General features: G+C 66.7%; 52 protein-coding genes and 2 tRNA genes (1 of these 54 cut by a window edge). 20 read left to right on the top strand and 34 right to left on the bottom strand.

The genetic code is table 11. The features are described from left to right. Positions 1 to 90 precede the first annotated feature (90 nt). The 4 genes from repC to ACFWP0_RS06110 all read right to left on the bottom strand — a co-directional run bounded on the left by repC (position 91) and on the right by ACFWP0_RS06110 (position 3,204). On the bottom strand, positions 91 to 942 hold the full coding sequence (gene repC / locus ACFWP0_RS06095; protein ID WP_377840483.1) for a replication protein C, IncQ-type: 852 nt from the start codon (positions 940 to 942) through the stop codon (positions 91 to 93). Further along, positions 942 to 1,133 carry a helix-turn-helix transcriptional regulator gene (locus ACFWP0_RS06100; RefSeq protein ID WP_377840484.1) on the bottom strand — a complete coding sequence of 64 codons (192 nt, stop codon included), beginning with the start codon at positions 1,131 to 1,133 and terminating at the stop codon, positions 942 to 944. Before ACFWP0_RS06100 ends, repC begins: the two co-directional genes overlap by 1 nt. A 429-nt stretch (positions 1,134 to 1,562) precedes the next feature. Continuing rightward, positions 1,563 to 1,647: transfer RNA gene (locus ACFWP0_RS06105), tRNA-Leu, on the bottom strand. 165 nt (positions 1,648 to 1,812) lie between these two features. Next, entirely contained in the window at positions 1,813 to 3,204 is a 1,392-nt protein-coding gene (locus ACFWP0_RS06110; RefSeq protein WP_377840486.1) for a uracil-xanthine permease family protein, read from the bottom strand. 208 nt (positions 3,205 to 3,412) lie between these two features. Here ACFWP0_RS06110 and htpG point away from each other — a divergent pair, with 208 nt between their 5' ends. Continuing rightward, the gene (gene htpG / locus ACFWP0_RS06115) at positions 3,413 to 5,311 is read left to right on the top strand and encodes a molecular chaperone HtpG (RefSeq protein WP_377840487.1); all 1,899 of its coding nucleotides are present in this window, start codon (positions 3,413 to 3,415) and stop codon (positions 5,309 to 5,311) included. A gap of 45 nt (positions 5,312 to 5,356) precedes the next feature. On the opposite strand, the gene ACFWP0_RS06120 is transcribed toward htpG, so the two are convergent. From ACFWP0_RS06120 to ACFWP0_RS06145, 6 genes are all read right to left on the bottom strand, one after another. Continuing rightward, positions 5,357 to 7,501 (bottom strand): acetate--CoA ligase family protein, encoded by a 2,145-nt coding sequence (locus tag ACFWP0_RS06120; RefSeq protein WP_377840488.1) that lies wholly within the window; start codon positions 7,499 to 7,501, stop codon positions 5,357 to 5,359. Between the two features lie 18 nt (positions 7,502 to 7,519). After that, positions 7,520 to 8,515 (bottom strand): acryloyl-CoA reductase, encoded by a 996-nt coding sequence (locus tag ACFWP0_RS06125; RefSeq protein WP_377840490.1) that lies wholly within the window; start codon positions 8,513 to 8,515, stop codon positions 7,520 to 7,522. Between the two features lie 19 nt (positions 8,516 to 8,534). Then, on the bottom strand, positions 8,535 to 9,704 hold the full coding sequence (locus tag ACFWP0_RS06130; RefSeq protein ID WP_377840492.1) for an acyl-CoA dehydrogenase family protein: 1,170 nt from the start codon (positions 9,702 to 9,704) through the stop codon (positions 8,535 to 8,537). Between the two features lie 3 nt (positions 9,705 to 9,707). Next, the gene (locus tag ACFWP0_RS06135) at positions 9,708 to 10,682 is read right to left on the bottom strand and encodes a Bug family tripartite tricarboxylate transporter substrate binding protein (RefSeq protein ID WP_377840493.1); all 975 of its coding nucleotides are present in this window, start codon (positions 10,680 to 10,682) and stop codon (positions 9,708 to 9,710) included. 20 nt (positions 10,683 to 10,702) lie between these two features. Beyond that, on the bottom strand, positions 10,703 to 11,686 hold the full coding sequence (locus ACFWP0_RS06140; RefSeq protein WP_377840495.1) for a Bug family tripartite tricarboxylate transporter substrate binding protein: 984 nt from the start codon (positions 11,684 to 11,686) through the stop codon (positions 10,703 to 10,705). Positions 11,687 to 11,750: 64 nt separating this feature from the next. Beyond that, positions 11,751 to 12,917, bottom strand: coding sequence for an acyl-CoA dehydrogenase family protein (locus ACFWP0_RS06145; RefSeq protein WP_377840497.1), 1,167 nt, complete (start codon positions 12,915 to 12,917; stop codon positions 11,751 to 11,753). A gap of 198 nt (positions 12,918 to 13,115) precedes the next feature. Between ACFWP0_RS06145 and ACFWP0_RS06150 the strand changes: the two genes are divergently transcribed. From ACFWP0_RS06150 to ACFWP0_RS06165, 4 genes are all read left to right on the top strand, one after another. Next, positions 13,116 to 13,913 carry an IclR family transcriptional regulator gene (locus ACFWP0_RS06150; RefSeq protein WP_377840498.1) on the top strand — a complete coding sequence of 266 codons (798 nt, stop codon included), beginning with the start codon at positions 13,116 to 13,118 and terminating at the stop codon, positions 13,911 to 13,913. Continuing rightward, positions 13,903 to 14,679 carry an IclR family transcriptional regulator gene (locus ACFWP0_RS06155; RefSeq protein WP_377840500.1) on the top strand — a complete coding sequence of 259 codons (777 nt, stop codon included), beginning with the start codon at positions 13,903 to 13,905 and terminating at the stop codon, positions 14,677 to 14,679. The genes ACFWP0_RS06150 and ACFWP0_RS06155 overlap by 11 nt, the downstream gene beginning before the upstream one ends. 154 nt (positions 14,680 to 14,833) lie before the next feature. Continuing rightward, positions 14,834 to 16,033, top strand: coding sequence for an MFS transporter (locus ACFWP0_RS06160; RefSeq protein ID WP_377840502.1), 1,200 nt, complete (start codon positions 14,834 to 14,836; stop codon positions 16,031 to 16,033). 52 nt (positions 16,034 to 16,085) lie between these two features. Continuing rightward, positions 16,086 to 16,208: a hypothetical protein gene (locus tag ACFWP0_RS06165; protein WP_377840503.1), complete on the top strand. Its 123-nt coding sequence runs from the start codon at positions 16,086 to 16,088 to the stop codon at positions 16,206 to 16,208. A gap of 33 nt (positions 16,209 to 16,241) precedes the next feature. On the opposite strand, the gene ACFWP0_RS06170 is transcribed toward ACFWP0_RS06165, so the two are convergent. Then, complete coding sequence (locus ACFWP0_RS06170; protein WP_377840505.1) at positions 16,242 to 16,706, bottom strand: hypothetical protein; 465 nt, start codon at positions 16,704 to 16,706, stop codon at positions 16,242 to 16,244. Further along, positions 16,703 to 17,197 carry a MarR family winged helix-turn-helix transcriptional regulator gene (locus ACFWP0_RS06175; RefSeq protein WP_377840507.1) on the bottom strand — a complete coding sequence of 165 codons (495 nt, stop codon included), beginning with the start codon at positions 17,195 to 17,197 and terminating at the stop codon, positions 16,703 to 16,705. The genes ACFWP0_RS06170 and ACFWP0_RS06175 overlap by 4 nt, the downstream gene beginning before the upstream one ends. Before the next feature lie 142 nt (positions 17,198 to 17,339). On the opposite strand from ACFWP0_RS06175, the gene ACFWP0_RS06180 reads away from it, so the two are divergent. Both ACFWP0_RS06180 and ACFWP0_RS06185 read left to right on the top strand, forming a co-directional pair. Beyond that, positions 17,340 to 17,789 (top strand): VOC family protein, encoded by a 450-nt coding sequence (locus ACFWP0_RS06180; RefSeq protein WP_377840508.1) that lies wholly within the window; start codon positions 17,340 to 17,342, stop codon positions 17,787 to 17,789. 114 nt (positions 17,790 to 17,903) lie between these two features. Beyond that, positions 17,904 to 18,638, top strand: coding sequence for a hypothetical protein (locus ACFWP0_RS06185; protein WP_377840509.1), 735 nt, complete (start codon positions 17,904 to 17,906; stop codon positions 18,636 to 18,638). On the opposite strand, the gene ACFWP0_RS06190 is transcribed toward ACFWP0_RS06185, so the two are convergent. The 4 genes from ACFWP0_RS06190 to ACFWP0_RS06205 form a co-directional block, all read right to left on the bottom strand. Then, a complete protein-coding gene (locus ACFWP0_RS06190; protein ID WP_377840510.1) occupies positions 18,626 to 19,687 on the bottom strand; it encodes a helix-turn-helix transcriptional regulator in 1,062 nt (353 codons plus the stop codon). The two genes, ACFWP0_RS06185 and ACFWP0_RS06190, sit on opposite strands and share 13 nt — an antisense overlap. Positions 19,688 to 19,694: 7 nt before the next feature. After that, positions 19,695 to 20,549, bottom strand: coding sequence for a hypothetical protein (locus ACFWP0_RS06195; RefSeq protein WP_377840512.1), 855 nt, complete (start codon positions 20,547 to 20,549; stop codon positions 19,695 to 19,697). Further along, the gene (locus tag ACFWP0_RS06200; protein ID WP_377840513.1) at positions 20,546 to 21,994 is read right to left on the bottom strand and encodes a GIY-YIG nuclease family protein; all 1,449 of its coding nucleotides are present in this window, start codon (positions 21,992 to 21,994) and stop codon (positions 20,546 to 20,548) included. Before ACFWP0_RS06200 ends, ACFWP0_RS06195 begins: the two co-directional genes overlap by 4 nt. A gap of 145 nt (positions 21,995 to 22,139) precedes the next feature. Continuing rightward, a complete protein-coding gene (locus ACFWP0_RS06205) occupies positions 22,140 to 22,850 on the bottom strand; it encodes a PAS domain S-box protein (RefSeq protein WP_377840515.1) in 711 nt (236 codons plus the stop codon). A gap of 235 nt (positions 22,851 to 23,085) precedes the next feature. Here ACFWP0_RS06205 and ACFWP0_RS06210 point away from each other — a divergent pair, with 235 nt between their 5' ends. Further along, positions 23,086 to 26,256, top strand: coding sequence for an autotransporter domain-containing protein (locus ACFWP0_RS06210; RefSeq protein ID WP_377840516.1), 3,171 nt, complete (start codon positions 23,086 to 23,088; stop codon positions 26,254 to 26,256). Between the two features lie 43 nt (positions 26,257 to 26,299). On the opposite strand, the gene ACFWP0_RS06215 is transcribed toward ACFWP0_RS06210, so the two are convergent. From ACFWP0_RS06215 to ACFWP0_RS06230, 4 genes are read right to left on the bottom strand one after another with little or no spacing between them, the layout of a single operon-like run. Then, entirely contained in the window at positions 26,300 to 27,610 is a 1,311-nt protein-coding gene (locus tag ACFWP0_RS06215; protein ID WP_377840519.1) for an MFS transporter, read from the bottom strand. Positions 27,611 to 27,636: 26 nt separating this feature from the next. After that, entirely contained in the window at positions 27,637 to 28,785 is a 1,149-nt protein-coding gene (gene dgoD, locus ACFWP0_RS06220) for a galactonate dehydratase (protein WP_377840520.1), read from the bottom strand. Next, entirely contained in the window at positions 28,782 to 29,435 is a 654-nt protein-coding gene (locus tag ACFWP0_RS06225; protein WP_377840522.1) for a 2-dehydro-3-deoxy-6-phosphogalactonate aldolase, read from the bottom strand. The genes dgoD and ACFWP0_RS06225 overlap by 4 nt, the downstream gene beginning before the upstream one ends. Positions 29,436 to 29,444: 9 nt before the next feature. Beyond that, a complete protein-coding gene (locus tag ACFWP0_RS06230) occupies positions 29,445 to 30,452 on the bottom strand; it encodes a 2-dehydro-3-deoxygalactonokinase (protein ID WP_377840523.1) in 1,008 nt (335 codons plus the stop codon). A 325-nt stretch (positions 30,453 to 30,777) separates the two neighbouring features. Between ACFWP0_RS06230 and ACFWP0_RS06235 the strand changes: the two genes are divergently transcribed. Then, on the top strand, positions 30,778 to 31,599 hold the full coding sequence (locus tag ACFWP0_RS06235; RefSeq protein WP_377840525.1) for an IclR family transcriptional regulator: 822 nt from the start codon (positions 30,778 to 30,780) through the stop codon (positions 31,597 to 31,599). Positions 31,600 to 31,620: 21 nt separating this feature from the next. Here the strand turns inward: ACFWP0_RS06235 and ACFWP0_RS06240 are convergent, their stop codons facing one another. The 4 genes from ACFWP0_RS06240 to ACFWP0_RS06255 all read right to left on the bottom strand — a co-directional run bounded on the left by ACFWP0_RS06240 (position 31,621) and on the right by ACFWP0_RS06255 (position 34,056). Beyond that, positions 31,621 to 32,241 (bottom strand): glutathione S-transferase family protein, encoded by a 621-nt coding sequence (locus tag ACFWP0_RS06240; RefSeq protein ID WP_377840527.1) that lies wholly within the window; start codon positions 32,239 to 32,241, stop codon positions 31,621 to 31,623. A gap of 18 nt (positions 32,242 to 32,259) precedes the next feature. Next, positions 32,260 to 32,838 carry a 1,6-anhydro-N-acetylmuramyl-L-alanine amidase AmpD gene (ampD, locus tag ACFWP0_RS06245; protein WP_377840528.1) on the bottom strand — a complete coding sequence of 193 codons (579 nt, stop codon included), beginning with the start codon at positions 32,836 to 32,838 and terminating at the stop codon, positions 32,260 to 32,262. Positions 32,839 to 32,939: 101 nt separating this feature from the next. Next, positions 32,940 to 33,212: a PP0621 family protein gene (locus tag ACFWP0_RS06250; protein WP_377840530.1), complete on the bottom strand. Its 273-nt coding sequence runs from the start codon at positions 33,210 to 33,212 to the stop codon at positions 32,940 to 32,942. A 1-nt stretch (position 33,213) separates the two neighbouring features. Continuing rightward, on the bottom strand, positions 33,214 to 34,056 hold the full coding sequence (locus ACFWP0_RS06255) for an inner membrane protein YpjD (RefSeq protein ID WP_377840532.1): 843 nt from the start codon (positions 34,054 to 34,056) through the stop codon (positions 33,214 to 33,216). A 106-nt stretch (positions 34,057 to 34,162) separates the two neighbouring features. Here ACFWP0_RS06255 and ffh point away from each other — a divergent pair, with 106 nt between their 5' ends. Next, positions 34,163 to 35,569: a signal recognition particle protein gene (gene ffh, locus ACFWP0_RS06260; protein WP_377840534.1), complete on the top strand. Its 1,407-nt coding sequence runs from the start codon at positions 34,163 to 34,165 to the stop codon at positions 35,567 to 35,569. A gap of 283 nt (positions 35,570 to 35,852) precedes the next feature. Here ffh and lysM read toward each other — a convergent pair whose 3' ends face one another. From lysM to trmB, 5 genes are all read right to left on the bottom strand, one after another. After that, complete coding sequence (gene lysM / locus ACFWP0_RS06265; protein ID WP_377840535.1) at positions 35,853 to 36,299, bottom strand: peptidoglycan-binding protein LysM; 447 nt, start codon at positions 36,297 to 36,299, stop codon at positions 35,853 to 35,855. 43 nt (positions 36,300 to 36,342) lie between these two features. Next, positions 36,343 to 36,660, bottom strand: coding sequence for a hypothetical protein (locus ACFWP0_RS06270; protein WP_377840537.1), 318 nt, complete (start codon positions 36,658 to 36,660; stop codon positions 36,343 to 36,345). 294 nt (positions 36,661 to 36,954) lie between these two features. Continuing rightward, positions 36,955 to 37,155: a sulfur carrier protein ThiS gene (gene thiS / locus ACFWP0_RS06275; protein WP_377840538.1), complete on the bottom strand. Its 201-nt coding sequence runs from the start codon at positions 37,153 to 37,155 to the stop codon at positions 36,955 to 36,957. A 13-nt stretch (positions 37,156 to 37,168) separates the two neighbouring features. After that, positions 37,169 to 38,110, bottom strand: a complete 942-nt coding sequence (pip, locus tag ACFWP0_RS06280; protein WP_377840540.1) for a prolyl aminopeptidase — start codon at positions 38,108 to 38,110, stop codon at positions 37,169 to 37,171. After that, on the bottom strand, positions 38,110 to 38,922 hold the full coding sequence (trmB, locus tag ACFWP0_RS06285) for a tRNA (guanosine(46)-N7)-methyltransferase TrmB (RefSeq protein ID WP_377840541.1): 813 nt from the start codon (positions 38,920 to 38,922) through the stop codon (positions 38,110 to 38,112). The genes pip and trmB overlap by 1 nt, the downstream gene beginning before the upstream one ends. Before the next feature lie 127 nt (positions 38,923 to 39,049). Here trmB and ACFWP0_RS06290 point away from each other — a divergent pair, with 127 nt between their 5' ends. From ACFWP0_RS06290 to ACFWP0_RS06320, 7 genes are all read left to right on the top strand, one after another. Then, on the top strand, positions 39,050 to 39,946 hold the full coding sequence (locus tag ACFWP0_RS06290) for a LysR substrate-binding domain-containing protein (RefSeq protein WP_377840543.1): 897 nt from the start codon (positions 39,050 to 39,052) through the stop codon (positions 39,944 to 39,946). 125 nt (positions 39,947 to 40,071) lie between these two features. After that, on the top strand, positions 40,072 to 41,265 hold the full coding sequence (locus ACFWP0_RS06295; protein ID WP_377840545.1) for a CaiB/BaiF CoA transferase family protein: 1,194 nt from the start codon (positions 40,072 to 40,074) through the stop codon (positions 41,263 to 41,265). Further along, complete coding sequence (locus ACFWP0_RS06300) at positions 41,262 to 42,218, top strand: hydroxymethylglutaryl-CoA lyase (RefSeq protein WP_377840546.1); 957 nt, start codon at positions 41,262 to 41,264, stop codon at positions 42,216 to 42,218. Before ACFWP0_RS06295 ends, ACFWP0_RS06300 begins: the two co-directional genes overlap by 4 nt. 85 nt (positions 42,219 to 42,303) lie before the next feature. Next, positions 42,304 to 43,290, top strand: coding sequence for a Bug family tripartite tricarboxylate transporter substrate binding protein (locus ACFWP0_RS06305; RefSeq protein ID WP_377840548.1), 987 nt, complete (start codon positions 42,304 to 42,306; stop codon positions 43,288 to 43,290). Between the two features lie 114 nt (positions 43,291 to 43,404). Next, positions 43,405 to 43,478 (top strand) — tRNA-Gly (locus tag ACFWP0_RS06310). Between the two features lie 421 nt (positions 43,479 to 43,899). Continuing rightward, positions 43,900 to 44,313: a multiprotein-bridging factor 1 family protein gene (locus ACFWP0_RS06315; RefSeq protein ID WP_377840549.1), complete on the top strand. Its 414-nt coding sequence runs from the start codon at positions 43,900 to 43,902 to the stop codon at positions 44,311 to 44,313. Then, positions 44,313 to 45,539 carry a type II toxin-antitoxin system HipA family toxin gene (locus ACFWP0_RS06320; RefSeq protein ID WP_377840551.1) on the top strand — a complete coding sequence of 409 codons (1,227 nt, stop codon included), beginning with the start codon at positions 44,313 to 44,315 and terminating at the stop codon, positions 45,537 to 45,539. The genes ACFWP0_RS06315 and ACFWP0_RS06320 overlap by 1 nt, the downstream gene beginning before the upstream one ends. Before the next feature lie 14 nt (positions 45,540 to 45,553). Here the strand turns inward: ACFWP0_RS06320 and ACFWP0_RS06325 are convergent, their stop codons facing one another. Then, complete coding sequence (locus ACFWP0_RS06325; protein ID WP_377840552.1) at positions 45,554 to 46,318, bottom strand: aldolase; 765 nt, start codon at positions 46,316 to 46,318, stop codon at positions 45,554 to 45,556. A gap of 188 nt (positions 46,319 to 46,506) precedes the next feature. Between ACFWP0_RS06325 and ACFWP0_RS06330 the strand changes: the two genes are divergently transcribed. Continuing rightward, positions 46,507 to 47,517, top strand: a complete 1,011-nt coding sequence (locus ACFWP0_RS06330) for an AraC family transcriptional regulator (protein ID WP_377840554.1) — start codon at positions 46,507 to 46,509, stop codon at positions 47,515 to 47,517. 18 nt (positions 47,518 to 47,535) lie between these two features. Here the strand turns inward: ACFWP0_RS06330 and ACFWP0_RS06335 are convergent, their stop codons facing one another. From ACFWP0_RS06335 to ACFWP0_RS06350, 4 genes are all read right to left on the bottom strand, one after another. Next, the gene (locus ACFWP0_RS06335; RefSeq protein ID WP_377840555.1) at positions 47,536 to 48,849 is read right to left on the bottom strand and encodes an MFS transporter; all 1,314 of its coding nucleotides are present in this window, start codon (positions 48,847 to 48,849) and stop codon (positions 47,536 to 47,538) included. 37 nt (positions 48,850 to 48,886) lie between these two features. Beyond that, positions 48,887 to 49,513, bottom strand: a complete 627-nt coding sequence (locus ACFWP0_RS06340; protein ID WP_377840556.1) for a glutathione S-transferase family protein — start codon at positions 49,511 to 49,513, stop codon at positions 48,887 to 48,889. A 263-nt stretch (positions 49,514 to 49,776) separates the two neighbouring features. Then, on the bottom strand, positions 49,777 to 51,615 hold the full coding sequence (locus tag ACFWP0_RS06345) for an ABC transporter ATP-binding protein (RefSeq protein ID WP_377840558.1): 1,839 nt from the start codon (positions 51,613 to 51,615) through the stop codon (positions 49,777 to 49,779). 202 nt (positions 51,616 to 51,817) lie between these two features. Next, positions 51,818 to 52,753 (bottom strand): LysR substrate-binding domain-containing protein, encoded by a 936-nt coding sequence (locus ACFWP0_RS06350; protein WP_377840559.1) that lies wholly within the window; start codon positions 52,751 to 52,753, stop codon positions 51,818 to 51,820. 121 nt (positions 52,754 to 52,874) lie between these two features. Here ACFWP0_RS06350 and ACFWP0_RS06355 point away from each other — a divergent pair, with 121 nt between their 5' ends. Together ACFWP0_RS06355 and ACFWP0_RS06360 are read left to right on the top strand one after the other, a co-directional pair. Beyond that, positions 52,875 to 53,861 (top strand): Bug family tripartite tricarboxylate transporter substrate binding protein, encoded by a 987-nt coding sequence (locus tag ACFWP0_RS06355; protein WP_377840560.1) that lies wholly within the window; start codon positions 52,875 to 52,877, stop codon positions 53,859 to 53,861. Positions 53,862 to 53,887: 26 nt separating this feature from the next. Continuing rightward, positions 53,888 to 54,862: the 5' portion of an amidase family protein gene (locus ACFWP0_RS06360; RefSeq protein WP_377840562.1), read on the top strand. Its footprint extends 435 nt past the window's final position; 975 of the gene's 1,410 nt are visible here — the first part of the coding sequence; its start codon is at positions 53,888 to 53,890; its stop codon lies beyond the right edge, outside the window.

A 54,862-nucleotide genomic window follows, 5' to 3' on the forward strand; every position in this document is an offset into this window, starting at 1 on the left:
TCGCTGGGTGGCCTCCCGCCGGTGCAATTCATGCCTCGGTTAACCCTTGCTCCGATCGTCTATCAACCGATGTCTACTTGACAGGGGTGCTTACGCAGTCACCTCCGTGGTAGAGGCTCTCCTATGCCTTGGGCGATTAATAAGAAACATGCCGGGATATGTTTCTATTGCGTTCCAGCCGACTGACTGAAGTTCGCTGAGGGCGTTGCGGACAGCCCGTTGGCGTTTGCGTTGCGTGCTACTCCTAGCAGCAAGGTCTTCGCCATATGCATATGAACAAAGCGTAAGGAGGCTGACTTTGCGCTCAGCTCCTTGGTTAATCCAATGTAGTCTGCTATGTAGAAGGTGGGCGACTGGGCTGTGAATGCGCCGTACTTCCTCCATATTGACGCTTAGAAAACCGCTTCGACCGAGGACGGCTCCCGTCGCTAATGGATTTAATGCAACGACTATTTGTCCGGAATCCAAGTCAATCCTATAAGCGATTAGATGGAACGAGCCTTCGAATGGCGGCCGGCTTACTTTTACAGTGACGTTTGATAATCGCAGTAAGGAACTGCGCAACTGCCGGTAGACAAAGCCGCCGTTCTTTGCCAGACCCGCCGTTTCGGCCAATGTGGCGAGAGTAAAACGGGCGGCAATCACCTTTTCACTTAGGGCGCCGCCCGTGAGCTTTAGTGGGGGCCTGAGAGTTATGGCGTCGCTCAACATCTTGCCAACGTCAAGTAAGCCGACGGTCGTTCGTGCGACGAGGGCCTGCATGACTCTAAGGTCGGTAGAGTCCAGCGGTTCGAACCCTATAAACCTGACAGCGGTATCTCCGACAGTCAGCGTTACGTCAAGCTTGGTCCGTCGGCGTTCGCCGGGTGCCAAGCTCTTGAAGAGCCCGTGGGCGTGCACAATTTGTTGCGCCATCTTGGCGTGCCGGGTGGGGCCTTCCATTAGGCACCACGACCATGCAGAGAGGCCAAAAGTCGGTCGATGTCACTGCGTCGCCATGCTGCTATGCGCGGACCAATTTTGACTTGGGCAGGAAAGCGGCCGGTTTTGATGCCTTCATACCATGTCGCTCGCGAGACAGGGATGATGGCTAGTACTTCAGGGAGGCGCAGAAGAGTATCCGCACGAGTCATTGCTCATTTCCAACTCCCCCATGGGATAGGTCCGGAAATGTGTCCTCGGAAAGTTCGCAAAGTGTCCTAATCTGTTGGCAGGGGTGGAGGCCAACAGCAGCCGGTGACGTCAATTGGCGTCCAGCGGTATAGAAAATCTTGAGCAGCTAGTTGCGCGGTAAACAGTGCTTAGCGCAATGATATTTAGCTATCGATTAATGAAATCAATAGATATCTACTAAATAATCGATTAGGCGCATTGGGGCGCGGTGCACAGTTTCAGGGGGGGGGGGGGCGGGCCGAATATAGTCGCCAAGTTTAGGCGAAGTTCTTAATTCGGCAGCAAACTGTGCACGAGACTGTAAACAGTCCTCAGTCGGAAACCTTTTCCTGGAGTCGATTTTTAGCTCTAGGCGCGAAAATTTCTTTTATATCAATGTACTGAGAGCTTGGTGCCCGGGGCCGGAATCGAACCGGCACGCCTTGCGGCGGGGGATTTTGAGTCCCCTGCGTCTACCAATTTCACCACCCGGGCAAGGGGGTCGCGAACACGTCCAGACGACGGCTGCGGGAGATACGAAGACAGCGATTATATGCGGTCTTTCATAAATTGTCAGGCGAGGCCCGGACCGGCCGCCTGACTGGGCCTGGTCCCGGACCTCGCAAGAAAGCGAGGCCCGGGACTAGGCCGGCAAGAGCCTTACTTCTTTTCAGGCAAGAACCAGTTCATCACCAGCGCGCAGATGCCGCCGGTGGCGACGCCCGATTCCAGCACGCTCTTTACCGCATGCGGCAGGTGCGACAGGATTTCCGGCACCTGCGACACGCCCAGCCCCAAAGCCAGCGACACCGCGATGATCAGCAGCGCGCGGCGGTCCAGGTGGATGCCGGCCAGGATGTTGATGCCGGACGCGGCGACCGCGCCGAACATCACCATGGCGGCGCCGCCCAGGACGGGCTCGGGCACGGCTTGCAGCACGCCGGCCACGCCGGGGAACAGGCCCAGCAGGATCAGCATGCCCGCGATCCACACGCCCACATGGCGGCTGGCGATGCCGGTCAGCTGGATGACGCCGTTGTTCTGCGCGAAGACCGAGCTGGGGAAGGTGTTGAACACGCCGGCCAGGAGCGAGTTCGCGCCGTTGACCAGCACGCCGCCCTTGATGCGCTGCATCCACAGCGGGCCTTCGACGGGCTGCTTGGACACCTTGCTGGTGGCGGTGACGTCGCCGATGGCTTCCAGCGACGTGACCAGGTAGATGATCAGCATCGGAACGAACAGCGCCCACGAAAAGCCCAGGCCGAAGTGCAGCGGCACGGGAATCTGGAACAGGGCGGCTTCGCGCGCGCCGGTGAAGTCCAGGCGGCCCATGTAGGCGGCGGCGATGTAGCCCACGGCCAGGGCCAGGACCAGCGCGGTGCTGCGGATCCACACGACCGGCACGCGGTTCAGCAGGATGATGGTGCCCAGGACCAGGCCGGACAGCGTCAGGTTCTCGGCGCTGGCGAAGGTGCCGTTGGCCATGGCGCCGAAGCCGCCGCCCATGCTGATCAGGCCGACCTTGATCAGCGTCAGGCCGATCAGCAGCACGACGATGCCGGTGACCAGCGGGGTGATCAGGCGCTTGACGAAGGGCAGGATGCGGCTGATGCCCATCTCGACGAACGATCCAGCGATGACGACGCCGAAGATCGCGGCCATGACGGCTTCGACCGGGGTGCCTTGCTTGACCATGACGGAGCCGCCGGCGATCAGCGGTCCGACGAAGTTGAAGCTCGTGCCCTGCACGATGAGCAATCCGGCGCCCAGCGGGCCGAAGCGCTTGCATTGCACGTAGGTGGCGATGCCGGAGATGACCAGCGACATGGACACGATCAGGGTGGTGTCGCGGCTGCTGACGCCCAGGGCCTGGCAGATGAGCAGGCCGGGGGTGACGATGGGAACCAGGATGGCCAGCAGGTGCTGCAGGGCTGCCACGAAGGCAACGGGAGGCGCGGGGCGGTCGTCGGGGCCGTAGACCAGGTCGTGGCTGGGCGCGTCGTCGTCGGGGGCGCTGTGGGGGGCGGGGTGGGCTAGGGAGGCGGGTTGCATGGCGGAGTGCCGGCCGGGGAGGGGGTAGGTGAGAAAAGTGCGGAATTTTACCGGGGCCAGCGGAACGTCAGGTTGCAGCGCCGCCACCCGGCCTTGAAAAGTTCCGTTTGGCCCCCACATCAGTAGGGTTTCCCGGAGACCGCGTGGGCGATATGCCCCGGTTGCCGAATAACCCGTCCCTAATTTATTCTCAAAGCCACGTAGAACTATGAGCCAAACCGCCACGACTTCCGCGTCCGAAACCCTGGGCTTCCAGGCCGAGGTGAAGCAACTGCTGCACCTGATGATCCATTCGCTGTACAGCAACAAGGAAATCTTCCTGCGCGAGCTGGTGTCGAACGCGTCGGACGCCTGCGACAAGCTGCGCTTCGAGGCCATCGACCAGCCCGAGCTGCTGGAAGGCAATGGCGAGCTGGCCATCACGGTCAGCTACGACAAGGCGGCCCGCACGATCACGATCTCGGACAACGGGATCGGCCTGTCGCGCGACGAGGCCGTGGCCAACCTGGGCACGATTGCCCGTTCCGGCACGCGCGAGTTCTTCTCGCAGCTGACGGGCGACAAGCAGAAGGATGCGCAGCTGATCGGCCAGTTCGGCGTGGGCTTCTATTCGTCGTTCATCGTGGCCGACAAGGTGACGGTGGTGAGCCGCCGGGCCGGCGCCACGGACGCGATCCAGTGGGAATCTGACGGCCAGGGCGAGTTCACGATAGCCGCCGCCGAAAAGGCCGGCCGCGGCACCGACGTGACGCTGCATCTGCGCGCCGACGAAGACGAGCTGCTGAACGGCTGGAAGCTGCGCGAGATCCTGCGCCGCTATTCGGACCACATCTCCCTGCCGATCCGCATGGCCAAGGAAGAGTGGGATCAAGAGAAGGGCGAGCAGGTCAAGACCGAAGAGCTGGAAACGGTGAACCAGGCGAATGCGCTGTGGGCCCGCAGCAAGTCGGATGTGACGGAAGAGCAGTACCGCGAGTTCTACAAGACGGTGTCGCACGACTACGACGATCCGCTGGCCTGGACGCATAACCGCGTGGAAGGCCGCAGCGAATACACGCAGCTGCTGTACGTGCCCAAGCACGCGCCGATGGACATGTGGGACCGCGACGGCCGCCACGGCGTGAAGCTGTACGTGAAGCGCGTCTTCATCATGGACGACGCGGACCAGCTGCTGCCGTCGTACCTGCGCTTCGTGCGCGGGGTGATCGATTCGGCCGACCTGCCGCTGAACGTGTCGCGCGAAATCCTGCAGGAAAGCCGCGACGTGCGCGCCATCCGCGAAGGCTCGGCCAAGCGCATCCTGTCTCTGCTGGAAGACCTGGCCGAGAACAAGCAGGAAGACTACGCCACGTTCTGGTCGGAATTCGGCCAGGTGCTGAAGGAAGGCGCGGGCGAGGACACCGCCAACCTGGAACGCATCGCCAAGCTGATGCGCTTTGCTTCGACGCATTCGGGCGATCAGGCGCAGACGGTGTCGTTCGCCGACTACGTGTCGCGCATGAAGGAAGGCCAGGACAAGATCTACTACGTGACGGCGGATTCGTTTGCCGCGGCCAGCAACAGCCCGCATCTGGAGATCTTCCGCAAGAAGGGCATTGAAGTGCTGCTGCTGTCGGACCGCGTGGACGAGTGGATGCTGTCCTACCTGCGTGAATTCGACGGCAAGTCGCTGGTGTCGGTGGCCAAGGGCGGCCTGGACCTGGCCGAGCTGGCCGACGAGGAAGAAAAGAAGCACCAGGCCGAAGTGGCCGAGGACTTCAAGCCGCTGGTCGAGCGCCTGCAGAAGACGCTGGAAGACCAGGTCAAGGAAGTGCGCGTGACCCTGCGCCTGGTGGATTCGCCGGCGTGCGTGGTGGTGGGCCAGAATGAACTCAGCCCGCACCTCTTGCGCATGCTGAAGGCCGCCGGCCAGGAAGCGCCGAATGTGAAGCCGGTGCTGGAAATCAACCCGGAACACCCGCTGCTGGCGCGCATCCGCGCGGCGGAAGACGGCGAGTTCGACCAGTGGGCGCGGCTGTTGCTGGATCAGGCTCTGCTGGCCGAAGGGGCGCAGATCGCGGACCCGGCCGCGTTTGTGAAGCGGCTGAACGCGTTGCTGCTGAAGTAAGCAGCGCGCAGTGGAAAGGGCGCCCGGAAGGGCGCCCTTGCGGGATCAGCACGAATGCCCGCAAGCACGCGTAGCGGTGGGAATGACCACAGCGTCCAGCGCCAGCGCGCCCTGTCCTTCCGGCAGCGCCAGCAGGGGGTTGACCTCCATCGAACTGAAATCGCCGCGCCGCGCGTGAGCGAAGCGGGACAGCGCCGCCAGCGCGTCCGCCAAGGCGCCGATGTCGCAGGGCGGCGCGCCACGCGCGCCTTGCAGCAGCGCATAGCCCTTGATTTCTCGGATCATGGCCAGCGCCTCTGAGCGGCCGAACGGCGCCAGGCGGAAGCTGACGTCTTTCAGGACTTCAACGAAGACGCCGCCCAGGCCGAACATGACGACCGGGCCGAACACCGGGTCGCAATGCACGCCGGCAATGCACTCCACGCCTTTCTGCGCCATGGGCGCGACCAGGACGCCGTCGATGCGGGCGTCGGGCCGATGCCGGCGCACGCTTGCCATGATGTCGGCATAGGCGCGCCGCAGGGCGTCTTCGCCGGAGACGTTGAGCTTTACGCCGCCGGCGTCGCTCTTGTGCACGATGTCCGGCGACACCACTTTCAGCACGGCGGGGGCGTTCAGGCTGGCGGCGGCGAGCACGGCCGCGTCGGCGTCGGCGGCCAACGCGCAGCGCGAGGCGGGCAGCCCGGCCTGGCGCAGCAGGTCCATGGCCTGGACTTCGTTGTAGGCGTCCAGGACCGGCGCGGCGTCCGGGACCCATGCCGATTCGTCGACGTCTTCCCGGCCTGCCGCCGCGTCCGCGTGGGAGGCCGCGCTGCCGGCCACCGCGCCTATCGTCCGGATCGCGGCGCTGGGGTCGGCGAACACCAGGCATCCCAGGCGTTCCAGCTCGCGGCGGCGGGCGGGCGGGAACAGCGCGCTGATCGCCAGGGGCACGCCGGGGTGGCGGGCCTGCAGCTGTCTTGCAAAGGCTTCGAAGGTGGGCCACAGGGCTTCGGATGATCCGGCCGCGGCCAGGAAGACGGCCAGCGCGTCGTAGCGGCCGTCGGCCAGCATGTCTTCGGCGGTGGCCAGCAGCAGTCCGGGTTCCGAGACGGCCTGGCCGGTGACGTCGACGGGATTGCGGGCGCTGGCGAAGGGCACGCGTTCAAGCAGCCGGGCCTGGGCGGGCGCGGAGGGCTCCGGCAGCGCGAGTCCGGCTTCTTCGGCTTCGTCGGCCATCAGGGCGCCGACGCCGCCGGAGATCGTGAAGATGCCCAGGCGCTTGCCTTGCGGCGCTTGCTTCCAGGTGTCCAGCGCATAGCCCAGGTTGAAGAACTCTTCGATGGTGCGCGCGCGCAGGGCGCCGTATTGCCGGAACAGGGCGTCGTAGACGGCGTCGTCGCCGGCCAGCGCTGCGGTGTGCGAGGCGGCGGCCTGGGCGCCGGCCTGGGTGCGGCCGATTTTGGTGACGACCACGGGCTTGCCGGCGTCGCGCGCGGCGTTCAGGGCGCGGCGCAGTTTGCTGCCGTCGCGGCAGCCTTCCATGTAGGCCATGATGACCCGCGTGTCGGCGTCGCGGGCCAGCCATTCGATGCAGTCCGCCACGTCGATGTCGGCCTCGTTGCCGGTGCTGATCCAGTGCGACAGGCCCAGGCCGCGTTCGCGCGCCATGCTGTAGGCATAGGCGCCGAACGCGCCGCTTTGCGACACCATGCCGATGCCGCCGGGCGCGACCGCGCCGTTGGCGGGGGCGGGCGAGAAGGTGGCGTAGACGTTGCGGCGGACGTTCATGAAGCCCAGGCAGTTGGGGCCCAGCAGCCGGATGCCGCGTTCGCGGGCAACGGCGCAAAGGTGTTGCTGCATTTCCGCGCCGGACGCGCCGGTTTCGGAGAAACCCGAGGTGAACACCACGGCGCCGCCCACCTGGCCGGGGCGGGCGCGCTCCAGCGCCTGGGCGGCGTGGGCCGCCGGCACGGCCAGGATGACCAGGTCAGCCTCGGCATCCAGCGCGGCCAGGTCGGGGAAGGCGGGCAGGTCCTGGATGGCGCCGGCGCGCGGATTGATGGGCAGGATGCGCCCGTCGTAGCCGTGCTGGCGCAGCAGGGCGACCGGCATGGCGCCGATCTTGCCCGGGGTGGCCGAGGCGCCCACGATGGCGATGCTGCGCGGGCTGAACAGGCGGGACAGCGAGGAATCGGAAAGCTGGGTCATGGTCTGGACGAAGAAGATTCAGGAAAACCGCACGACGCTGCGGCCGATGCTGCCGCGTTCAAGCATGGCGGCCAGCGCTTGGGGCAGGTCCTGGGGTTCGATCACGCGCGAGGCGAGCGCCAGGCGCGACGGGCGGTAGTCGGTGGCCAGCCGCTGCCACAGCGCGCGGCGCAGCGGCATGGGGCTGTTGGCGTTGATGCCCAGCAGCTTGACGCCGCGCAGGATGAAGGGAATGACCGAGGACGGCAGTTCCGCGCCGCCCGCGTTGCCGAAGGCGGCGGCCACGCCGTCCGGGCGCAGGCTGGCCAACGCGTGGGCCAGCAGCTTGCCGCCGACGGAGTCGACGACGCCGGCCCAGCGGGCGCTCATCAGCGGCTTGATCGGGACCGAAAGATCGGGCGGCGCGATCACATCGCTTGCGCCCAGCGACCGCAGATAGTCTTGCGCCTGCGCCTTGCCGGACATGGCGCACACGGAATAGCCGCGCTGGCTGAGTATGTCGATCGCAATGCCGGCGACGCCGCCCGTGGCGCCGGTGACCAGCACGTCGCCCTGGTCGGGCGCGAGCCCGCAGTGTTCCATCCAGTGCAGCGACAGCGCGGCGGTGTAGCCCGCGGCGCCCAGCGCGGCGGCGTCCTGCAAGCCGATGCCGGCGGGCAGGGGCAGCACCCAGTCCCGCGGCACCCGCGCATACTCGGCGTAGCCGCCGTCGCAATCCACGCCGATGCCAAAGCCGTGCACCACCACTTCCTGCCCGGGCCGCAGCGCGGGGTCGGCGGAGTGGACTACGGTGCCGCTCAGGTCGATGCCGCCGATGCGCGGATAGGCGCGCACGATGCCGCCGCGCCCGGCCTGGGCCAGCGCGTCCTTGTAGTTCAGGCCGGCATACGCGACCTTGATGAGCGTGTCGCCGGGCGACAGCTGGTCGACGGACAAGGTCTCGAAGCGCCCTTGCGGGGGCGCGCCGTCGGGGCCGGCGTGCAGCCGGTAGGCCTGGAAATCGGGTGTGCTCATGGAGGTTTCCTTGTAGCGGTCAGGCGCGGGCCAGCAGGCGGCGCGCCAGGGTGGCGCGGTGCAGCTCGTTGGCGCCGTCGTAGATGCGGAAAGGGCGCATTTCCTGCCAGATCATGGACACCGGGGTGTCGTCGGACAGGCCGGATGCGCCCATCATCTGCACCGCGCGGTCGGCCACGCGGTTCACGGCCTCGGACACGAAGACCTTGGCCATGGCGCTGTGCTGCTTGACCGGCAGGCCGTCGTCCATGCGGCCGGCGCAGTCCAGCGTCATCAGGCGGCTGGCGTGCAGGTCGATGTGCGAGTCCGCCACCATCGCCTGTATCTGCTGCAGGTCCGCCAGGCGCGAGCCGAAGGAGTCGCGCCGCGCGACATAGGCCTGCGCCGTTTCCAGCGCGCGCCGGGCGCGGCCGATGTAGCGCATGCAGTGCGACAGCCGGGCGGGCTCCAGCCGCAGCTGCGCATGCTCCAGGCCGCGGCCGGGCTCGCCCAGCACCGCGTCGTCGCCAACTTCGCAGTCCTCCAGCAGGATCTCGGCGTGGCCGCCGATCTGGTAGCCCGTGACCATGCCGATGTCGCGCACGACGCGGTAGCCGGGCGTATCGGCCGGCACCAGGAACAGCGTGGCGCCGGCGTCGGCGCGCGCCAGCACCAGCGCGAAATTCGCGCCCACGCCGCCGCTGATGAATTGCTTGTGCCCGTTCAGCACCCAGCCCTGGCCGCGGCGCTCGGCCCGGGTGAGCAGCATGGACGGATCCGAGCCTGCGCCCGGCGCCGGTTCGGTCATGGCGAAGCAGGCCCGCTGCTCCGCGCGCACCAGGGGCGCAAGATAGCGTTCCTGCTGCGCAGGGTTGCCCAGGCGCAGCAGCGTCAGCATGTTGGGCTGGTCGGGCGCGGCGCAGTTCAGCGCGGCCGGCCCCAGGAATCCGCGGCCGGCCTCTTCCAGCACCTGGGCCAGGGCGCGCCAGCCCAGGCCCAGGCCGCCCCATTCGGCAGGCAGCTGCGGCGCGTACAGGCCGGCCTGGCGGGCCTGCGCCCGCAGGCGGGCCACGCGTTCGTCCAGCGCGGCGACGTCGCGGGCGATGGCGGGCGATTCGGCGGGGATGGCGACGTCGTCCACGAAACGGCGCACCCGGTCGCACAGTTCCCGTGTATGGTCGCCGTCGTTGCGTTCTTGGTGGGGATGCATGGGCTATTCCTCGATCTTCACGCCGGCCTGCTGCACCACCGCGCGCCACTTGCCGGTTTCGTCGGCGATATGCCGGCCGAAGGCTTCGGGCGTGCCGCCCGTGGGCTGCATGCCCAGCCCGGCGAAATAGCCGCGCACTTCGGGGTCTTGCAGCACGGCGTTGACCTGGCGGTTCAGCAGGGCGATCACGGTCTTGGGCGTGCCCGCCGGCGCCATGACGCCCCACCAGGACGAGGCCGCCAGCGGCACGCCCAGTTCGGCGAGCGTGGGCACGTCGGGCAGGTCCGGGTTGCGCGCCTGCGCGGCGATGGCGACCGGCCTGAGGCGGCCGGCCTTGACCTGCGCATAGACCGGCGGCAGGTTGTCGAAGCTCATCTGGACTTGTCCGCCGACCAGCGCGGTGGCGGCCTCGCTGCTGCCCTTGTAGGGAATGTGCCGCAGCGCGATGCCGGTCTGGTGCGCGAACTGTTCGCCCGCCAGATGCGGGATGCTGCCCGTGCCGGCCGTGGCGTACGTCAGGCCCTGTTGCTGCGCGGCTGCGCGCTTGAGGTCGTCCAGGTTGCGCACGGGGCTGGCGGCCGGCAGCAGCAGGTAGACAGGCACGTCAGTGGCCCACACGACCGGCGCCAGGTCCTTTTGCACATCGTAGGGCAGCTTCGTGTACAGCACGCTGTTGGTCGCCAGATTGGCGGTGCCCATCAGCAAGGTGTAGCCGTCGGGGGCGGCCCCGGCGACATACCCGGTGCCGATTTGCGTGGCCCCGCCGGGCTTGTTTTCCACCACCACGGGCTGGCCCAGCAGCGGCGCCAGCTTGCGGGCGATCATGCGGGCCGCGGTGTCGGTGCCGCCGCCGGCCGCGTAGGGCACGATCAGCCGGACGGGCTTGTCGGGATACGCGGGCGCGGAATGGACCGCCCCGGCGGCCCCGGCGAGGGCTATCGCGCACACGGCGCGCAGCGTTCGGATGTAGCGATGCATGGCGGTCTCCCGGGGGCGGGCTATTGGATGCGGGTGCCGGTGGACTGCACCAGCTTGCCCCACCACGCGGTTTCGTCCGCGATCTGTTTGGCGAATTCGGCCGGCGTGCTGCCCAGCGGCTCGGCGCCCAGCTCCTGGAAGCGCGTGCGCAGCTGCGGGTCCTGCAGCGCCTTGACCACCGCGGCGTGCAGCCGCTCTATCACCGCGGCATCGGTGCCGGCGGGCGCCATCAGGCCCTTCCAGGCCATCACCACGAAGCCCTTCTGGCCGGCCTCGTCGAAGGTGGGGATATCGGGCGCGGCGGTGGCGCGCTGGTCGCTGGGCACGGCCAGGGCGCGCAGGCTGCCCGCCTTCACCTGCGGCAGCAGCGCGGGCATGTTGTCGATCATGAAGTCGATGTGGCCGGCCACCAGGTCGGTGACGGCGGGGCCGGTACCCTTATAGGGCACATGCTCGGCCTGCAGGCCGGCCTGCTGCTTGAGGAGTTCGCCGGCCAGCTGCGCGGGCGAGCCGTTGCCCGGCGAGCCGAACGACAGCTTGCCCGGATGGCTGCGCGCGTACTGCAGGAATTCCTGCAGGGTCTTTACCGGCATCGACTTCGTCACCACCATCAGGTTGTGTTCGCGTTCGAGGCAGGTGATGGGCGCCAGGTCCTTGGCCGGGTTGAACGGCATGTTGGCGTACAGGCTGGGGTTGATGACCGTGGGGCCGGCGGCGGCCAGCAGCAGGGTGTAGCCGTCGGGCGCGGCGCGTGCCACGAAGTCTCCGCCGATGTTGCCGCCGGCGCCGGGCTTGTTTTCCACGATGACCGGCTGGCCAAGAATCGGGTGCAGGGCTTCGGCCAGCAGCCGTCCCAGGATGTCGGTGGATCCGCCGGGGGCGAACGGGACGATCAGCCGGACGGGCTTGTCGGGGTAGGCGGCCGCGGCCTGGGGCGGCAGCGCCGCGCAGGCAAATGTGGCCGCCACGGCCGCGATCCATTTCGGCAGGTGCTTTTGCAGCATGTGAGTCTCCTTTGGTTTGTGGGCCGCCGGCTTCTGGTGGCCGGGGTCCCGGGTCGCGCCCCGCCTAGCGGCCGGGCGTATAGCCTGCCTGCGCCAGCGTGTGGCGGGCGATGGTCAGTTGATGGATCTGGCTGGTGCCTTCGTACAGGCGGAACAGGCGCACGTCGCGGTAGAAGCGCTCGATGCCGTGGTCGGCGACATAGCCGTAGCCGCCGTGCATCTGCACGCAGCGGTCCGCCACGCGGCCGCACATTTCCGAGGCGAAGTACTTGCATATCGACGCGTTGAGCGTGACGTCGCGGCCTTCGTCGCGTTCGCGGGCGGTTTGCAGCACCAGCGCCAGCGCGGCCTGGATCTCGGTCTGGCAGTCGGCGAGCATGGCCTGGATCAGCTGAAAGTCCATCAGCGGCTTGCCGAACTGCTCGCGTTCGGCAACGAAGCGCATGGTGTCGTTCAGCATGCGGATGGCCGGGCCGATGCAGAGCGCCGCCAGGTGGATGCGCTGCTTGTTCAGCACCTTCATGGCCGTCTTGAAGCCCATGCCGGGCTCCCCGCCGATGATGTTGGCGGCGGGCACGCGGCAGTCCTCGAAGCGCACGGCCGACACGGGCGATCCTGCCTGGCCCATCTTGTCGTAGGGCTGGCCCGTGGACAGGCCCGGCGTGCCGCGCTCGACGATGAAGGCCGAGATGCCCCGGGCGCCGGACGCATCGGGATCGGTGCGGGCCATGACGGTGAACAGGCCGGCCAACGGCGCATTGGTGATGAAGCACTTCTCGCCGTTCAGCACATAGTGATCGCCATCGCGCGCGGCGGTCGTGCGCAGGGCGGTCGCGTCGGACCCGGCCTGCGGCTCGGTCAGGGCGAAGCAGCCGGTCAGTTCCCCAGAGGCCAGCCGGGGCAGGTAATGCGCCTTCTGCCGGTCGGTGCCGTCGGCCACCAGCGCTTCGGAGCCGATGCCGGTGTTGGTGCCCACCCGGGCGCGAAACGCCACCGAACACTGCGACAGCTCGATGGCGGCCAGGATCAGTTCTTCGGTGGTCATGCCGGCGCCGCCATAAGCCTCGGGTATCGAATAGCCGAACATGCCCTGGGCCGCCATGGCGCGGACCAGGTCTTCGGGCACCTCGTCCAGCCGGGCCACCTCGGCTTCGCGCGGCGCTAGCTGCTCGCGGACAAAGCGGCGCAGCGAATCGAGGAAGGCGGGGAAACCGTCGGGGTCCCTGATCATGGTGTGTCTCCGTTTTTCTGGCGCCGGACCGTCGGACGCGGCCTGGGGCGGTGGGGAATTCAGGCTAACAAAGGACCGAGGAATCCGAGACAAATGTTTTGCTATCTTGAACGCCAGATTCGCCGCCGCGCCGCTCCCCGGCCTATCATCGGTACTGTCTGGCCGCGCATGCCGCGGCGGCCGCTCCGGATTGCGACAATGACCCCGCCTATCGCCCGCCGCCACGCCGATCCCGCCTTCGCCACCACGCTGGCGCATGGGCTGGCGGTGCTGCAGACCTTCCGGCACGGCGAGCCCGCGCTCAGCAACCGCGAATTGTCCGATCGCACGGGCCTATCCAAGGCCACCATCTCGCGGCTGACCTACACGCTGGTGCAGCGCGGCCTGCTTCGGTATGACGCCAGCCTGCGCCGCTATCGGCTGGGGACGGCGCTGCTGTCCCTGAGCTATCCCTTGCTGGCCAGCATCCGGCTCAGGCAACTGGCGCGTCCGCTGATGGCCCGGCTGGCGGAGGCGGCGGGCGGGTCCGCATCGCTGGGCATGCGTCACGGGGATCACATGGTCTACGTGGAAACCTGCCGCGGGCACGATGCCGTGGCGTTCCGGCCGGATATCGGCGCCATGCTGCCCCTGCTGCAATCGGCCATGGGGCGCGCCTGGCTGGCGCAGGCCGATGCCGCCGAAGCGGACGGCGTGCTGCAAGGGTTGCGCCGGCAGGACCCCGCCGCCTGGCAACGCAACGCCGCCGGATGGGAGCAGGCGCGGCGCGACTACGCGGCCCACGGCTATTGCGTGGCCGAGGGCTATTGGCATGCCGATGTGCACGCCGTGGCGGTGCCGATGCGCCGGCAGGTCGACGGGCAGGTGTTCGTCTTCAATTGCGGCGTGCCGGTGCGGCGGCTGCGCGCGGGCGATCTGCGCCGGCGCATCGCGCCGCGCCTGCTGACCTTGGTGGCGCGCGTGGAGAAACTGCTGGAGCGCCAGGATGCAGCCTGATCGCGACCGCGACTTTGCCACGACCCTGGCGCACGGCATCGATATCCTGGCCTGCTTCCGGGCGGACCGCCCCGAGCTGGCCAACAAAGACTTCGCGCAGCAGACCGGGCTGTCCAAAAGCGCCGTGGCGCGCCTGACCCACACGCTGGTCGAGCTGGGCTTTCTGCAGCGTTTGGGGACGCCGCCGCGCTATCGGCTGGGGGCTTCGGTGCTGGCCTTGAGCTACCCCTTGCTGGCAAGCATGCAGATCCGCCAGGTGGCGCGCCCGCTGATGAAGCAGCTGGCCGACCATGCCTGCGGCGCGGTATCGCTGGTGGTGCGCGACCGCCTGAAAATGGTGTACGTGGAGACGGCCCGGTCCAACGAAGCCCTGCAGACCCGGCCGGACATCGGCGCCTCCCTGCCGCTCCTGTCCAGCGCCGCGGGCAAGGCATGGCTGGCGCGCGTGCCGGATGAGGAACGGGCCGCCGTGCTGAATCAGCTGCGCGTCGCCGATGCGCGGCACTACGCCGAGCATTTTCCGAGCCTGGCAGCGGCGCGCCGCGACCTGGAGCACAAGGGCTATTGCGGCAACAACCAGCAATGGCGTCCGGACGCCTACGGCTTTGCGGCCCCCCTGTGCCGGCCCTATCAGTCGCTGCTTTACGTGTTCAACTGCGGCGTTCCCTCGGGCGACGGCCCCTACCGGGAACGCGCCGCCGACATCGGCCCCCGGCTGGTCGCCCTGGCGCGCCAGACCGAGCAATTGCTGGGCCTGGGCGATTAATGACCCCAAGTCAAAAGTGTTTACCCTCCAGACGGCTTTTTCCGCAAGGATGCAGCCGTCATACTGCAGCCCTGTCTTCCCGATGAGCCGGCCGTTTCGGGCCGGTAGCGCCCCAGGAACGTCCTGCCGGCGCCGTCGAACCCAAGGAACCTGCATGAACCCCCAAGATACTCAACCGGTCAAATCCGGCCTGCCGCTGCTGGCGCTCGCCGTCGGCGCGTTCGGCATCGGCGTGACCGAGTTCTCTCCCATGGGCCTTCTGCCCGTCATCGCCGACGGCGTGGGCGTGTCGATTCCCAGCGCCGGCATGCTGATCAGCGCCTACGCAATCGGCGTGATGGTCGGCGCGCCCCTGATGACCCTGGCGTTTTCGCGCTGGTCGCGCCGCAAGGCGCTGATCCTGTTGATGGCCATCTTCACGATCGGCAATGTGCTGTCCGCGCTGTCGCCCAACTACACGACGCTGCTGCTGGCCCGCCTGGTCACCAGTCTGAACCACGGCGCGTTCTTCGGCCTGGGTTCGCTGGTGGCCGCCAGCGTGGTGCCGCGCCACAAGCAGGCCAGCGCGGTCGCGACGATGTTCATGGGGCTGACCATCGCTAACGTGGGCGGGGTGCCGGCCGCGACGTGGCTGGGGCAGGTGATCGGCTGGCGGATGTCGTTTGCCGCGACGGCCGTGCTGGGCCTGGCCGCGATGCTGTCGCTGTGGTTCGCGCTGCCGGCCGGCGAGGCCGGACGCCGCCCCAATGTGCGCCATGAGCTGGCCGTGCTGAAGAGCCCCGTCGTGCTGCTGGCGCTGTTGACCACGGTGCTGGGCGCGGGCGCGATGTTCACGCTGTACACCTACATTGCGCCGACGCTGGCGGACATTACCGGCGCGTCGCCGGCGTTCATTACCGGCATGCTGGTGCTGATCGGCCTGGGCTTCACCCTGGGCAACGGCCTGGGCGGACGCCTGGCCGACCGTTCGCTGGACGGCACCCTGATCTTCTTCCTGGTGCTGGTCATTGTCGACCTGCTGGCCTTCCCGTGGCTGGCGTCCACCAAGATCGGGGCGGCGATTGCCCTGCTGATCTTCGGTGTGGCGACCTTCGCGGTGGTGCCGCCGCTGCAGATGGGCGTGATGCGCGCCGCGACGGCTGCGCCCGGCCTGGCCTCTTCCGTGAACGTGGGCGCGTTCAACCTGGGCAACGCGGTGGGCGCGGCGGCCGGCGGCGCGGTGATCTCCGCGGGCATGGGCTACGCCGCGGTGCCGATCGCCGGGGCGGTCATCGCCGCGGGCGGCCTGGCCCTGGTGCTGCTGCAGCGCGCCGGCAACGTGCGCCGCCGCAAGCTGGCGATGCAGGGCTGCTGAGTCCAGCCTTCGGGCCGCGCCAGTGCATCGTCATCTGCATGGCGCTGATCCTGTGAACCCCAAGCTGCTGATCGCCGACGAGCCCACCACCGCGCTGGACGTCGCGCCTGGCAGGCATTGGGACTTCAAGCATTTCCGGCCGGCCGCAGCGACAAGCGCCATTCCATTGCTTTGAGGATGGCCGTCAGGCTGCTGAGCGTGAGCGGCGCTACTTCAGCGGCGCAAGCGAACCATGGGCTCCCCGCGAGCGCCGGCTGAGGCGCAGCCCATCGCGCATGTTCAGCCCGAGCAGCCCGATGTTCAAGGCGCCGGCGATAAGCTCGACGACTTGAATGGCGTAGAACCACGCATCGAACCGGCCCGCGTTGGCCATCCATGCGAGCGTGAACGCACAGGGAAGCAGGACGAGGAGGCCGTTGGCCGCCACGGCCTGCATGCGGCGCCTCTTCGTGTCGACAAGGCGCCCTTTGCGTCCGCGGCCGAGCGCAAAGCCGCTGGCGCCGGTTGCGGCCATCGCGGGTATCAATAGCCACATCGCTGTGAGGATCCCGTTCTTGACGGCCACGACGGCAGATTCGCTCAAAAACAGCTCCGAGACGATGGTAGAGGTCCAGAAGGCGGCGATGCAAAGCAGCGCGACGGTGCCCGCTGCGGCGTGCAGTTTCGATTTCATGGCGTTTCCCGGGAAGGACCAGGAGGAGTCAATTGGCGCAGCATCGTGTCCAGCGTTGCCTGGGCTGCCTGGACCTGCGCAAGTGGAATCCGGGCGGCGAGTTCTGCGGCCCGGGCGGCCCAGAGTTTCTCGGCGCGCAAATAGAGTTGCCGTCCGCGCGGCGTTAGCGCATAGAGCGGCGAGCGCCGATGGGCGGGATTGGCATGCGAGCTCACCAGGCCGGATTCAAGCAGCAGGTTGAGCTGCTTCTGCGCGCCTTGGCGCGTCACCCCCATGGCCTCGCCGACTTGCGGGGCGGTGAGCGGCTTGCCGGCGAGCGCAATGGAGCCCAGCATCTGCCAGCGCGCGCTGCTCAGGCCCAGGGGCTCCACCAGCTTGTCGCCCCATTGCAGCAGAGCGCCATGCGTGCGGAAAACCGTGAGCGTCAGGTCGGTGAGCGCCTCTACGTCGGCGGCAAACTTGGGGAGCGAGGAAGGTCTGGTCGGGTTCATGACAACCAGTTTCCAACTATGGAAACTGGTTGTCAATATGGAAGATCGTAAAAAATACGGCGCCGGACTATAAATTCGCAGTATCGGCACTGTGGTCCGACACCAATATCCATCACTCCATTCGCAAAGCCAGGAGCGCGCCATGGAGAAACAAGCACTGCATCGGGGCCGTTTGATCGATCACATCGGGCTGGTCGTTCGGGATCTGGCGGCCAGCAAGGACTTCTACAGCGCCGTATTCGGCGCGTTGAACATCCCCATGGGCGGCGCCGACAAAAGCAACTTTTGGGCGGACGAGCTGTTCGTATCGACGTCCGACAGCGAGGAGGTGCAGGGCGAGCTGACCGGCCGCCATCACCTGGCATTCCAGGCGCAAGACCGCGCCATGGTGGATGCCTTTCACCGGGCTGCATTGGCGCATGGCGCAAGAGACAATGGCGCCCCAGGCGAACGCTCCTACCGCCCCGGCTACTACGCGGCGTTCGTCCTGGATCCGGACGGCAACAACATCGAAGCCGTCTTCCGCGGCGAGGCCCACCGGAGCGCGCCTTCGGTGCGGATCACGCGTGGAGCAGGGGGCGGCGCTGCGTGAGGCGTGCGGGCGAGGCTGCTTTGCAAGGCAGGCGCCGCTGACTGGCCGCTCTGGACAGCATATGTCCAGAGCGGCATTCAGACTGGGTTCTCCCAAGTCTGAACGGAGTCAGCTGTGCCGCACGCAAACCCGCAATCCATCGCCACGCAAACCAAGGCCGCCATCTATCTGGAAGGGTGGGGCATGCCGGCCGAGGAGGTGCTGGCCCTAGCCCGGACCCTGCAGGCGCTGCTGCCGTCCCTGGATTGGCATGCCGGAGACGCGCCTGTTCCGGGAGCGCTGACGCTCTTCCTGGTGGATGCCGGCAACCTGGCCGGCGATACCCGGGGCGCCGTCTGGAATACCTTTGGACCCGTGGAAGCGATGCGCCAGGCGCGCGAGGCCGGCGTGGCCGCGGTGGCGGTGTGCCGTGGCGGCATCGGCAGGCTGCCCCTCAATCGGGTCGGCGTATGGGTCGCCACCGCCGCCGAGGACTGGGCGCAAAAACTGCAGTCGCTGGTTCGCGCCTTGGCGGCGCTGCAATGGGAGCCCCGGCGCGGCTATCAGGATGTTGCGGCCTGGCGCGGCCTGGCCGGGCTGACGCAGGCCAATCTGCTGGCGGTGACGGCATCCAGTGAAAGCGCGGCGGATTTTGCCGGCCTGTTGCGCCAGGCTTGCTCCACCTCCCTGTTGCGGCCGGCAGCCCTGTCGGTTGCCGGCGTGCCGCGCGCGATTGTGGATCGCACCCTGGTCGAGGCCGGCATGCAGGATACGGAACTCGCCGCCGTGGCTCCGATGACGCTCGACGGGGTCTTGCGGGTCGACGCCCTGCTGGGTTTCCCGTGGCCGTTGCCGGATCAGGCGGCTTGAGGAAACTTGCCCGTTGAATAGGCCGACGCGGCCCCCTCCAGCACCGCCTGCAGTTCTTTGCGCAGGTGGGCCGGCTTGACGAGAATGACGTCGGGCGCCAGACCCAGCAGAAATTGCTTGAACGTGAGGGAGGGGCGCACCGTTGCCACCAGTTCGAAGCCGCTTCGGGTTTCCTTGATGGTCTGGTCTTCCGACAGGCGGTAGTGGCGCAGACGGCTGCGAAAGCCGCGCTCGCGGACTCTCAAGGTGACGCGCTGCGGGGCTTCGGGGAAGAAGAGCAGCGTATGCTCGTGGCGCAGAAACCGCTCCAGATCGAAGTCCGCATCGGTGTCGGCCGGTTCATGGGTGGCGGCGGCGCTGACGATACGGTCCAGGCGGTGCAGGTAGCGGACAAAACGCCCGCTGCGCCGCGACCGGCGGCAGGAGACCAGATACAGCACGCTGCCGCGTTCGATCAGCGCCAGCGCCGAGACGTGGTAGCTGACGGGCGCGTCGGTCGACAGCGCCGCATTCTGATAGCGCAGGAGCAGCTTCGTGTTGCGATAGAGCGCGTCCGTCACCGCGCCCATGATGGCCTCGTCCTGCGCCGGGGGAAGCAGCGGAAAGCCGGAGTCGATGACTGCCGCCTTTCCGCGCCAGGCGCGGCCCTGCAGATAGCGCGGGTAGGTGGGGTGGCTGTTCAAGAGCTCGCGGCTGCGGTCGCAATGTTCGCGCAGCGTCTTCAACGCCTCCGCGGGCAGCTGATTGGCCGCGAATTGCTCCAGCTGAAGCAGGGCGACGGCCAATTCGACGCTGTTGACCTTCGCCCGGGACGGCGCACGGTCGGGAAGGCTGCGCCAGCAGCGTCCGCTGCCCTGCCCGCGGCCGTCGATGAAGCCGCCCTGAAGCAGGTATTGCAAGGCCCGCTGCATGGTCTTGGCATCGGCGGCGGAATACCCGTACTTGGGCCGCAGCCGTTCATACAGCGCGCGCGAGGGCATCCAATCGCCATCGCGCTGCAACTGTTCGATGACGTCCCAGTGCAGCGGATTGAGTTCCGTGCCGCTCATGGGCCGCTCAGCCGCCTATCGGACCCGCGGCCTTGAACAGCGCCACGGCCGCCAAGGCCAGCGCGGCGAAGGGAATGGCCTGGCGCAGCAGCATTTCCTTTGCGCCGCCAAGGCGGCTCTGGGCGGCCAGGCTATCGATTTGCCCGGCTTGCGTCGCGACCAGCGCTTCCAGCCTGGCAATATCCTGCCGCGATCCCTCGATGTGCTTTGCTTGCGCGTCCAGGGCCCCGGCCTGCTCGGCGTTCTGTTGGTGCAGGGCCAGCATCGTCGTGTCGATCTGGCTCAGGCGGTGGCGGAAGGTATCGATGTCGGCGCCGATGCCGGTCGCCTGGTTGACCAGGTGTTCGAGCCTCCGGTTATTCCACAGCACCAGCTCCTCTTGCTGGATCCGGGCCGCGACGTGGTCGCGCAACTGCTCCAGAACGACCAGCGTCCCCTCCCGCTGGTTGCTGTCCAGCGTTTGGGTATCGTTGACGATGTTGCTGATCTTGTTGACCAGCTCATGATGAAAGTCCTTGAGCAGGCTGTTCTTGCGATGGTTGAGCTGCATGATGACCTGCAGCACGACCTGCGTGGTGGTGAGACTGGCGGCAAGGTCGCCGGCCATCTGCGCAAACTCTTTGTCGTTGTCGCCGTTCAGCGAACCCCACAGCATGCCGAGCGTGCTTTTCTTTTCGACCGACGACGCCATCGAACCGACCGACTTGCTCTTGGCCATGGCGCTGGTCAGGTTCTGGAAATGTTCTTCGAAATCGCGCTGGAAAGCCTGGAAGTCGTCGTCCCGGGTCATGGACGTGCCGGCAAGCGCCGGCACATTGGCCTGGTTGCCGGATTCGGAGGGGAAGGGGGCTTGGCTGCTCATTTGCTGCTCGCTAACAGGTTGCGGATATCGAGGGGTTTTATGGCCGAGTGTTGGGACAACTCGCGGGTGTGCGCCTTGGTTTCAATCTCCAGGGCCAGCGACGACTCCACGTATCGGCCAAGGACATTGACGGTCTCGAACTGCTGCTCGTTCAGCGTGATGAGCTGCAGGCAGGCCTCGCGTTGCGCCAGCAGCGCGTCGTGATGGCCGGTGCGCGAATTGACCAGGAATTCGACGATGCTGGGAACGAACTGCTGCAGGTAGTGGCTGGAAAGGCCAAATCCGATGGCCGAGATCGCCGCGGCCAGGTAGGGGGCCACGGGGCCGAGCAGCGGGACCAGCTGGGATTCGATGATTGGGTCCAGGCCATCCCAGATGACGAGGGTGCCGCTGACGATGATCGTCTCGGTAATCTTCGTGATGAGCTCGGCCTTGCTCATGCTGCCCGCGCCCTTGAACAGCGCCCAGGCCGCGGCGCCCAGGTCGAATATGTTCCGCGCCAGTTGATAGATCTGCCGGACTGTCTTGGACAGCGCATTGACGATGAATTCGAAAATGCCTTTCAGGAGCTGCAGGGGCGCTTCGATAATGCGCTTCACAACGCTCCAGACTTTCTCGCAGAAGCGCTGGATGCGGGCAAGGATGGTCGACTCGCCTCCGCCGAAGATATCCACGAGTTCGTCTTTCAGTGCTTTCAGCGCTGCAGCGGTCAATTGCTCAAGCACGACCCAGCCGCTGTTCTTGGCGGCTTCCGTGGCGGCGCCCCGCAAAAGGGAGCCCGCGGTGCCGGAGGCGTCCTTCATTTTCTTCGCCTCGATGTTCGCGCGCTTGCCCTGTTGGTTGAGCAGCTCCTCGCGCTTGTTGGCGGGCGGCTGTTCCGTGCGGATCAGGTGGGCCTCCAGCGCGGCGGCGGTTTCCTCGGAGTCCATCACCACATACTTGACGGTGCAGCCCTCCTTGAACTCGTCCGCCAGCTTGTACGGCTCCTGGGCCCGTTCGCCTTGCTTGAATTCGTTCAAGTGGCCGGCGTGCCAGCGGCTCTGCATCTTGGTGCTGTCGCCGACATACATGACTTCATTGTCTTTGTTGTAGACCACATAGACGCCGGGTTGATTCGGCACGGTGTCCAGACCCGTCGCCACGCCGTCCTTGACGCTGAATTCGCCATCGAACTTCATGGTTGTCAGCGCCGAAATTCCGTGCGTGAGGCTTTTCTCGATCAATTCGCGCCAGGCGACTCCCCGATTGGCTACGTCCATGACGCTTTGGGCCGAGGTGGCGTTCAGCGCATCCCTGGCCACACTGCCCGGCTGGGTGGTTTTTGCGTTCGGGCGCGAGTGGTTCTTGTTGCGAAAGCCGCCGATCAGTTTCCGGTTGGTGTTGTCGATCGCGCGATCAACAATCAAATTGGCCAGCGGCGATAGTTGCTTCAATTCGGGCTGCATTTTGTTTTTTCTCAGGGCTTGGGCGTCGAAAGCCAGGAATGATATTACAAAAGCAATAACTAGTAACACCCGGCGGGTGCCAAGCCCGGCTTATCCATGAAAGGGCGTCCAACAAGGACGCCCTTCATTTTCAAATCAGCAGAATCTACGACGGCGCGCCCGGCATGCGCGAAGGCCGGAATTCGATCGGATCGTAGAACCGATACCCCACGCCCCTGAGCGTCGCGACGGGCAGTTGCCGGTCGCACGCCTGCTCGACCTTCCTGCGCAAGCGGCGCATTTGCGTGTCGAGCCTGCGGCGGTCGTATGTCCAGTAATCCTTGCCCAGCGCCTGCACGATTTCCTTTCGGCTGGCGCCCTTGCCATGGGCGGCAAGCGTGGCCAGGACGGTGTAGTCCTGGTTCGACAAGGGGATGGGGGAGGCGCCGGGCGGAACCAGGCTGGGGGGCGAACTGCATAGCTGCCACGGGGATACCTGTGCCGGTTCCGCTTCCAATGCCGCCGGATGCCCGCGCCGATGGGTGACGTCCCGGGCAACCGCGACGCGGACTTTCTTGTCGGGATACCAGCGCGCAGACCACATGATGCGCACGACCCCGCCGTCCTTGCGCACGTAGCGATTCTCGAAATCGTATTGCAGCCGGCCGTTCATGAGGTGCTCGACGGCGGCCAGCGTTGCGTGGCGGTCGGGCTCGTAGATCAGGTCCATCATCTGGCGCCCCGCCATCTCTTCAGGGGTGTAGCCAAAGATCTTTTCGCAGGCGCCAGTCACGGTAAGAAAGGTGCCGGACTCGTTCACGACGCAGACGGCGTCCAGGAGCATCGGCATCAGATCGGCGGGCTGCGGGGCAGACATGAAGAGTCCTGTGTGGTGAACGGGGGCCGGTAAAACCGTACCAGGTTTTGCCGGCGGCCAGTTTAACCAGGCTTTCTTTTCAGGCATCGGCGCGAGCGCGGAAGTCGATAAACCGCGCTCATCCTTGCTCAGTTTCGGCCGGGTTCAAAACCATATACTCCACGTCGCCCAAGGCTGCGGCACGCATAGCCGCGGTTGCCGACCACTCGGCGGATCGACAAACCGGAATCCAAGAATGAACCCCAAGAGCCTGTCACGCCGCATTCCCGTCTTTGCCCTGCGTCCGCTGTCCGCGGCAATCGCGACCGTGGCGGCGCTGGGCCTGGGCTCGCAATCTTCCTTCGCGGCGAGCCTCGCCTGGCTGGGCGCCGGGGGGTCGAATCTATGGAGCCTGCCTGCGAACTGGGGCGGCATGGCGCCCGCAAGCTCAGACGACGCATATGTTCCGAATGGCGCCGTCGATCTGGGTGACGCGCGGAGTGTGTCGTCGCTGTCGCTGGGCAATACCGGTACCAGCTCGCTGACGTTTCTGCCGGGCGGAAGCCTGACCACCACCAACTTCGCGCTGGGCTATGACTGGGGCGCCACCGCCAAGGCAACCCTGGGCAGCGGCGGCGCCGCCAACACCTGGCACACGCAGGATGGAATGATTGGCCAGGCCGCGGGCAGCGACGCGTCGATTTCCCTGTCTGGCGCCGGCAGCCGGCTTCAAGCCCTGGGGACGTTGTCCGTGGGCGAGGCCGGAAAGGGCGGGCTGGTGATCCAGGATCAGGCCGTGGCCGAAGCTGCCACGCTGATGGTCGGACGCAGCGGCGCTGGCTTTGGCGAAGTCGTCGTGTCTGATGCTGGCTCGATCTTGTATGCGTCCACCCTCGTGGTCGGTGGCGACGGTGCCGGCGCACCCAGCACCAGCGCCTCCGGCTCGGTCAGAGTGCTGGCGGGCGCAGCGGCTAGCACCTTCCAGATCCGGCTCGGCGACGCGGCCCTCGCCAACGGCAACTTGCACGTCGACGGCGCGGGGTCGATCGTGAACGCGGGACTGCCCGTGCTTGTGGGAAACAAAGGTATCGGCTCGGTCTTCATCAGCGGCGCCGGCCGCGTCGAGAGCGGCGGCGTCGTGGCGGGCGACCAGGCAGGATCCACCGGGACGATCGCGGCGTGGGGCGCGGGCAGCTCCTGGATCAGTTCGGGGCCGGTCGTGGTCGGCAATCTGGGCGATGGCGTGCTTACGGTCGCGGATGGCGCGACCGTGAGCGGCACCTCCGGCTACGTCGGGGTGCAGAATGGCAACAGCGCCGCCAATATAGCGGGGGTGGGTTCGTCCTGGATCAACAGCGGCATTTTCATCGTCGGTGAGAAAAATGGCGCACGGGGCGCAGTGGGCGTCCTGGACGGCGGCCGGCTGTCCAGCCTGAATGGCTCGCTGGGTCGTCTGGCCGGGTCCTACGGAACCATGACGATAATGGGCAGCGGTTCGAACTGGACCTCGGCCGGGCCGGTCACCGTGGGCAATGAAGGCGAAGGACGAGTCCTCTTGATGTTTGGCGGCACGCTGAGCGCGCCCGAAGTCGTGATTGCCAATGCCGCCGGATCAAAGGGGACGTTGATCATGGGCGTACCCACCGGTTTTGGCCCGCCGCCCGCCGGCGTGTTGAACGCGCCGGTGCTGCGGTTCGGCGCGGGCGATGGCGAATTGCTCTTCAACTTCATCGGCCCTGCCTTGACGTACGGCGGCAGCATAGAAGGAAACGGCCGGGTCAACATCATGTCGGGCGATGTGATTCTGACCGGCAACAGCGGCAACACCGGGCAGACGACGGTGTCAGGCGGTTCGCTCGCGGTCAATGGCGCGCTGGCCGGTCCGGTCAGCGTGGGCGCGGGCGGCACGCTGGCCGGTTCGGGCTCGGTGGGTTCGACGACCCTGGCCACCGGTTCGACCTTGAGTCCGGGCAATTCCATCGGCACGCTGACCATCAATGGCGACCTGACTTTTGCGCCCGGATCGGCCTACCGCGTCGAAGCGGCGCCGGGTTCCACCGACAGCGACCGGGTGGTGGTGAACGGCATCGCGCGGCTGGGCGGCTCCGTGCTGCACGTGGGGCCGGACGGCAACTTCACGCCCAATCTCAGCTACACCATCCTCCAGGCCAATGCGATCCAGGGCCAGTTCGACAGCGTGGCGTCGAACTATGCGTTCCTGGATCCCCGGCTGTCCTACAGCGCCACGGAGGTGACGCTGGGACTGCTGCAGACGCGCGCCTTTCCCACGGGCGCCAATACGCCTAATCAGCGCGCCGTGGCCGGCGGCCTGGAAAGCCTGGGCAATGACAGCCCGCTGCGCCAGTATGTCGCCACGCTGGCGCAAGGCCAGACCGAAGACGCCTTCGACAGCCTGTCCGGCGAAGTGCACGCCAGCATCGCCAACACCCTGCTCCAAGGGGCGGCGCAAGTCCGCGCCGCGCCATTGGCCAAGCTGCGCGCCAATCTGCAGGCCGGGGCGCTTCCCGGCGCCCCGACCGCGGCCGTGGGCGCTTCCGATGCGCCGCTTTCCACCGCCGCGCTGCCTCTTTCCGGCGCGCGGCCGGCCTGGGCTGAAGTCGTGGGCAATTGGCAGACCATCGACGGCGACGGCAACGCCGCCCGGGTGCGCCAGCACGTCGGCGGCCTGTTCATGGGCGCGGACCGGCCCGTGGGCGCGGATTGGCGCGTCGGCGGCGCGTTGGGATTCACCGACAGCAAGGTTCGTGTGGACGAGCGGTCTTCGCAGGCGGACGTCTCGAGCTACAGCGCGCTGGTCTATGGCGGAAAATCCTTCGCTGCCGGCCCGGGCGCCTGGCAGTTCCTGGCGGGCGCGGGCTATACCTGGCACGACATCTCCACGCGGCGCTACGCCAGCAGCCAGGCCGCCGCACTGACGGCGGACTACGGCGCCAGCACCAGCCAGGTCTTCACGGAGTTGTCCTATGCCTGGAAGCTGGCCGAGCGCACCACGCTGGAGCCGTTCGCCGGTCTGGCCTGGAGTGATCTGCGCACTCGTGGTTTTTCGGAGAACGGCGGCGACGCCGCCTTGTCCGGCGAGTCGGGCAGCACGCAACAGACGCATTCCACCTTGGGTTTGCGCGCCGCTCAGGGGTTCGATGCCGGCGGCCGTCAGGGCAGGGTCTACGGCACCGTGGGCTGGCGCCATGTCTTCGGCGACGTAAAGCCCGAGTCGCGCCTGGCGTTCGATGCCGGCCAACCCTTTACCGTCGCGGGCGCGCCCATCGGGCGGGATGCCGCGCTGGTGGAGTTGGGCGCGGAAGTGGCGATAGCGCGCACGGCTACGCTGGGACTGGGCTATGCCGGGCAATACGCCAGCGGCAGCCGGGAGCATTCGGCCAACGTGAACATGCGCTGGCAATTCTGATGCGAGGGTCTTGCGGCGCTGCGCCGCAAGACCCTCTAGCGCGTCACGCTTCGATGCGCTCCACCTTGCCCACCAGCAGGATGTACGACAGCGCGCCCAAGAGGGCCAGCGACGACACGTACACGATGGCCGGCGCAAAGCTGTCCTTGGACACCAGGAAGCCGATCACGATCGGCGTGCAGATCGAAGACAGGTTGCCGACGAAGTTGAACACGCCGCCCGTCAGGCCCAGGAGGCGCACCGGCGCCAGCGTGGACACCAGCGACCAGGTGATCGACGCAAGCCCGTTGCCAAAGAAGGCCACGGCCAGAAAGAAGATGACCCACGGCGTGGAGTCCGTGAAGTTCGCGCCGATCATGGACGTGGAGATCAAGAGGCCCAGGATGATGGGCAGCTTGCGCGCCACGCCGACGGTTGCGCCGCGGCGGATCAGGAAGTCGGACAGCACGCCCGAGCACAGCACGCCGATGAACGCGGCCAGGAACGGCACGGACGCGAGGAACCCGGACTTGATGAAGTCCATGCCGCGGTACTTGACCAGATAGGTGGGGAACCAGGTCAGGAAGAACCACAGCGTGGACGTCAGGCAGAACTGGCCGAGGTACACGCCCCAGAGCTTGCGCTTGGACATGACCAGGCCCAGGTCGCTCCAGTTGAAGGGGGCTTTCTTTTCCTTGACACGCTTATCCAGGTCGACGACGCCGCCGCCTTGCTGGATCAGCTCGATCTCCGCCGCGTTGGCGCCCTTGAACTGGCGCGGCTCGCGGTAGATCATGAACCACAGCACGCCCCAGACGATGCCCAGCAAGCCGGTGCTGACGAACACCATGTGCCAGCCGTAGTGGTGCTGCAGCCAGGCCAGCACCGGCGTCAGGAACGCCAGGCCGACGAACTGGCCCGAGGTGTAGAAGCCGATGGCGGTGGCCCGTTCGCGTTCCGGGAACCAGGTGGTGACGACGCGGTTGTTGATGGGATAGGCCGGGGCTTCCAGCGCGCCCACGGCCAGGCGCAGCACGAACAGGATGACGAAGCTGCCCGCGAAGCCCATGAAGAAAGTGGCCGCGGACCACAGGATCAGCGCGGCGGCGTACAGCACGCGGGGGGACACGCGGTCCACCAGCCAGCCGCCGGGGATCTGCATGGCGGCGTAGGTCCAGCCGAAGGCCGACAGGATCAGGCCTTCATGCCAGGTGTCCAGGCCGAACTCGTCCTTCAGGGCGGGCGCGGCGATGGACAGGTTGCTGCGGTCCAGGTAGTTGATGACGACGGTGATGAACAGCATCACCATGATGATGTAGCGGCTGCGGGTGGGCCGCTGGGCGCTTTGCAGGCCCGCGTGGGTGGCGGTGGTCAAGGGGGTCTCCTCTCTCTTTTATCGGCTTACCATTCGGCGAAGCTGCCGTCGGCGTGGCGCCAGATGGGGTTGCGCCAGCGGTGGCCCACGGCGGCGCGCTCCTTGACGTATTCCTCGTTCACTTCGATGCCCAGGCCCGGGCCTTGCGGAATGGCGACCATGCCGTCTTCGTAGGCGAAGACCTCGCGGTTGCTGACGTAGTCCAGCAGGTCGTTGGCGGCGTTGTAGTGGATGCCCAGGCTTTGTTCCTGGATGAAGGCGTTGTAGCAGCCGGCGTCGATCTGCAGGCAGGTGGCCAGCGCGATGGGGCCCAGCGGGCAGTGCAGGGCCAGCGCCACGTCATAGGCTTCTGCCATGGCGGCGATCTTGCGGGTCTCGGTGATGCCGCCGGCATGCGACGGATCGGGCTGGATGATGTCCACATAGCCTTCGGACAGCACGCGCTTGAAGTCCCAGCGCGAGAACAGCCGTTCGCCCAGCGCGATGGGGGTGGAGGTCAGCGGGGCCAGTTCCTTGAGCGCTTCATAGTGTTCGCTCAGCACGGGCTCTTCGATGAACATGAGCTTGAACGCGTCCAGCTCCTTCATCAGCACCTTGGCCATGGGCTTGTGGACGCGGCCATGGAAGTCGACGCCGATACCCACGTTGGGACCCACGGCGTCGCGCACGGCGGCCACGTTCTCCAGGCATTTTTCAACCTTGTCGAACGAGTCGATGTACTGCAGCTCTTCGGTGCCGTTCATCTTCACGGCGGTAAAGCCGCGGTCCACGGCGCTCTTGGCGGCCGCGGCGGTGTCGGCGGGACGGTCGCCGCCGATCCACGAATACACGCGGATCCGGTCGCGCACGTTGCCGCCCAACAGCTGCGACACGGGCACGCCCAGGTGCTTGCCCTTGATGTCCCACAGCGCCTGGTCGATGCCGGCCAGCGCGCTCATGTGGATGGCGCCGCCGCGGTAGAAGCCGCCGCGGTACAGCACCGTCCAGTGGTCTTCGATGTTGCGGGGGTCCTTGCCGATCAGGTAGTCGGACAGCTCTTCGACGGCGGCCGCCACCGAATGCGCGCGGCCTTCGACGACGGGCTCGCCCCAGCCGACGATGCCTTCGTCCGTCTCGATCTTCAGGAAGCACCACCGGGGCGGCACGATGTAGGTGGTGAGCTTGGTGATCTTCATGCTTGGGTCTCCTGGGCGGGATAGGCGCGTTGCCAGGCGGCGATGAAAGCGCGCGCGTTCTGGCCGGCTTCGGCGGCCGACAGGCCGGGTTTGTACAAGGCGGAGCCCAGGCCGAAGCCGCTGGCGCCCGCCTGGGCGTAAGTGGAAAGGTTGTCGGGGGTGATGCCGCCCACGGGAACCAGCGCGATGGGCGGGCGCATCACGGCGCGCCAGGCCTTCAGCACGGCGGGGCCCAGCTGCTCGGCGGGGAACATCTTCAGCACGTCGGCGCCGGCGGCCAGCGCCGCGAAGGCTTCGGTGGGCGTGGCCACGCCGGGGCAGGAGGCCATGCCCAGTTTCTTGGCGGCGCGGATCACGGCCGGATCGCTGTGCGGCATGACGATGAGTTCGCCGCCGGCCTGCTGGATCCGGGCGCAGTCGTCGGGCTTGAGCACGGTGCCGGCGCCGATCAGGCAGTCGGTAGGCAGGGCGGCGCGCATGGCGCGGATGCTGTCCAGCGGATCGGGCGAATTCAGCGGCACTTCGATCAGGCGAAAGCCCGCGTCGTAGAGCGCCTGGCCGACGGGTTCGGCGTCAATGGGCGTGATGCCGCGCAGGATGGCAATCAGGCCGCAGTGGGCCATGGCGGTTTGCAGGCCGGGATGGTTCATGGAGGGTTCCTAGGCTGAGATCGGTTGGGAAGCGGCGACAAGCCCGCCGCAGACGGCCAGGTGCCACAGGCCGCGCTCGGTGGCGTTCTGCGCCTGTTCGGGCGTGCCCAGGCCGTAGTGCCGCATGGCCAGGATGTAGCGCTGGCACAGCGCGGGTTCGCCGCAAAGCACGATGCGGGGCAGTTCGCCCTGCTGGCGCAACATCTCGGCAAGCGCGGCGACTTCATGGCCGATGAGCAGGCCCGACAGGTAGTCGGCTTGCGACCCGGGCGCGAGTTCGCCCGTCAGGCCGAGCGCGCGGGTGCTGAAGATGGTGGACAGCACGCCCGCGCGTCCGGCCGGCGCGCCGGCGACTTTGACGCCGCGCTCGAAGGCGGCCATGTCGGCGCCGGCGGCGTCTTCCATGGTGCGGCCCAGGATGGTGTGGCCGCGCAGCGCGGCGTAGACCTCGCCGGTCATGAAGGTGTCGAAGTGGGTGACGCGGCCGCGGCGGGCATTGACCCATTTGGAGTGCGTGCCGGGCAGGCCGATCAGCACGCTGTCGGCATTGCCGCCGGCCTGGTCGAACATCACGCCGAAGACCTGGGTTTCTTCGCCGCGCATCACGTTGGGCAGGCCGTGGCGCTGGATCAGGCCGGGCACGATGTGGACCGGAGCGGCGCCCTTGCGCTCCACTACGGTCAGCAGCGTGCCGATGCGTTCCAGGTCCACGGGCACGTCCAGGTAGGCGGCCTCCTTCCAGCCCTGGGCGCTGCCGACCATGCCGCAGGCGATCACGGGCAGGGCGGGCTCGGCGCGCAGCCAGTCGCCGCAGGCCTGGTCGAAAGCCAGTTCGAATCCGGACAGCGCGGCGGTGGCGGCGCCGTCCTGCAGCGGCTGCGGCAGGCGCATGATGCCCCACGGCAGATGGCGGGTGTCCAGCGTGCGGCCCGTGGCGTCCAGGCGGTAGGCGCGCAGCGAAGAGGTGCCCCAGTCCAGCGCGATAAGTGCCGCGCGGGCGGGCGATCCGGTAGTCATCAGAGTCTGTCTCGTCTCTGGCCGCAATGCCGGCTGCGGGTGCCGCGCCGTGAGGGGGGCGAGGCGGAGCAGGGCGTTGCGGGCCTTGTTGTCTGAAGCCCGTCGTGCGCGTTGAGGCGCGCAGCGGGCGATGCGAAAAATTCTAGATCAGCGCTTGAAAAATCTCAAAATATAGAATTAAATCCCACATACAGGGAATTTTTGGGTGAGATTTCGAGCACGGTTTTCGCCCGGTCCGACCAGGAATTCCCGCCTTTTCAGCGTATTCCGGCTTGCGGCGCCGGGTATGCTCTCCGCTTCGCCCGCGCCGTCCCGCTCCCGTTTCATGACATCCTTCCCCCTGACCTCCGATCATCCGTCCGCCCTGGACCCCGATTCCGCCGCGCCCGCCGGCACGCAGACGCTGATGCGCGGCCTGGCCGTGGTTCAGGCCGTGGCGGACGGCGCGCGCGACCTCAAGGAGATCTGCGCGCGGATCGGCGTGGCGCGCAGCACCACGCACCGGCTGGCCAGCTGCCTCGTGCAGGAGCGCTATCTGCGCGCCTTGCCGGGCGTGGGCTACGTGCTGGGGCCGAAGCTGATTGAACTGGGGTTCCAGGCGCGCGAGGCCTTCCCGATGGCGACCCTGGCGCGTCCCTATCTGGACAGCCTGGCCGAGCAGACGGGCGACACCATCCACCTGGCCGTGCGCGACAACAACGAGGTGCTCTACCTGGAGAAGATTCCGGGCAAGAAGGGGCTGGAGATGCGTTCGCGGGTGGGGCATCGCATGCCGCTGGCCGCAACGGGCGTGGGCAAGGCGCTGTTGCTGGACACCGAAGAGCCGCAATGGAAGGCGCTGCATCGCATCGGCGCGCCGGTATCGTCGCGCACGCCGGGCGGGCAGCAAAGCTGGGAGGCGTTCCGCGACCGCATGCGCGACTATGCCGCGCAAGGCTATGCGTTCGACCTGGAAGACAACGAGCCTTCGATCCGCTGCGTGGCCGCGCCGGTGCGGGATGCGTCCAGCGGCATCGTGGCCGCGATCAGCGTGTCCAGCACGGTGCCGTACATGTCGCTGGAGCGCATGCGCGACATGGTCGCCGTCGTGCAAGGCGCGGCGGCGGGCATTTCAGCGGAACTGGGGTGGAAGGTGGACCGCGACTGAACACCGCCGCGGTCCAGCGGCCTATTCCAGCGGCAGTGTCAGCACGCCCTGCGGCGCGGGGCGCATCATGACGCGGCGATACCAGGCGGAAAGCGCGGGCGTGTCGGGGCGTTCGATCGGCAGGGCCAGCCAGCGGTGCGCGGAGCTGACCAGCGCGATGTCGCCCATGGTCAGGTGGCGGCCGGCGATGAATTCGCGGCCTTGCAGGGCCTGGTCCAGGATCGCCGCGCGGGCATTCGAACGCTTGACGGACGCTTCGATCGCGGCCTTGTCGCGCTTTTCTTCGGGCGTGCGGATCAGGCCCAGGAAGGCCGGAACCATGGCGGGCTGCCATTCGGTGGTTTGCCAGTCCATCCAGCGGTCGGCGTCGGCGCGCATGCAGACGTCCTCGGGCCACAGCGTGCCCACGCCGTAGCGCGCGGCCAGGTAGCGCACGATGGCGTTGGATTCCCACAGCACAAAGCCGCCGTCGTCGATGGCGGGCACCTGGCGGTTGGGATTGAGCTTGGCGTAGTCGGCCGTGTCCACCACGCCGAACGGGCCGCCGGCCTGGACAAAGGTGTGCGGCAGGGCCAGTTCGCGCACGGTCAGCATCACTTTTTGAACGTTGACGGAAGTCAGGCGTCCCCAGATCTTCAACATAACCAGTCCTTGTAAGGGTCAGACGGGCGGCAACTGCCGCCGCGCAAAGCCGCTGTCGCGCGAAAAGCGCGTCCAGTTGAAAGCGGGGCCGGGGTCGGTCTTGCGGCCCGGCGCGATGTGTTCATGTCCCCAGGCGGCGGCCAGCGGGTAGCGCGCGCGCAGCACCGGCGTCAGCTTGCGCAGCGCCAAGTATTGCTCGTCAGTGTAGGGCAGCGTGTCCGTGCCTTCCAGTTCGATCCCGATGGAGAAGTCATTGCAGCGCTCGCGTCCCGCAAAGCGCGACACGCCGGCATGCCAGGCGCGCCTGTCGGTGGACACGAACTGGACGATGCGGCCGCTGCGGCGGATGAAGAAGTGCGCCGATACGCGCAGCCCGCGCAGGCGTTCCAGCCAGGGGTGCGAACCGTAGTCCAGCGTGTTCAGGAACAGCCCGGCGACTTCAGGGCCGCCGAATTGCCCGGGGGGCAGGCTGATGTTGTGCAGCACCAATAGCGACGCCTGCGCGCCGGCCGGCCGCGAGTCGCAGTTGGGGGAGGGCAGGAGGGAAACACCCGGGGCCGGCGCCAGCCAGCCATGTCGATCCAGAAGCAAGGCCATAGGGAGGGAGCATGTGTAGATTCCGACATGCATTATGCCGTGCGCAAAGGCAATGCTCTATCCGCCAGGCGCGGCCCTGCGTCTGGCGGTGGGAAACCGGCTTAGCGCTTGCCCGGCCCCAGCCGCGCGTGGTCCGGACCGCACCAGGTCTGGCCGTTCTGCAGCAAGGCTTCGGAGCGGGGCAGGTGGATGCCGCAGTGGGCGCAGCGCACCATGGATTCCAGCGGCTTGGGCTGCTGCGGCTGGCCGCCGGCCGGCTTCTTGGCTTTGCCGGCCTGCGCGCCGGACTGGCGCGCCGCGGCCATGCGGCCGGCGATGCGGGCCACGAACAGCACCAGGATGATCAGAACAATCCAGAACAGCAACTTGCCCACGTCAGCCTCGATGCAAAATCATTTCCAGCACGAACCGGCTGCCGGTATAGGCCAGAATCAGGAAACCAAAGCCCGTCAGCGTCCAGCGCAGCGCCACGCGGCCGCGCCAGCCCCAGATGTGGCGGCCCGCCAGCAGCACGCCGAAGGTCAGCCAGGACAGCAGGGTGAAGACGGTCTTGTGGTCGAATGGCAGGATCTTGCCGGTCAGCTTCATGGACGCCACGGAACCCGAGCCCACGGCCAGCGTCAGCACGATGAAGCCGATCCAGATGATGCGGAACAGCAGCTGCTCCTGCACCAGCAGCGGCGGCTGGGAGTCCAGCACGCGGCCGACGATGCTGCGCTCGGTGGGGGCGTCCAGGGGGCGGTGCAGGTGGCGGTCCAGCAGGGCCATCATCATGGCGTGCAGGGCGGCAATGGTGATCAGGCCATAGGCGGCCAGGGCGATCAGCAGGTGGACGCGCAGCCAGGGATCGTCGGCGTGGGGCACGAATTGCCCATGGGGAAACAGCGCGGCAAGGCCGCTGGCGATGGCGGCGGCGGGCAAAAGCAGCAATTGCAGGCCGTCGATGCGCACCAGCAGGCTTTCCAGCCAGAACACCACCATGCCCAGCCAGATGGCCGCCGACAGGGCCAGCGCCCATCCAATGAACAGGTGCTGGGCGCCCAGCATCGCTTGTTGCAGCCCGATTCCATGGAGAACCAGGGCCCCCAGCAGGCACAGACGGGCGATTTTGCCTGTCTTTTCCACTTCCCCGGCGCCGGCCAGGCGGATCCAGAGCGACCCCCCGAGCACTGCGTACGCCAAGGCAGCCGCTGTGTGAAATACAATGCCTAGTGACATAGAAACCGTTGTCTGGATGGGGCCTTGGGGTGCATGTCACCCGAAAGCGCAGAATCCGCGCCTGCGGCCACCGTTCAATCAACTAGTTTAAGCGGAAACGCCTCTCATGCTCGATAACCTAACTCAACGCCTGTCGCGCGTCGTCAAGACGCTGCGCGGGGAAGCCCGCCTTACCGAGGCCAACACCCAGGAGATGCTGCGCGAAGTGCGCATGGCGCTGCTGGAAGCCGACGTGGCGCTGCCCGTCGTGCGCGAGTTCGTCGCGCGGGTGAAGGAAAAGGCGCTGGGCGAAGAAGTCGCCGCCAGCCTCAGCCCCGGCCAGGCCCTGGTGGGCGTGGTCCACAAGGAACTGACCGCCCTGATGGGCGGCGACCTGGGCGCCGACTCCAATGAACTGTCGCTGGCCGTCCAGCCGCCCGCCGTCATCCTGATGGCCGGCCTGCAGGGCGCCGGCAAAACCACCACCACCGGCAAGCTGGCGCGCTGGCTGTCCGAAGGCCAGCACACCCAGCACGGCCGCAAGACCGGCAAGAAGAAGGTGCTGGTGGTGTCCGCCGACGTCTACCGTCCGGCCGCTATCGACCAGCTCAAGAGCGTGGCGGCGCAGGTGGGCGTGGACTTCCTGCCGTCCGACCCCAGCCAGAAACCCGAAGACATCGCGCGCGGCGCGATGGACCACGCCCGCCGCCATCACTACGACGTGCTGATCCTGGACACGGCGGGCCGCCTGGGCATCGACGAGGCCATGATGCGCGAGATCCGCGCGCTGCATGACCTGGTCAAGCCGGTGGAAACGCTGTTCGTGGTGGACGCAATGCAGGGCCAGGACGCGGTCAACACCGCGCGCGCCTTCGCGGATGCGCTGCCCCTGACCGGCGTGGTGCTGACCAAGCTGGACGGCGACGCCCGGGGCGGCGCGGCCCTGTCGGTGCGCCACGTCACCGGCAAGCCGCTCAAGTTCGTCGGCGTGTCGGAAAAGCTGGACGGCCTTGAGCCGTTCTACCCCGACCGCATGGCGCAGCGCGTGCTGGGCATGGGCGACATCGTGTCGCTCGTCGAGCAGGCGCAAAAGAACATCGATATCGCCGACGCGCAGAAGCTGGCCGCGAAGATCAAGTCGGGCAACAAGTTCGACCTGAACGACTTCCGCGACCAGCTCGGCCAGGTGAAGAAGCTGGGCGACATGGGCTCGCTGCTTGAAAAGCTGCCGGCCCAGTTCCAGCAGGCCGCGGGCCAGCTGCAGGGCGGGCAGGCCGAAAAGCAGCTGCGCCGCACCGAAGGCATCCTGAACTCCATGACCGCCGCCGAACGCGCCAAGCCCGAACTGATCAAGGCGTCGCGCAAGCGCCGCATCGCGACCGGCTCCGGCGTGCCTGTGCAAGAGGTCAACCGCCTGCTGGCTCAGTTCGAGCAGATGCAGGGCATGATGAAGCAGATGAAGAAGGGCGGCATGGCGAAGATGATGCGCGCCATGGGCGGCATGAAGGGCCTGGGCCGCTTCGGAATGAAGTGACCTCTCCGGTGTCTGACACCTTGGGTGTCTGACACCGGCCGAATCTGGTTCCCCGGTGTCTGACACCCGCGGGAGACGAACTTCAGCCTGGACCTGCGTCTCAGGGGTGTCAGACACCTATGGAAGTGACCCCCCGGTGTCAGACACCTATGGCGGCAGGCGCCCCAAAAAATGGCCAGACATTGCGTCTGGCCAAGTAATCGCGGCTGGCAGGGGGCGCCGTGCCGCGACACAATCCGGAAAACGCATGGGTGTCTTCCGGCTTGTCTGAACCGGGCGCCGCTTACGACAGCGGCGGTATGCGCAGCACTTGCCCCGGATAGATCTTGTCGGGGCTGGTCAGCATCGGCTTGTTGGCTTCGAAGATCAGCGTGTTCTTGGCGCCCTGGCCCTTGCCGTACTGCGCCTCGGCGATCTTCCACAGGTTGTCGCCCTTCTGCACGGTGTACATCTTGGCTTCGGGCGTGGCCTGCTTCACCTTGAGCTGGTTGTCCACCGCGGCCACGCCGACGGTGTTGCCCAGCGCCAGCGAAATCTTCTCGGCGTCTTCGGTGCTCAGCGCTTCGCCCGCCACCGTGACCTTGTCGCCTTCCACCGAAATTTGCAGGCCATCCGCGTTCAGGCCGTGCTTATCCAGCTCTTTCTTCAATTCGTCCGCCGTCGCGGCCTTCGCCTCGCTGGCGCCAAAGAGCTTTTCTCCAACGTCCTTGATGAAATTGAGCAGACCCATAGTGTTTCCTTTATCTATGTTGCGGTGAGAAAACGACGTGCTGTCAGGGCGCGCGGCCCACAAACATTTTTTTCACGATGCCGGCGATCAGGGTGAGCACGGCGCCGCCGACGCCGCCACCGACCACGCTGCCCGCGATCGCTGAAAGATCCAGTCCCGCATTGCCTGCCGCCATGGCGCCGGCTCCGGCCGTGATCATGGGCGCAAGCCAGGAACCGCCCGCCACGCCGCCGATGGCGCCCGCGATGGTGTTGCCCAGGGTGCCCAAGTTGAATTGCTGGAGCATTTTTCCGAGCCCGTTGCCCGCGGCTGCGCCGGCGACAAGCTGGATGAGAAGATTAATGATGACCGCGGTGTTCATGATGCCTCCTCTGCCCCGATGGGGCGATGTGCAACGCTAGAACAACAACAGGACAGCAGTAAGACGCCAGCAGGAACGATTATGACTCGCACATTCCCCGTGCGACGAGGGGTTAACGTGTAACAGGTTGCTAGCCTCCTGCCAGACTACGCAACAATGCAGGCCTCTTCGCAGGGCGTTTGCATCCGTGGGTTTAAGCCCTTCATGCGCGGGGCGGCATGCAAAAAGGGCCGCTGTGTCGGCGGCCCTGCTCTTGCGATGCGATTGCGCGAAAAAGCGCGGCGGATGCGGGTCTCAGCCCCCGCCCACCGCGACCACGATTTCGATCTGGTCGCCGTCGGACAGCGCGGTCTGCTCGTGCTGGCTCTTGGGCACGATCTCGCCGTTGCGCTCCACGGCCACGCGCTTGCCGGCATAGCCCAGCGTTTCAAGCAATTCGTTCACCGTGGTGTCCAGCGGGAATTCGCGGGCGTCTCCGTTCAGGGTGATGTGCATGGCAGGTGTCTCCTCACTGTTTTGCGTAGGCGTCGGTGGCGCCGATCAGGCGCGCCAGCGTGCCGGGTTCATCGAAGGCGTGGCCCGCATCGGGCACCAGGTGGAACTCCGCCTCGGGCCAGGCGCGATGCAGGTCCCAGGCCGTGCGCGCGGGCGTGCAGACGTCGTAGCGGCCCTGGATGATGGTGCCGGGAATGCCGCGCAGCTTGTTGGCGTCGCGGATCAGCTGGCCTTCTTCCATGAAGCCGGCATTGAAGAAGTAGTGATTCTCGATGCGCGCAAAGGCCAGCGCGGCGCGGTCGGCGGCGTGGCTTTGCTGGTGGCGCGGGCTGGGCAGCAGCGTGATGGTGCTGTCTTCCCATTTGCTCCAGGCCTTGGCGGCGCGCAGCTGCTCGGCCGGGTCATCGCCCGTCAGGCGCTTGTGATACGCCGCGACCAGGTCGCCGCGTTCGCTTTCCGGAATGGGCGCCAGGTAGTCTTCCCAGCGGTCCGGGAACAGCCACGACGCGCCTTCCTGGTAGAACCATTGGATCTCGGCGCGGCGCAGGCCGAAGATGCCGCGCAGCACCAGCTCGCTGGTGTGCGCCGGATGCGTTTCCGAGTAGGCCAGCGCCAAGGTCGAACCCCAGGAGCCGCCGAACACCAGCCACTGGTCGGCGCCCATGATCTCGGTGCGCAGGCGCTCGATGTCGGCGACCAGATGCCAGGTGGTGTTGTTGTCCAGGCTGGCGTGCGGCTGCGAACGGCCGCAGCCGCGCTGATCGAACAGCAGCACGTTGTAGCGTTGCGGATCGAAGAGCTGCCGGTGCAGGGGCGAGCAGCCGCTGCCGGGGCCGCCATGCAGGAACAAGGCAGGCTTGCCTTTCGGGTTGCCGCACATTTCCCAATAGATCTGGTGGCCGTCTCCGGTGTCCAGCATGCCATGGCGGTAGGGTTCGATCGGCGGATAGAGCATCAGGCGACTCGCTTGAAGATCAGGTCCCAGACGCCGTGGCCCAGGCGCAGGCCGCGTGTCTCGAATTTGGTCAGGGGGCGGTAATCGGGGCGGGGCGCGTAGCCGTCCGCGGTGTTTTTCAGCAGCGGTTCGCCGCTAAGCACTTCCAGCATCTGCACCGCATAGTCTTCCCAGTCGGTGGCGCAATGGATGTAGCCGCCTGGCGCGATGCGGCTGGCCAGCAGCGAAATGAAGGCGGGCTGGATCAGGCGGCGCTTGTGGTGGCGCTTCTTGGGCCAGGGATCCGGAAAGTAGATGTGCACGCCGGCCAGCGAGTCGGGGGCGATCATGTCGCGCACCACTTCCACGGCGTCGTGCTGGATGATGCGCAGGTTCTGGATGCTGGAGTCTTCAATGCGGCGCAGCAGCGAGCCGACGCCGGCGTTGAAGACTTCCACGCCCAGGAAGTTGTCGCCGGGGCGGGCCAGCGCGATCTTCTCGGTGGTCTCGCCCATGCCGAAGCCGATCTCCAGCACCGTCGGCGCCTGCCGGCCGAACGCGGCGGCCGGATCCAGGCGCCGCGCGGCGTAGGGAAGGGACCACTGGCCCATCAGGCGTTCCAGCGCGGCCAGCTGGCCTTGGGTGATGTGGCCGCGGCGGTGCACGAAGCTGCGGATGTGCGTGGCGCCGGGGCTGTTGGGGGCGTGGGCGGTGCTGGCCAGCGCGGCCTGGGTTTCCGGGGAAACGTTGGGGGGCGAGGCGTCGGCGGGGGGCGTTGCGGAAGGGTTCACGGGCGAATTCGCGGGGGTGTTCGCGGGCTTGGTCGTATTCATAGCCGGGATTGTAGTGGCAGGCCCGCCGGCGCGGAGTCGGCCATAGGGACTAAAATAGGGACATATTTGTCCCGGATGGCTCCCGCTATAGTTTCAGCCCGGTCCCCTTGCACCGTAGTTCCTTTTCATGAACCTTGCCCGCATCGATCTCGTCACGCTTGCCCTTTTTGTCTCCGTGGCCCGCCAGGGAAGCATCTCGGCGGGCGCGCGCCAGTCGCATCTGGCGGTGGGCGCGGCCAGCAAGCGGATCTCGGACCTGGAAGCCGCGCTGGGCACGCCGCTCCTGTATCGCAACGCCGCCGGGGTGGAGCTGACCGACGCGGGCCAGGCCTGCCTCGTCCATGCGCTGCGCGTGCTGCAGGAAGTGGAGCAGATGGCCGGCGCCTTGTCGGATTTTGCGCAAGGCGTGCGCGGGCAGGTGCGCATCGCCGCCAATACCTCGTCGCTGACGCAGTTCCTGCCCGAGGACCTGGCCGCCTTCATGGATGAGCACCCCGCCGTGCGCATCGACCTGGAAGAGCAGAACAGCAGCGACATCGTCACGGCGGTGCTCGAGAACCGCGCGGATATCGGCGTGTTCGCCGACCGCACGCCCGCCGCCGGCCTGTCCACCTTCCCTTACCGGCTGGACGAACTGGTGCTGATCGTGCCGCAGCGCCATCCGCTGGCCGCCGAGCCGCAAGTGGCCTTCGCGGACACGCTGGCGTACGACTACGTGGGCCTGCCGCCGGCGACCTCGCTGGCGACCCGCCTGTCCGAGGAAAGCGGCAGGATGGGCCGGGCCATGCGCCTGCGCATCCAGGTGCGCAGCTTTGACGCCATCTGCCGCATGGTGGCGGCCACCCGGGGCGTGGGCATCCTGCCGCGCATCGCCGCCGAGCCGCACGCGCGCTCCATGCCCATCCGCCTGATTCCGCTGACCGACGAATGGGCCCGCCGCTGGCTGCTGCTGGGCGTGCGAGACGCGGACACGTTGACCGTGGCTGCCCGCCTGCTGCTGGCGCATCTGCGGGACGAAGGCTGAGCGCGGGTTTATCCGGGGTTTCCCGTTCCGGGAATGCCCCTTTCCCCGATTGTCCATTCCGCTCTCCGGCGCTTTGCGCGCACACTGCCGTCCATCACTACCGATAGACGCGCCTGGGAGGCGATATGGCAGGGCAGATTCTTGCCGGCATTCGTGTGCTGGAACTGGGGCAACTCATTGCTGGGCCTTTCGCCGCCAAGACCCTGGCGGACTTCGGCGCGCAGGTCATCAAGATCGAGCCGCCGGGCCAGGGCGACCCGCTGCGCAAATGGCGCCTGCTGCATGAAGGCACCTCGGTGTGGTGGGAGGCGCAGTCGCGCAACAAGCAATCTGTCTGCGTGGACCTGCGCCAGCAGGAAGGCCAGGACATCGTGCGCCTCCTGGCGCGCGAGGCCGATGTGCTGATCGAGAATTTCCGCCCCGGCACCCTGGAAAAATGGGGCTTGTCGTGGGAAGCCCTGCATGAGCTGAATCCCCGGCTGATCATGCTGCGCATCTCGGGCTACGGCCAGACCGGCCCCAAGGCCCGCGAACCTGGCTTTGCCGCCATCGGCGAAGCCATGGCGGGCCTGCGCTACCTGAACGGCGAGCCCGGCCGCGCGCCGGTGCGGGCAGGCCTGTCGCTGGGCGACACCATCGCCGGGCTGCATGGCGCGCTGGGCGTGATGCTGGCCCTGTACCAGCGCGACGCGCGCGGCGGCGTGGGGCAGGTGATCGACACCGCGCTCTACGAAAGCCTCTTCAACCTCAGCGAAAGCCTGCTGCCCGAATACTCGGTGTTTGGCGCGGTGCGCGAGCCCGCCGGCGCCTCGCTGCCGGGCATCGCTCCGTCCAACGCCTATCCGTGCCAGGATGGTTATGTGCTCATCGCCGGCAACGGCGACGCCATCTACACCCGCCTCATGGCGCGCATCGGCCGCGACGACCTGGGCCAGGACCCGGCGCTGGCGCACAACGACGGCCGCGCCAGGCGCGTGGCCGAGATCGACGCCGCCATCGGCGCCTGGACGCTGGAGCGCCGCATCGACGACGTGCTGGCCGCGATGCTGGAGGCGGGCGTGCCCGCCGGCCGCATCTATTCGGTCGCTGATATTTCCAAGGACCCGCACTACCGCGCCCGCAACGCCATCACCTCGATGGAGTCCGCCGCGGGCGTGCAGGTGGAGATGCCCGCCGTGTTCCCCTACCTGTCGTCCAACCCCGGCGCGGTGCGCGAACGCGCGCCCACGCTGGGCGAGCACACCGACGCGGTGCTGGCGTCCGCCGGCTTGTCCGAAGAACAGCGCGCCGCGTTGCGCGCCAAGGGAGTCATTGCATGAATACCGGTCCCGCCCGCATCGAGATCAACGAGGTCGGTCCGCGCGACGGCCTGCAGATCGAAAAAGCCATGGTGTCCACCGACGACAAGGTCGCGTTCGTCGACGCCTTGTCCGATTGCGGCTTCGCGCGCATCGAAGTCACCAGCTTCACCTCGCCCAAGGCCATTCCCGCCCTGGCCGACGCGGTGGAGGTGATGCGCCGCATCCGCCGCCGTCCGGGCGTGGTCTACACCGCGCTGGTGCCCAACATCCGCGGCCTGGAACGCGCGCTGGAGGCGGGCACCGACGAGATGAACCTTGTCATGTCATGCTCCGAGACGCACAACCGCGCCAACCTGCGCATGACTCGCGACCAGTCCTACGCCGAACTGGCCCAGGTGCTGGCCGCCGCCGCCCGCGCCGGCGCGCCGTGCAACGTATCGCTGTCCACCGCCTTCGGCTGTCCGTTCGACGGCGACGTGCCGGCCGCCCAGGTCCTGGACCTGGCCGCCAGGCTGGTCGACGCGGGCGCTTCCGGCATCACGCTGTGCGACACCACCGGCATGGCGTTCCCGACGCAAGTGGCGGGCTTGTGCGAAGCGGCCGCAAAGCGCCTGCCCGGCGCCGCCCTGACCGTGCACCTGCACAATACGCGCGGCATGGCGCTGGCCAACGCCATTGCGGCCTGGCAGACCGGCATCACCCGCTTTGACGCCGCCGCGGGCGGACTGGGCGGATGTCCCTACGCGCCCGGCGCCAGCGGCAACGTCAACACCGAAGAGCTGGCGCACATGTTCGCCTGCATGGGCGTTGAATCCGGCGTGTCGCTGGAGCCCTTGCTGGCCATCGTGCGGGGCTTGCCCGTGCTGGTGCAGCGCGACCTGTCCAACGCGCTGCTGCAAGCCGGGCCCCGCCTGGCGCTGCATGCGCCGCCGGCCTGGCTGGCGGAACGGTTTCCGCCAGCCGCGCCCTGACGCCCTGGATGTCATCACGACCGAACCCGCAGTACCCGTAGCACCCGAAGACCACCCACAGATAAAAATACCGAGGAGACAAACCATGGCCCTGTCCTGCCTGCCCACCGTCCTGCGCGCCAGCGTAGCCGCCGCCCTGACCATCGCCGCCGGCGCCGCCAGCGCGCAAGCCGATTTTCCCAACCGTCCCATCACGCTGATCGTGTCCGCCGCGCCCGGCGGCACCACCGACATCGCCGCGCGCCTGATCGCCCAGCCCCTGGGCGCGGCGCTGGGCCAGAGCGTCGTGGTCGAGAACAAGCCGGGCGCTTCCGGCGGCATCGCCGCGCAGACCGTCGCCCGCGCCAAGCCGGATGGCTACACGTTGCTGCTGCAGTACTCCGGCTTCCAGGTCATCACCCCGCACGTCACGCCGGCCGCCGGCTGGGATCCCATCAAGGACTTCGCGCCCGTGGCCAACGTGCTGTCGGCCCCGCAAGTGGTCGTGGTGCGTCCCGACCTGCCCATCAAGTCGCTGAAGGAGCTGGTCGCCTACGCCAAGGCCAACCCGGGCAAGCTGAACTACGCCTCGTCCGGCAACGGCTCGCTGCAGCAGGTGGCCACCGAGCTGCTGAACCAGATGGCCGGCACGCAGATCACCCACATCCCGTACAAGGGCACCGGCCCCGCGCTGAACGACCTGCTGGGCGGCGCCGTGGACATGACCATCACCACGCCGCCTCCGCTGCTGGGCCAGATCGCCGCCGGCAAGCTGCGCGCCCTGGCCGTCACCGGCAACACCCGCCTGCCGTCGCTGCCCGACGTTCCCACGGCCGCCGAAGCCGGCTACCCCGACCTGATCGTCTCGTCGTGGTTCGCCATGTACGCGCCCAAGGACACGCCCGCGCCGGTCGTGGACAAGATCGCCGGTGAGATCCAGAAGATCATGCAGGGCGACGCCTTCCGCCAGAAGGCCGCGGAGCAGGGCGCCGAAGCCATCTTCATGGGCCCCAAGGAACTGGGCGCCTACACCCAGGCCGAGCTGGACCGCTGGGGCAAGGTGGTCAAGGCCGCCAACATCACGGCCAACTGATTTCGCTGTTTTTGTGATGGGTCAGGGCGGCGCGAGGCCGCCGCCCTGACCGGAAAAAGGCGCGCTATAATCGCCGCCTCTGTCCCGGTTTCATGACCGCGGCACGACACCCGAGCGGGTGTAGTTCAATGGTAGAACGGCAGCTTCCCAAGCTTCATACGAGGGTTCGATTCCCTTCACCCGCTCCAGAAATTCTCCACACTCGGCATGTGACTTTGGGACGCTCCTCAAGGTCTGGAAGCTCCGCGTAATTTCTCTGCTGGGTTTTGCGGGTATTCCGCGAAATTCGTAAGCAGCAAGCCGCGCGGCTGGCAAGTGAACACCCCTTAATCGTATTGCTGCATGCCGCGTCGAGCACTTCCAAGACAGGTGGTCTGCCATGGCGCCTCACGTCAGCCCCCAGAAAAATCTGTCAGCCGCGGATGCGGTCGCATGCCGTCTGTAGTGGGCGATCTGGCGTCTTTATGGAATCAAATATGAATGGAATTATCGCTTAAGCGTTCATATATGATCAGTAGAAATCCGCTGAACAATTGATCGAAATCTGCCTATATGTTCAAATATGAGTGCCTAATGATTTTCTTCGGCCATATTTGAGCAGGTGTATCCATGTCATCTTCCGAGCAAGAAAGTTCTGGTTCACGGGTCGCGTTGCCGCGGCCTGTGGAGCGTGCGCTGCGCGGCCTTGGGCAGGACATCTCGACAGCGCGCCGCATGCGCCGGTTAAGTCAGGAAGACCTGGCACAGCGTATCGGCACGTCATTGAGCACGGTCAGGCGCATGGAAGACGGCTATCCCGGCACCGCCCTGCACACCTTCCTGCGCGCCTTGCAGGTACTTGGCCGCCTTGAGGCTGTGGTGAAGGTGATGGCAATGGAAAATGACGCGCTGGGGATGGAACTGGTGCGGGAACAGTTGCCCCAACGCGTGCGGACGTCCCGTGGCAGCAAGCCAAGTGTTGCTCGCTCCGCTGCTGCCAAAGAAGGCGCTGCCGATGACACCAATGAGCTGCAGGGATTCTGATGGCTACCAAGGCATCCAGGCGTCAGGATCTAGAGGTCCATCTCGGTTCCAGCGGCCAGGTCGTGGGCCGGCTATATCTGGGTAGCGCCAAGCGCAGCGCGTTCAGCTACGACGAGCGTTGGTTGCGAGATTCGCGATTTTTTGCGCTATCGCCCGACCTGCTGCCCATCCTGAGTGTTCAACATCCTCAAGAGGCGTTCTTTCGCGCGCTGCAGGACACTGCGCCAGACTCGTGGGGTGAACGCGTGATTCGGCGTGCCCACGCAAGATGGCGGCAGCAAGACCGCGAGACGCCCGCGCTGGAGCCTGTCGACTTCTTGATGTGGGTGGATGACGAAGCCCGTGTCGGCGCTCTGCGTCTTTTTGATCCTCATGCCAAAGTCTATTTGCGCTCGGGCGGAACACATTGGCACGTGCCGCCTTTGCTGGAACTGGATAAAGTCGTGCAGGCGGCCCGCGCGTTGGAGGCCGGCACGGAGAGCGAGCGCGACCTGCAATATCTGCTTGGGCAAGGCACCTCATTGGGCGGAGCCAGACCAAAGTCAACCGTTCGAGATACGGATGGCCGTCTGGCCCTGGGCAAGTTCCCCAGCCAGGCGGACAAGCGCGACGTTATTCGAGGCGAGGTGCTGGCCATGCATCTTGCCGCCAAGGCGGGCATCAACGTGGCAACGGCGCGTGTGGAGTTGATCAATGGGACGGCGGTCGCCATCATCCGGCGTTTCGACCGGACCGTTGATGGCGGCCGTATTCCCTACGTGTCAGCCGCGACGATGCTGGAGTCTGATGGCCGCGACACGGCGCATGCGTATACGGAACTGGTGGACGCCCTGCTGCAGGAAGGCGCCAACCCGATCGCCGACATCCATCAGTTGTGGCGCCGCCTGGCCTTCAATTTTCTGATCTGCAATACCGATGACCATTTGCGCAATACGGGGTTTCTGTATGACGCGCGCAATCATGGATGGCGTCTGTCGCCGGCATTCGACCTCAATCCGATGCCAGGCGATCGCCGCGAGAGCAAGACATGGCTGACCGAGGACTCCGGACCGATTGACAGTCGGGACGTTCTGATGGAAGGGGCGCCTTACTTCAGATTGGATGCAGAGGAAGCGGCTGCGATCTGGGCGGAGGTGGCCCGGGCAGTGGACAGCTGGCGTCCGGTGGCCAAGGGCTTGGGCATGCGAGGTACTGATTTGGTCGATTTTGACCCCGCATTTGCGTAGCGTCCCCCTGCCCGCTAGCCGCGCGCGCCATCCCCGCGCTCGATGCGGCGCGCAAACATGGCGAAGCTGGCGCGCACGATGGCGGGCTTGAGCAGGAAATCGTGCGATTCGGCTGCCAGCGCGTCGTCGACCGGCCGCACTTCGCCGTAGGCGGCCGCCGCGAGCAGCTGGTTGCGCGCCGCGCGTTCGATCAGCACCGAGAGGTACAAGGTCTCCTCCACCGAGGACGTCGCCGCCAAAAAGCCGTGGTTCGCCAGCAGCACGCAGCGCTTGCCGCCCAGCGCGGCGGAGATGATCTCGCCTTCCTGGTCCGCGATGGGCAGGCCCGGCCACTCCTTGAGGTGGGCGCAGTCGTTGTGAAACGGCGTGGCGTCCATGTGCGACACCACCAGCGGGCGGCCCGTCATGGACAGCGTCGAGACATAGGGCGGATGGGTATGGATGATGCAGCGCACATCGGGCCGATGGCGGTAGACCCAGAAGTGAAAACGCACGGCCGGGTTGGGCGTGCCCTCGCCCTGCAGCACTTCCATGTTGTCGTTGATGCGGATCAGCGATTCTGGCCGGATCTCGTCGAAGGCCTGAGCCAATGCCGTGGTGAAGAAGGTGCCATCATCGTTGCGCACCGTGATTTGTCCGGCCAGCGTTTCGGAATGCCCTTCGCTGGCCAGGATGCGACAGCTCAGGGCGATCTTCTCCTGCACGCTCCAGTTGCCGAAATCCAGCTTGTTGGCCGAGCGCTGGAAAAACGCATCGGATTGGCGCTGCTTGTCGTCCACATTCGTCTCCTGATAGGGGCCTGGTGGGGAATTACACCGCGCGCAGCGCGCAAGGCGATTGACCGCAGGCGCACAAGGATTGTCCGAGAGTGACAGCCCTAGGGTAAACAGCAGGTGTGCGCCGGATCACGGCCGATACAATCGTTCAGCGGGCACCGGGCCCGCCCTGAAAGTCTGGTGCTCCCGCAATGCACGTCCCTTCCTCGATTCCGACCGTTGCTCCTCAGCCGGAACCCGACCTGAACTTTGCGCCGCGTTTTCGCCCGTTCTACGAGGCTGAGCTGTCCGGCTATAAGGCGCAACTCGACAAGCTGGTGCTGCCGGGCGACTTCCGCGCGCTGACCATGCAGCCGCGCCTGCATTTGCAGGCCTGTCGCTTGCGCGCCGGCGGGCTGGCTGTGAATCTGGAGTCCACGCCCATCGCCGTCCAGCATCGCGCCGAACACGCCGCCGATGCCCTGCGCGCCGAGTTCCTTGCCAGCTTCATCATCGAAGGGCATGGCGTGATCACCCAGAACGGCGCCTGCCTGCCGGTGGATGCCGGCGACATCATTTTCCGCACCACGGCGCTCCCCTCCGAAGTGCGCATGCTGACGGACTCGCGCCTGGTGGTGATCAAGGGGTCGCTATTGCGCCTGCTGGGCATGCATCTGCGCGACAGCTCGCAGTTCACGGCCCAGCGCGCCGCCGCAACACTGCCCATGGTGCGCACGGCTCACAGCTGTCTGGCGCATGTTTTTTTCGATCAGGCAGAGACCAGCCCGACCTCCGGCATGTTCGCCGAGCAGGCGCTTCTTTCGCTGCTTGCGGCGATCTACACCAGCCAGGCGCTGGACCAGATCCCGGCGGCCCAGCGCGGTCCCATCGAGAGCTGGCAGGCGCTCACCAGCTATCTGGACGCCCATATCGCCGACCCCGACCTATCGGTGGCCGAGGTCGCCCGCGCGCTGCGCGCATCCAGCCGCTGGGTGCATCGCCTGTTCCAGATGCAGGGCACGCAGTACAACGAGTATGTGCGCGAACGCCGCCTGCATCTGGCGCGCCTGGCGCTGGAGGACCCGCGCAAGGGTCACGTGCCGGTCAAGGACATTGCGCTGTCCTGCGGGTTTCAGGACGCAAGCCATTTCAGCCGCCGCTTTCGGGAGCGCTTTGGCTACCCGCCCAATCAATACCGCGCAACGGCCTGCCCCGCCGCATAGCGGGGCAGGCCAGCGGCCTCAAGCGGCGCGACGCTCCTGCCCGGTGGGCTTCATCAGGAAGGCCGACGTGCCGGCGATCACGCCCAGCACGGCCAGATAGGCGCCCACCGGCACGATGCTGTCAAAGCGCGCCACCAGCATGGCCGACACCAGCGGAGCCAGGCCGCCGCCGATGGCCGCCGAGAACTGCACGCCGATCGACAGCCCCGAATACCGAAGTTCCGCGGGAAATTGCGCCGCATACAGGCTCGATTGGGGCGCGATCATCATGGCGTAGTTCAGCGCCATGGCGATGAACACGGCAATGCTGTATGCCAGGAGCGAGCCGCTGCCCACCGCGATGAAGATGGGGATGGCCATCACCGCCAGCAACAGGCCGCCCCAGCCGCAGACGCGCCGCGCGCCGTAGCGGTCGCCCAGCATCCCGAACAGCGGAATCGTGAAGATCAGTACGGCCGCGCCGTACAGGAGGGCATGCAGCGCATCGCTGCGGCTGAATCCCAGCGTGGACACCGCGTACGACACGGAAAACACCAGGAAGGTGTAGATCAGCGTCACTTCGGCCAGCTTGCAGCCGATGCAGAGCAGCAGCGCCTTTCCGTGCTTGCGCAGCAGCTCCGCCACCGGCAGCTTGACCTGGGTGCGCTGGGATTTGACGCGGGAAAAATCGGGAGACTCGTCGATGCCCCGGCGTATCAGCAGGCCCACCACGATCAGCACGGCGCTGGCCAGGAACGGCAGGCGCCACCCCCAGGACAGGAAATCCTCCTCGGGCAGCCGGGTCACCAGCGCGAAGGCGCCCACCGACAGCAGAATGCCCAGCGGCGCGCCTACCAGCGGCAGGCTGCCGAACAAGGCTTTCCAGCGCGGCGGCGCGTGCTCCACGGCCATCAGCATGGCGCCGCCCAATTCACCGCCAAACGACAATCCCTGGCCTACCCGCAGCGCCACCAGCAGGACCGGCGCCCATACGCCGATCTGCGCGTAGGTGGGCAACAAGCCGATGAGCACCGTACAGATGCCCATCATGAGCAGGCTCAGCGTCAGCATGGACTTGCGCCCGATGCGGTCGCCGAAGTGGCCAAAGAGAATGCCGCCGAGGGGGCGCGCGAGCATGCCGCTGGCAAAGGCGGCGAAGGCCGCCAGCGTGCCGGTCAAGGGATCGAACTGCGGAAAGAACAGCATGTTGAACACCAGCGCGGCGGCGGTGCCGTAGGCGAGAAAATCGAAGGCCTCCACCGCTGTGCCGACCACCGTGGCCACGGAGACCCGAAAAAGATTCGGTTTGTTGCCGGATGCCGTAACGGCGTCCGAGTTGGTGGCTGCGTCCATGTTTTCTCCTTGATGATCGTTTTTTTGCGAACAGGACCTAGGCGGCATGCCCGGGCGGGATGTAGCCGGGCAACCGTTCGATGCGTCGGCGCCAGGCGGACAGCGCGGGATAGGCGGCCATGTCGATGCCCGCCTCTTCGGCCAAGGCCAGGTAGCCATAGCAGTCGATGTCGGCCACGCTGGGCGCTCCCGCCAGCCAATCGTTCCCGGCCAGGCGCTTTTCCATCAACTCCAGAACGCGGTCGGTGCGCCGCTGCAGGCCCGCCAGATCCAGCAGCGCCTCGCTCACGCCAAGGTGATGGGCGGCCTCGGCGTGGCTGACCACCCGCGTCAGGCGCAGCGGCTGCAGGCTGTTGGCAATCTCGTTTGTCGAAACCGATATCCACGCATGCATTTGCCCGCTATGCGGCAGGGGCACCAGCCAGTGCGGCGCGTGCTTCTGCGCCAGGTAGAGCAGGATGGCGTGGCTGTCCCAGAGCGCCAGGCCGTCGTCCTCGATGGCGGGCACCTGCCGCCAGGCGCTGATGCGCTCGAACGCTTCAGTCTGGTTCTTGCGCGCCAGCACGTCGATGAATTCGCGCCGGCAGGGCAGGCCGATCAGCGACAGGAACAGGCGCACCTTGTAGCAGTTGCCGGAACGGGGATGGTCGTAGAGCGTGAGCATGGGGAGCGTTCGCTTGGCGTCCCGTCTCGGCGGGCGTGTGGATGAGCTGCGGCTAATGTTAGGTAGCAGCCGCGCCGATAGCCTTGCCAGAGCGCGCACAGGCCTTGACCGCAAGCGACAGGAAATGCCCAGGCTCCAGGCGGACCTGCCGAAAGCAGCGAAAGGGTGCATGCGGCGGTCCCCACCGCCGCGCATGGGCTACGTTGACGAAGGCGCGCCCGGCTCCGCGGATATGGGCTGCATCCGGGTAAAAGGGGCCGCACTCACTGGCTGAGTTCCTCGGCCAGGAATCCACCGCTCTGGTGCCGCCACAGCCGGGCGTAGATGCCGTCCAGCTCCAGCAGTTCGGCATGGCTGCCTTGTTCGATGATGCGGCCTTCGTCCATGACGATGAGGCGGTCCATGGCGGCGATGGTGGAAAGCCGGTGGGCGATGGCGATGACCGTCTTGCCCTTCATGACTTCGTCCAGGCTTTCCTGGATGGCCGCCTCGACTTCCGAATCGAGGGCGCTGGTCGCTTCGTCCAGCAGCAGGATGGGGGCGTTCTTGAGCATGACGCGGGCGATGGCGATCCGTTGGCGCTGGCCGCCGGAGAGCTTGACGCCACGCTCGCCGACCAGGGTGTCGTAGCCCCGGTTGCCGTGGTTGTCGCTCAATTGATCGATGAATTCGTCGGCCTGGGCGCGGGCCGCGGCCGCCCGGACTTCGGCGGGATCCGCGTCGGGACGGCCATAGGCGATGTTGTCGCAGATCGACCGGTGCAGCAGCGAGGTGTCCTGGGTGACCATGCCGATGGCGCTGCGCAGGCTGTCCTGGGTGACCTGGGAGATGTCCTGTCCGTCGATGCGTATCTGGCCGCGGTCCACGTCGTAGAAACGCAGCAGCAGATTGATCAGCGTGGACTTGCCGGCGCCGGAACGGCCGACCAGGCCGATTTTTTCGCCGGGGCGCACGGTGAGGCTCAGGCCGTCGAGCACCTGGCGCTCGTTGTTGTAGTTGAAGTACACCCGGTCGAATTCGACCTTGCCGCGCGTGACGCGCAGCGGGACCGCATCGGGCGCATCCTGGACTTTCGGAGGGTGGGTCAGGGTGGCGATGCCGTCCTGCACGGTGCCGATGTTCTCGAAGAGCGAGGTCATCTGCCACATGATCCAGTGCGACATGCCGTTGACCCGCAGCGCCATGGCCGTGACGGCGGCGACGGCGCCGGTGCCGATTTCGCCGCCATGCCATAGCCACAGGGCGTAGCCGCCCGCCGAGAAGATCAGCGCCGTGGCCAGCACCTGGTTGAAGATCTCGAACTTGCTGACCAGACGCATCTGGCGATAGCCCGTTTCCCTGAAATCCTCCATGGCGGCGCGCGCGAAGCGGGCTTCGCGGTTGGTGTGCGAGAACAGTTTGACGGTGGTGATGTTGGTATAGGCATCGGTCACCCGGCCGGTCATGGATGACCGGGCGTGCGCCTGCTCTTTCCCGACCTTGCCCAGGCGCGGCACGAAATACACCATGGTCAGGCCGTAGAGCAGCATCCAGGCGATGAAGGGCAGCATCAGGCGCCAATCGAATCCGCCCGCCAGCGCCACGATGGCGAAGAAGTAGACGGCGATGCCCAGCACGATTTCGCAGAAGGTGAGCAGCACTTCGCGCACCGCCAGGGCAGTCTGCATGACCTTGGTGGTGACCCGCCCCGCGAACTCGTCGGAGAAGAACGACAGGCTTTGCCGCAGCATCATGCGGTGGAAGTCCCAGCGCAGGCGCAGAGGCAGGTTGATGGCCAGGATCTGGTGCTGCACCACCGTGCGCAGGCTTACCAGGACGATGCTGGCCAGCAGCACAAGGCCGATGCCCCACAGCACCTGGCGCTCATGCGCCGACGCGGGCTCGCCGGCATGCCAGACGGCGAGCAGATCGACGATCTGTCCCAGGAACGCGAACAGCCAGGCTTCGTAGATGGAGACCGCGGCGCTGAGCACCGCCAGCGCGGCGATGTAGCGGCGCGATCCGTGCGTGCAAAACCAGAGGAACGCGAAAAACCCCTTTGGAGGCAGGGGGACGTTCTCGGGCGGGAACGGGTTGAGTTGGCTTTCAAATCTGCGAAGCAAGGCAGAGGCTCCAGGATCGGGATTTATCGCTTTGAGGCCGGCCATGGGCGCGGCGCAAAGAAGCGCCGGCCTGGCATGGGGCGGCGCCCTTCGGCGTCATTTAAGCGCATTTGCAGACGTCGAGGATGCGGGAACGATCGGCGCTTGTCCAGGTGCGCAACTGCCAGCCCTGCTCCGCAAGGCGGCCCGCCCAGGCCGGCGATTACCCGGCCAATGCCGCGCGCGCCACGCGCTGCCTGAAAAAATCCGCCATGGTTGCCGCGGCGAGCGACAGCGGGGTCCCCCTAAGCGTCATGATGCCGATGCTCGCGACCGGCATCGGAACCTCCGCTCGAATCCGCGTTGCTTCGCCGCCGTACGGCCGGACGTTGAGCATGCCGGCGGGACAGATGATCAATGCGTCGCTTCGGGTCATCAGGTTCCACATCACGCCGAACGTATCGCAGTCGATGACGCGGCCGGGCTCTTGCAAGCCCTGTGCCCGCAGGCCGTCCAGAAAGGCCTCGGTGTGGCTGCCTCCCGATACGTTGAGCAGCCATTCGCAGCCGCGGATGTCTTCCCAGCGCGTGGCGCCTTCCAATGGATGGCCACGCCGGCAGGCAATCATGAATTCGAGCGGCCGCAGCGGTTCGAACTCGAATTCGTGCTCGCCCGCGCTTGCCGCCATCATGCGGGACGCCAGCGCGAAATCCAGCGCGCCGTTGCGAAGCGCGGGCTGGACCGCCGCGAGCAGGCCCTCCGAGACCTTGACCTTGGCGGCGGGCATGCTTTGCCTGAAATCGCTCAGCACGTCGGGCAGCACGCTCAGCATCACCATGGGGGTCACGCCTACCGCCACCCGCGCCTGGGCGCCGCCGAGAAGCTGGCGGATGTCCTGGCGCGCAAGCGTGAGCTGCGCTTGGGCGAGCCGGGCGCGCACCGTCAGGCGATCGCCGCATTCGGTGACCGCGATGCCCCTGGCGCTGCGCGTAAGCAGCGGCGCGTCGAGTTCGGTTTCCAGTTCCTTGATGGCCTTCGTCACCGCGGCCTGACTCAGGTGCAGGCTACGCGCGGCTGCCCTGATGCTGCGAAGTTCGGCCACTTTCAACCAGGCCCGAAGATGATGGTCTTTCACGCGCACCTCGATAGTGACAACCAAGGATTGTCACCTTAACAAAAATATAGCCTTACATGTAGCGCAGGCGATCTTTAAGCTTCACGACGACAAGATGACGTGCGATCCCAAGTCTGGTTCCGTGCAGCGCTTCAGGAGAAAGCTCATGCTGATTTTTTCAGGTCGTGCCCGCCGGGCCGTTACGCTGTGTTTTGCGCTGCTCGCGGCAGCAAGCGCCGGCGCGGCCCAGGCCGAATGGCCCGAGCGGCCAATCAAACTCATCGTGCCGTATGTCGCGGGTTCCGGCCCCGACGTGGTGTTGCGTCCGATCGCCGAAGCGCTCGGGCGCGAACTGGGCCAGCCGGTGGTCGTCGACAACCGGGGAGGCGCGGGAGGCATCGTCGGCACCCAGCTGCTGGCCACCTCGGCGCCGGACGGCTACACGATCGGTTTCGGCAACCTGGTGACCCTGGCGATCAACAAGAGCATGTATCCGAAGCTGCCTTATGACCCTCAGCGCAGCCTCTCGCCTGTCAGCCTCGCCATCAGCAACGCGCTGGTGCTCATCGCCCGCAACGATCTCCCGGCAAACAACGTCCAGGAGCTGATCGCCTACGCCAGGAAAAATCCGGGCAAGGTCAGCGTGGGCTCGCTCGGCGTGGGCTCGAGCGCCCACCTGGCAGGTGAAATGCTCAAGAGCGAGACCGGCACCTCCATGCTGCACGTTCCCTACAAGAGCGGCCAGCAAGCGGTCGTCGACATCGCCGGCGGGCAGCTCGATGTCATGATCGACAACGTCGCCGGCGTGCTGCCCTTCATCCGCTCGGGCCAGGTCAAGGTGCTGGGAGCGACCAGCGCTGCGCGCGTGCCCGTCCTGCCGGACGTGCCGACCGTCGATGAGTCCGGCTTGAAGGGATTCGATGTGGTGTCCTGGGGAGGAATCGTCGCGCCCGCGGGCACGCCCAGGCCCATCATCGACAAGCTCAATGCCGCCGTGGCGAAGGCCCTGCGGGACCCCGCGGTCCTACAGCTCAACGCGACGCTGTCGGTTGACGCGACGCCGTCCACGCCGGAGGAGTTTTCCAGCCTCATCGCGACCGAGATTCCGCGTTGGGGAGCGATGGTGAAGCGCTCCGGCGCGTCGGCCGACTGACCACGTCCATAGAATTCGGAGCCACCATGACGAACGAACTCTGGCGCTGGAGCGCCCTTGACCTTGCCCAGGCCATCCGGGCCGGGGATGTGTCAAGCCGGGAGGCGGTGCAGAGCTGCCTGGCGCGTGCGGAGCAAGTCAATCCCGCCTTCAATCCGCTTTCCGAAATCCATGCCGGCCAGGCCCTCGGCTCGGCCGATGCCGCCGACGCCGCCGTCCGCGACAAGAAGGAACTCGGGATGCTTCATGGCGTGCCCGTGACGATCAAGGCCAACGCCGATCTTGCCGGATCGGCAACGACCAACGGCGTCGTCGCGTATCGCGACGTCGTCGCCCAGGAGAGCAATCCGGCCGTCGACAACTGGGTGAAGGCCGGCGCGGTGGTTATCGGCCGCACGAACGTTCCGGCGTTTTCCTGGCGCTGGTTCACCGACAACGATCTGCACGGGCGCACCGTCAATCCGTTCGACGCCGCGCGCACGCCCGGCGGATCCAGCGGCGGCGCGGCCGTCGCCGCCGCCCTGGGCATCGGCGCCCTTGCGCACGGCAGCGACCAGGGCGGGTCGATCCGATACCCGGCCTACGCTTGCGGCGTCGCGGGGCTGAGGCCGTCGCAAGGCCGGGTGCCGGCATTCAACGCCAGCCAGCGGTCCGAGCGCCCGGTTGCGTCGCAGATGGCTGCAACCCAGGGTCCCCTGGGCCGAACCATCGCTGACCTGCGGCTGGGACTGGCCGCGATGTCGTCCGGCGATGCTCGCGATCCGTGGTGGGTGCCGGCGCCGCTTGAGTTGCGGCAGCCTGGCGAAAGCCGGCGCGTTGCGCTGTTTCGCGGCACCGCGGCTTTCCGGGCCGACCCAGCGGTGCTGGATGCGCTGGAGCGGTCGGCTGCCTGGCTGGAAGACGCCGGATACATCGTCGAAGACGCGACGCCGCCCCGGTTCGACGAGGCGGCCGACCTGTGGCTCAACGTTCTGATGAACGAGTCCTCCGGATCCATGCAG

It is taken from the genome of Achromobacter sp. NPDC058515 (assembly GCF_042721735.1).
In the GTDB taxonomy this organism is placed as follows: Bacteria; Pseudomonadota; Gammaproteobacteria; order Burkholderiales; family Burkholderiaceae_B; genus Achromobacter.

What these genes read in the sequence shown, in the direction of transcription:
- repC (WP_377840483.1), bottom strand. Translation starts at nt 942, where the DNA reads ATGGAAGGCCCCACCCGGCACGCCAAGATGGCGCAACAAATTGTGCAC.
- ACFWP0_RS06100 (WP_377840484.1), bottom strand. Translation starts at nt 1,133, where the DNA reads ATGACTCGTGCGGATACTCTTCTGCGCCTCCCTGAAGTACTAGCCATC.
- ACFWP0_RS06110 (WP_377840486.1), bottom strand. Translation starts at nt 3,204, where the DNA reads ATGCAACCCGCCTCCCTAGCCCACCCCGCCCCCCACAGCGCCCCCGAC.
- htpG (WP_377840487.1), top strand. Translation starts at nt 3,413, where the DNA reads ATGAGCCAAACCGCCACGACTTCCGCGTCCGAAACCCTGGGCTTCCAG.
- ACFWP0_RS06120 (WP_377840488.1), bottom strand. Translation starts at nt 7,501, where the DNA reads ATGACCCAGCTTTCCGATTCCTCGCTGTCCCGCCTGTTCAGCCCGCGC.
- ACFWP0_RS06125 (WP_377840490.1), bottom strand. Translation starts at nt 8,515, where the DNA reads ATGAGCACACCCGATTTCCAGGCCTACCGGCTGCACGCCGGCCCCGAC.
- ACFWP0_RS06130 (WP_377840492.1), bottom strand. Translation starts at nt 9,704, where the DNA reads ATGCATCCCCACCAAGAACGCAACGACGGCGACCATACACGGGAACTG.
- ACFWP0_RS06135 (WP_377840493.1), bottom strand. Translation starts at nt 10,682, where the DNA reads ATGCATCGCTACATCCGAACGCTGCGCGCCGTGTGCGCGATAGCCCTC.
- ACFWP0_RS06140 (WP_377840495.1), bottom strand. Translation starts at nt 11,686, where the DNA reads ATGCTGCAAAAGCACCTGCCGAAATGGATCGCGGCCGTGGCGGCCACA.
- ACFWP0_RS06145 (WP_377840497.1), bottom strand. Translation starts at nt 12,917, where the DNA reads ATGATCAGGGACCCCGACGGTTTCCCCGCCTTCCTCGATTCGCTGCGC.
- ACFWP0_RS06150 (WP_377840498.1), top strand. Translation starts at nt 13,116, where the DNA reads ATGACCCCGCCTATCGCCCGCCGCCACGCCGATCCCGCCTTCGCCACC.
- ACFWP0_RS06155 (WP_377840500.1), top strand. Translation starts at nt 13,903, where the DNA reads ATGCAGCCTGATCGCGACCGCGACTTTGCCACGACCCTGGCGCACGGC.
- ACFWP0_RS06160 (WP_377840502.1), top strand. Translation starts at nt 14,834, where the DNA reads ATGAACCCCCAAGATACTCAACCGGTCAAATCCGGCCTGCCGCTGCTG.
- ACFWP0_RS06170 (WP_377840505.1), bottom strand. Translation starts at nt 16,706, where the DNA reads ATGAAATCGAAACTGCACGCCGCAGCGGGCACCGTCGCGCTGCTTTGC.
- ACFWP0_RS06175 (WP_377840507.1), bottom strand. Translation starts at nt 17,197, where the DNA reads ATGAACCCGACCAGACCTTCCTCGCTCCCCAAGTTTGCCGCCGACGTA.
- ACFWP0_RS06180 (WP_377840508.1), top strand. Translation starts at nt 17,340, where the DNA reads ATGGAGAAACAAGCACTGCATCGGGGCCGTTTGATCGATCACATCGGG.
- ACFWP0_RS06190 (WP_377840510.1), bottom strand. Translation starts at nt 19,687, where the DNA reads ATGAGCGGCACGGAACTCAATCCGCTGCACTGGGACGTCATCGAACAG.
- ACFWP0_RS06195 (WP_377840512.1), bottom strand. Translation starts at nt 20,549, where the DNA reads ATGAGCAGCCAAGCCCCCTTCCCCTCCGAATCCGGCAACCAGGCCAAT.
- ACFWP0_RS06200 (WP_377840513.1), bottom strand. Translation starts at nt 21,994, where the DNA reads ATGCAGCCCGAATTGAAGCAACTATCGCCGCTGGCCAATTTGATTGTT.
- ACFWP0_RS06205 (WP_377840515.1), bottom strand. Translation starts at nt 22,850, where the DNA reads ATGTCTGCCCCGCAGCCCGCCGATCTGATGCCGATGCTCCTGGACGCC.
- ACFWP0_RS06210 (WP_377840516.1), top strand. Translation starts at nt 23,086, where the DNA reads ATGAACCCCAAGAGCCTGTCACGCCGCATTCCCGTCTTTGCCCTGCGT.
- dgoD (WP_377840520.1), bottom strand. Translation starts at nt 28,785, where the DNA reads ATGAAGATCACCAAGCTCACCACCTACATCGTGCCGCCCCGGTGGTGC.
- ACFWP0_RS06225 (WP_377840522.1), bottom strand. Translation starts at nt 29,435, where the DNA reads ATGAACCATCCCGGCCTGCAAACCGCCATGGCCCACTGCGGCCTGATT.
- ACFWP0_RS06230 (WP_377840523.1), bottom strand. Translation starts at nt 30,452, where the DNA reads ATGACTACCGGATCGCCCGCCCGCGCGGCACTTATCGCGCTGGACTGG.
- ACFWP0_RS06235 (WP_377840525.1), top strand. Translation starts at nt 30,778, where the DNA reads ATGACATCCTTCCCCCTGACCTCCGATCATCCGTCCGCCCTGGACCCC.
- ACFWP0_RS06240 (WP_377840527.1), bottom strand. Translation starts at nt 32,241, where the DNA reads ATGTTGAAGATCTGGGGACGCCTGACTTCCGTCAACGTTCAAAAAGTG.
- ampD (WP_377840528.1), bottom strand. Translation starts at nt 32,838, where the DNA reads ATGGCCTTGCTTCTGGATCGACATGGCTGGCTGGCGCCGGCCCCGGGT.
- ACFWP0_RS06255 (WP_377840532.1), bottom strand. Translation starts at nt 34,056, where the DNA reads ATGTCACTAGGCATTGTATTTCACACAGCGGCTGCCTTGGCGTACGCA.
- ffh (WP_377840534.1), top strand. Translation starts at nt 34,163, where the DNA reads ATGCTCGATAACCTAACTCAACGCCTGTCGCGCGTCGTCAAGACGCTG.
- lysM (WP_377840535.1), bottom strand. Translation starts at nt 36,299, where the DNA reads ATGGGTCTGCTCAATTTCATCAAGGACGTTGGAGAAAAGCTCTTTGGC.
- ACFWP0_RS06270 (WP_377840537.1), bottom strand. Translation starts at nt 36,660, where the DNA reads ATGAACACCGCGGTCATCATTAATCTTCTCATCCAGCTTGTCGCCGGC.
- thiS (WP_377840538.1), bottom strand. Translation starts at nt 37,155, where the DNA reads ATGCACATCACCCTGAACGGAGACGCCCGCGAATTCCCGCTGGACACC.
- pip (WP_377840540.1), bottom strand. Translation starts at nt 38,110, where the DNA reads ATGCTCTATCCGCCGATCGAACCCTACCGCCATGGCATGCTGGACACC.
- trmB (WP_377840541.1), bottom strand. Translation starts at nt 38,922, where the DNA reads ATGAATACGACCAAGCCCGCGAACACCCCCGCGAATTCGCCCGTGAAC.
- ACFWP0_RS06290 (WP_377840543.1), top strand. Translation starts at nt 39,050, where the DNA reads ATGAACCTTGCCCGCATCGATCTCGTCACGCTTGCCCTTTTTGTCTCC.
- ACFWP0_RS06295 (WP_377840545.1), top strand. Translation starts at nt 40,072, where the DNA reads ATGGCAGGGCAGATTCTTGCCGGCATTCGTGTGCTGGAACTGGGGCAA.
- ACFWP0_RS06300 (WP_377840546.1), top strand. Translation starts at nt 41,262, where the DNA reads ATGAATACCGGTCCCGCCCGCATCGAGATCAACGAGGTCGGTCCGCGC.
- ACFWP0_RS06305 (WP_377840548.1), top strand. Translation starts at nt 42,304, where the DNA reads ATGGCCCTGTCCTGCCTGCCCACCGTCCTGCGCGCCAGCGTAGCCGCC.
- ACFWP0_RS06315 (WP_377840549.1), top strand. Translation starts at nt 43,900, where the DNA reads ATGTCATCTTCCGAGCAAGAAAGTTCTGGTTCACGGGTCGCGTTGCCG.
- ACFWP0_RS06320 (WP_377840551.1), top strand. Translation starts at nt 44,313, where the DNA reads ATGGCTACCAAGGCATCCAGGCGTCAGGATCTAGAGGTCCATCTCGGT.
- ACFWP0_RS06330 (WP_377840554.1), top strand. Translation starts at nt 46,507, where the DNA reads ATGCACGTCCCTTCCTCGATTCCGACCGTTGCTCCTCAGCCGGAACCC.
- ACFWP0_RS06335 (WP_377840555.1), bottom strand. Translation starts at nt 48,849, where the DNA reads ATGGACGCAGCCACCAACTCGGACGCCGTTACGGCATCCGGCAACAAA.
- ACFWP0_RS06340 (WP_377840556.1), bottom strand. Translation starts at nt 49,513, where the DNA reads ATGCTCACGCTCTACGACCATCCCCGTTCCGGCAACTGCTACAAGGTG.
- ACFWP0_RS06355 (WP_377840560.1), top strand. Translation starts at nt 52,875, where the DNA reads ATGCTGATTTTTTCAGGTCGTGCCCGCCGGGCCGTTACGCTGTGTTTT.